This window comes from Azohydromonas lata NBRC 102462 (assembly GCF_001571085.1).
Taxonomy (GTDB): Bacteria; Pseudomonadota; Gammaproteobacteria; order Burkholderiales; family Burkholderiaceae_C; genus Azohydromonas; species Azohydromonas lata.
Window position 1 is genome coordinate 1 of sequence record NZ_BCTC01000047.1, and the last position, 47,797, is coordinate 47,797.

40 protein-coding genes and 1 pseudogene are annotated in these 47,797 nt (G+C 71.3%); 21 read left to right on the top strand and 20 right to left on the bottom strand.

The features are described from left to right. On the top strand, positions 1 to 1,008 hold a 1,008-nt coding region (locus tag ALA01S_RS16870), incomplete at its 5' end, for a tetratricopeptide repeat protein (RefSeq protein WP_066338499.1). A gap of 5 nt (positions 1,009 to 1,013) precedes the next feature. After that, positions 1,014 to 1,997, top strand: a complete 984-nt coding sequence (locus ALA01S_RS16875) for a prepilin peptidase (protein ID WP_066338501.1) — start codon at positions 1,014 to 1,016, stop codon at positions 1,995 to 1,997. A gap of 58 nt (positions 1,998 to 2,055) precedes the next feature. Here the strand turns inward: ALA01S_RS16875 and ALA01S_RS16880 are convergent, their stop codons facing one another. Both ALA01S_RS16880 and ALA01S_RS16885 read right to left on the bottom strand, forming a co-directional pair. Beyond that, positions 2,056 to 3,615, bottom strand: a complete 1,560-nt coding sequence (locus ALA01S_RS16880) for a DUF3482 domain-containing protein (protein ID WP_084267654.1) — start codon at positions 3,613 to 3,615, stop codon at positions 2,056 to 2,058. A 2-nt stretch (positions 3,616 to 3,617) separates the two neighbouring features. Beyond that, a complete protein-coding gene (locus ALA01S_RS16885; RefSeq protein ID WP_066338503.1) occupies positions 3,618 to 5,042 on the bottom strand; it encodes a DUF2868 domain-containing protein in 1,425 nt (474 codons plus the stop codon). A gap of 234 nt (positions 5,043 to 5,276) precedes the next feature. On the opposite strand from ALA01S_RS16885, the gene opgC reads away from it, so the two are divergent. After that, positions 5,277 to 6,560: an OpgC domain-containing protein gene (gene opgC, locus ALA01S_RS16890; protein WP_084267655.1), complete on the top strand. Its 1,284-nt coding sequence runs from the start codon at positions 5,277 to 5,279 to the stop codon at positions 6,558 to 6,560. Here opgC and ALA01S_RS16895 read toward each other — a convergent pair. Next, on the bottom strand, positions 6,538 to 7,272 hold the full coding sequence (locus ALA01S_RS16895; RefSeq protein WP_066338505.1) for an SGNH/GDSL hydrolase family protein: 735 nt from the start codon (positions 7,270 to 7,272) through the stop codon (positions 6,538 to 6,540). The two genes, opgC and ALA01S_RS16895, sit on opposite strands and share 23 nt — an antisense overlap. A gap of 108 nt (positions 7,273 to 7,380) precedes the next feature. Next, positions 7,381 to 7,779: a TfoX/Sxy family protein gene (locus ALA01S_RS16900; RefSeq protein WP_066338507.1), complete on the bottom strand. Its 399-nt coding sequence runs from the start codon at positions 7,777 to 7,779 to the stop codon at positions 7,381 to 7,383. Between the two features lie 215 nt (positions 7,780 to 7,994). Between ALA01S_RS16900 and ALA01S_RS16905 the strand changes: the two genes are divergently transcribed. After that, positions 7,995 to 8,450 (top strand): hypothetical protein, encoded by a 456-nt coding sequence (locus tag ALA01S_RS16905; RefSeq protein WP_066338510.1) that lies wholly within the window; start codon positions 7,995 to 7,997, stop codon positions 8,448 to 8,450. Positions 8,451 to 8,520: 70 nt separating this feature from the next. Here ALA01S_RS16905 and ALA01S_RS16910 read toward each other — a convergent pair whose 3' ends face one another. Further along, positions 8,521 to 10,545: an NAD(+) synthase gene (locus ALA01S_RS16910; RefSeq protein ID WP_066338513.1), complete on the bottom strand. Its 2,025-nt coding sequence runs from the start codon at positions 10,543 to 10,545 to the stop codon at positions 8,521 to 8,523. Positions 10,546 to 10,902: 357 nt separating this feature from the next. On the opposite strand from ALA01S_RS16910, the gene argP reads away from it, so the two are divergent. Further along, positions 10,903 to 11,853 (top strand): HTH-type transcriptional regulator ArgP, encoded by a 951-nt coding sequence (argP, locus tag ALA01S_RS16915; RefSeq protein WP_238455835.1) that lies wholly within the window; start codon positions 10,903 to 10,905, stop codon positions 11,851 to 11,853. Between the two features lie 275 nt (positions 11,854 to 12,128). Here the strand turns inward: argP and ALA01S_RS16920 are convergent, their stop codons facing one another. After that, positions 12,129 to 13,826: a galactose oxidase early set domain-containing protein gene (locus ALA01S_RS16920; RefSeq protein WP_066338517.1), complete on the bottom strand. Its 1,698-nt coding sequence runs from the start codon at positions 13,824 to 13,826 to the stop codon at positions 12,129 to 12,131. 142 nt (positions 13,827 to 13,968) lie between these two features. On the opposite strand from ALA01S_RS16920, the gene ybiA reads away from it, so the two are divergent. From ybiA to ALA01S_RS16950, 6 genes are all read left to right on the top strand, one after another. Further along, complete coding sequence (gene ybiA, locus ALA01S_RS16925; RefSeq protein WP_066338518.1) at positions 13,969 to 14,337, top strand: riboflavin biosynthesis intermediates N-glycosidase; 369 nt, start codon at positions 13,969 to 13,971, stop codon at positions 14,335 to 14,337. A 188-nt stretch (positions 14,338 to 14,525) separates the two neighbouring features. Continuing rightward, complete coding sequence (locus ALA01S_RS16930) at positions 14,526 to 18,029, top strand: CHASE domain-containing hybrid sensor histidine kinase/response regulator family protein (protein WP_169805945.1); 3,504 nt, start codon at positions 14,526 to 14,528, stop codon at positions 18,027 to 18,029. A 229-nt stretch (positions 18,030 to 18,258) separates the two neighbouring features. Continuing rightward, the gene (locus tag ALA01S_RS31950; protein ID WP_218011485.1) at positions 18,259 to 18,864 is read left to right on the top strand and encodes an REP-associated tyrosine transposase; all 606 of its coding nucleotides are present in this window, start codon (positions 18,259 to 18,261) and stop codon (positions 18,862 to 18,864) included. Between the two features lie 343 nt (positions 18,865 to 19,207). Beyond that, on the top strand, positions 19,208 to 20,569 hold the full coding sequence (locus ALA01S_RS16940; protein ID WP_066338524.1) for an MBL fold metallo-hydrolase: 1,362 nt from the start codon (positions 19,208 to 19,210) through the stop codon (positions 20,567 to 20,569). After that, complete coding sequence (locus ALA01S_RS16945; protein ID WP_238455836.1) at positions 20,566 to 22,095, top strand: thymidine phosphorylase family protein; 1,530 nt, start codon at positions 20,566 to 20,568, stop codon at positions 22,093 to 22,095. Before ALA01S_RS16940 ends, ALA01S_RS16945 begins: the two co-directional genes overlap by 4 nt. A 138-nt stretch (positions 22,096 to 22,233) precedes the next feature. After that, complete coding sequence (locus ALA01S_RS16950; protein WP_066338526.1) at positions 22,234 to 22,587, top strand: DUF305 domain-containing protein; 354 nt, start codon at positions 22,234 to 22,236, stop codon at positions 22,585 to 22,587. A gap of 61 nt (positions 22,588 to 22,648) precedes the next feature. Here the strand turns inward: ALA01S_RS16950 and cueR are convergent, their stop codons facing one another. Together cueR and senA are read right to left on the bottom strand one after the other, a co-directional pair. After that, positions 22,649 to 23,068, bottom strand: coding sequence for a Cu(I)-responsive transcriptional regulator (cueR, locus tag ALA01S_RS16955; RefSeq protein WP_174548632.1), 420 nt, complete (start codon positions 23,066 to 23,068; stop codon positions 22,649 to 22,651). A gap of 123 nt (positions 23,069 to 23,191) precedes the next feature. Further along, on the bottom strand, positions 23,192 to 24,571 hold the full coding sequence (gene senA, locus ALA01S_RS16960; protein WP_238455837.1) for a selenoneine synthase SenA: 1,380 nt from the start codon (positions 24,569 to 24,571) through the stop codon (positions 23,192 to 23,194). Here senA and ftsH point away from each other — a divergent pair. Beyond that, positions 24,531 to 26,000, top strand: a pseudogene (gene ftsH, locus ALA01S_RS16965) (ATP-dependent zinc metalloprotease FtsH); the annotation flags it as partial. The gene senA and the pseudogene ftsH sit on opposite strands and share 41 nt — an antisense overlap. A gap of 88 nt (positions 26,001 to 26,088) precedes the next feature. Here ftsH and ALA01S_RS16970 read toward each other — a convergent pair. The 9 genes from ALA01S_RS16970 to ALA01S_RS17010 form a co-directional block, all read right to left on the bottom strand. Beyond that, a complete protein-coding gene (locus ALA01S_RS16970; RefSeq protein WP_066338582.1) occupies positions 26,089 to 26,814 on the bottom strand; it encodes a class II aldolase/adducin family protein in 726 nt (241 codons plus the stop codon). Between the two features lie 5 nt (positions 26,815 to 26,819). Beyond that, complete coding sequence (locus tag ALA01S_RS16975; protein ID WP_066338529.1) at positions 26,820 to 27,782, bottom strand: Bug family tripartite tricarboxylate transporter substrate binding protein; 963 nt, start codon at positions 27,780 to 27,782, stop codon at positions 26,820 to 26,822. A 113-nt stretch (positions 27,783 to 27,895) separates the two neighbouring features. Then, positions 27,896 to 28,708, bottom strand: coding sequence for an NAD(+) diphosphatase (gene nudC, locus ALA01S_RS16980; protein WP_066338531.1), 813 nt, complete (start codon positions 28,706 to 28,708; stop codon positions 27,896 to 27,898). 184 nt (positions 28,709 to 28,892) lie between these two features. Further along, complete coding sequence (locus ALA01S_RS16985) at positions 28,893 to 30,227, bottom strand: MFS transporter (RefSeq protein WP_066338583.1); 1,335 nt, start codon at positions 30,225 to 30,227, stop codon at positions 28,893 to 28,895. 136 nt (positions 30,228 to 30,363) lie between these two features. Beyond that, positions 30,364 to 31,005, bottom strand: coding sequence for a maleylacetoacetate isomerase (maiA, locus tag ALA01S_RS16990; protein ID WP_066338533.1), 642 nt, complete (start codon positions 31,003 to 31,005; stop codon positions 30,364 to 30,366). A 16-nt stretch (positions 31,006 to 31,021) separates the two neighbouring features. Beyond that, positions 31,022 to 31,738 carry a fumarylacetoacetate hydrolase family protein gene (locus ALA01S_RS16995; protein WP_066338535.1) on the bottom strand — a complete coding sequence of 239 codons (717 nt, stop codon included), beginning with the start codon at positions 31,736 to 31,738 and terminating at the stop codon, positions 31,022 to 31,024. A 51-nt stretch (positions 31,739 to 31,789) separates the two neighbouring features. Next, positions 31,790 to 32,827: a cupin domain-containing protein gene (locus tag ALA01S_RS17000; RefSeq protein ID WP_066338538.1), complete on the bottom strand. Its 1,038-nt coding sequence runs from the start codon at positions 32,825 to 32,827 to the stop codon at positions 31,790 to 31,792. 64 nt (positions 32,828 to 32,891) lie between these two features. After that, entirely contained in the window at positions 32,892 to 34,094 is a 1,203-nt protein-coding gene (locus ALA01S_RS17005; RefSeq protein ID WP_066338546.1) for a 3-hydroxybenzoate 6-monooxygenase, read from the bottom strand. 162 nt (positions 34,095 to 34,256) lie between these two features. Next, positions 34,257 to 34,745, bottom strand: coding sequence for a MarR family winged helix-turn-helix transcriptional regulator (locus ALA01S_RS17010; RefSeq protein WP_066338549.1), 489 nt, complete (start codon positions 34,743 to 34,745; stop codon positions 34,257 to 34,259). 144 nt (positions 34,746 to 34,889) lie between these two features. On the opposite strand from ALA01S_RS17010, the gene ALA01S_RS17015 reads away from it, so the two are divergent. The 8 genes from ALA01S_RS17015 (at position 34,890) to ALA01S_RS17050 (ending at position 43,379) form a co-directional block, all read left to right on the top strand. After that, on the top strand, positions 34,890 to 35,888 hold the full coding sequence (locus tag ALA01S_RS17015; protein ID WP_066338552.1) for a Bug family tripartite tricarboxylate transporter substrate binding protein: 999 nt from the start codon (positions 34,890 to 34,892) through the stop codon (positions 35,886 to 35,888). Positions 35,889 to 36,196: 308 nt separating this feature from the next. Next, positions 36,197 to 36,622: a hypothetical protein gene (locus ALA01S_RS33120; protein WP_157119067.1), complete on the top strand. Its 426-nt coding sequence runs from the start codon at positions 36,197 to 36,199 to the stop codon at positions 36,620 to 36,622. A 231-nt stretch (positions 36,623 to 36,853) separates the two neighbouring features. Continuing rightward, positions 36,854 to 37,855, top strand: a complete 1,002-nt coding sequence (locus ALA01S_RS17025) for a response regulator (protein ID WP_066338555.1) — start codon at positions 36,854 to 36,856, stop codon at positions 37,853 to 37,855. 28 nt (positions 37,856 to 37,883) lie between these two features. Then, entirely contained in the window at positions 37,884 to 38,261 is a 378-nt protein-coding gene (locus ALA01S_RS17030) for a response regulator transcription factor (RefSeq protein ID WP_066338556.1), read from the top strand. Between the two features lie 110 nt (positions 38,262 to 38,371). After that, the gene (locus ALA01S_RS17035; RefSeq protein WP_238455838.1) at positions 38,372 to 39,133 is read left to right on the top strand and encodes a phosphate/phosphite/phosphonate ABC transporter substrate-binding protein; all 762 of its coding nucleotides are present in this window, start codon (positions 38,372 to 38,374) and stop codon (positions 39,131 to 39,133) included. Positions 39,134 to 39,155: 22 nt separating this feature from the next. After that, a complete protein-coding gene (locus ALA01S_RS17040) occupies positions 39,156 to 41,570 on the top strand; it encodes a PAS domain-containing sensor histidine kinase (protein WP_084267657.1) in 2,415 nt (804 codons plus the stop codon). Between the two features lie 241 nt (positions 41,571 to 41,811). Next, complete coding sequence (locus ALA01S_RS17045; RefSeq protein WP_218011486.1) at positions 41,812 to 42,177, top strand: response regulator; 366 nt, start codon at positions 41,812 to 41,814, stop codon at positions 42,175 to 42,177. Further along, positions 42,174 to 43,379 (top strand): EAL domain-containing response regulator, encoded by a 1,206-nt coding sequence (locus ALA01S_RS17050; RefSeq protein ID WP_157119068.1) that lies wholly within the window; start codon positions 42,174 to 42,176, stop codon positions 43,377 to 43,379. The genes ALA01S_RS17045 and ALA01S_RS17050 overlap by 4 nt, the downstream gene beginning before the upstream one ends. Positions 43,380 to 43,396: 17 nt before the next feature. Here the strand turns inward: ALA01S_RS17050 and ALA01S_RS17055 are convergent, their stop codons facing one another. Then, entirely contained in the window at positions 43,397 to 44,122 is a 726-nt protein-coding gene (locus ALA01S_RS17055) for an Hpt domain-containing response regulator (protein WP_066338564.1), read from the bottom strand. A 329-nt stretch (positions 44,123 to 44,451) separates the two neighbouring features. Between ALA01S_RS17055 and ALA01S_RS17060 the strand changes: the two genes are divergently transcribed. After that, positions 44,452 to 46,152, top strand: a complete 1,701-nt coding sequence (locus ALA01S_RS17060) for a cache domain-containing sensor histidine kinase (RefSeq protein ID WP_238455839.1) — start codon at positions 44,452 to 44,454, stop codon at positions 46,150 to 46,152. Between the two features lie 159 nt (positions 46,153 to 46,311). Here the strand turns inward: ALA01S_RS17060 and ALA01S_RS17065 are convergent, their stop codons facing one another. Next, positions 46,312 to 47,505, bottom strand: coding sequence for an acetate/propionate family kinase (locus ALA01S_RS17065; protein ID WP_066338567.1), 1,194 nt, complete (start codon positions 47,503 to 47,505; stop codon positions 46,312 to 46,314). A gap of 4 nt (positions 47,506 to 47,509) precedes the next feature. Further along, positions 47,510 to 47,797, bottom strand: a 288-nt coding sequence (locus tag ALA01S_RS17070; RefSeq protein ID WP_259375526.1) for a phosphate acyltransferase, incomplete at its 5' end; no start/stop codon positions are given.

Below are 47,797 nucleotides of genomic sequence, written 5' to 3' on the forward strand. Positions count from 1 at the left end.
GCGCCGCCCGCGCCCGCCCCGGCCGACGAGGCGCCGCCGCCCGCCGCTGCCGCCACGCCCAAGGGCCCGCGGGCGGTGGCCGTGGCCCAAGCGGCAGCGCCTGCGTCCGCGCCCGCCCTGGTGCCGGTGGTGGCCAGCCCGTCCAGGCCCAGGCCGCTGCCCGCGGGCGACAAGGCGGCGGGGGCTCAAGGGCTTGCGCCCGTCGCCCAGGCCGCGTCTGCCGCCCAGACTGCGCCCGTCACCCAGGCCGCGCCTGTCGCTCAGGCCGTGCCTGTCGCCCAGGCCGTGCCTGCCTTGACGGGCGCATCGCCGGCCTCTGCCGCGGTCCCGGCCGCGCCGGCGCAAGCCGCTGAAACCCCGGCCCGGCCGGCGCCGCGCGCCGTGGCCGGCAAAACCTTCAGCCCACGCCAGCTGGCGGCCAGGCAGTTGGCGGAGGCGGTGGCGCTGGAGCAGCAGGGCCGGCTGGAGGAGGCCAAGGCGCCGCTGCAGCGCTCGCTGGAGGCCAGCGCGCAGGACGTGCAGGCGCGCAAGATGCTCGCGCGGCTGCAGCTCGACACCGGCCGTGCCGACGAGGCGCGCGCGCTGCTGCTGGAGGGCCGGCGCCTGCACCCCGAGGACGCCGATCTCACCCTCGCGCTGGCGCGGCTCATGGTGGAAGGTGGCGACGCCGCCGGCGCCCTGCAGTTGCTCGAAGCGCAGGTGGCCCAGGCCGGCGACGAGCCGCAATACCACGCCCTGCTGGCCGCGCTGCAGTTGCGCGCGCAGCGTTACGAGGCCGCGGTGCCCAACTACCTGGTGGCCTTGCGCGCCGACCCGGCCAACGTGAGCTGGCTGGTGGGCGTGGGCGTGGCGCTGGAGCGCGTGGGCCAGGTGGCCGATGCGCTGGAGGCCTACCGCCGCGCCGACGGCGCCGCCAACCTGCCGCCGGAGACGGCCGCCTTCCTGGCCGAGCGGCTGGCGCGGCTGCGGCCGCCGGCCGCGCCGCGCGGCCAGCTCGTCTCGCGCTGAGCGGCATGGACGCCTCCTTGTGGCCGCTGCTGCTGCAGCCGCTGCCGCTGGCCGTGCTGGGGCTGTGCGTGGGCAGCTTTCTCAACGTGGTGGTGTACCGCCTGCCGCTCATGCTGGAGCGGCGCTGGTGGCAGGACGTGGCGCTGCAGTTGGGCGACGCCGGCTCGCATGAGCGCCTGTTTGGGCGCGCGCCGGCCGCCGCGCTGGCCGACGTGGCCGGTGCGCTGCAGGGCGAGCTGCAGCGGCTGCCGCTGCTCACGCTGTCGCGCCCGCGCTCGCACTGCCCGCAATGCGGCACGCCCATCGCGTGGCATGACAACCTGCCGGTGCTGGGCTGGCTCAAGCGGCGCGGGCGCTGCGCGGCCTGCGGCGAGCCCATCGCCGTGCGCTACCCGCTGCTGGAGCTGGCCACGGGGCTGCTGTGGGCGGCGCTGGGCCTGCGCTTCCAGGGGCAGCCGCAGGCCTTGCTGTGGTGCGCGCTGGCGTCGGCGCTGCTGGCACTGGCGCTCATCGACTGGGACACGCAGTGGTTGCCGGACGCCCTCACGCTGCCCTTGGCGTGGGCGGGCCTGGTGGCGGCGACGGCGGGCTGGATACCGTTGCCGCCGCACCAGTCGATGTGGGGTGCCGTGGCGGGCTACCTTTCGCTGTGGCTGCTGTACTGGGCGTTCAGGCTGGCCACGGGGCAGGGCGCGGGGCATCCGCCGTGGAGCGCGGCGCATTGGGCCGCGCGCGCGGCCAGCGGCAGGGAAGGCCTGGGCTTTGGCGACTTCAAGCTCCTGGCGGCGCTGGGGGCGTGGTTGGGCGTGTGGCTGATCGTGCCCATGCTGCTGTGGGCTTCCCTGCTGGGCACGGTGGCGGCACTGCTGCGCCGGCGCGCCGCGTTGGGGGCGGATGGGCGCATGCCCTTCGGCCCCTTCCTGGCCAGCGCCGGCCTGGCGGTGCTGCTGGTGGGGCCCCACCGGGTGCTGCACTGGCTCCTGGCCTGAGCCGCCATCTTCTCGACTGCTTGCGGCGTGTTCCGCGCGCAACGGGTGGCGCCCGCCCTCAACCCTCCCGAAGCAGCCGCTCCACGTGGGCCTCGGGGTACATCCAGGCCAGCAGGTCCAGCGCCAGGCGGCTGGCACAGCCCTGGAACTGCATGCAGGCGGCTTCCTCGTCCATCTCGCCGCTGCGCAGCGCCTCGAACACGGCGTCCAGCGTCCCGGCCCGGGCCTGCTCGCTCCGTGCCAGCTCCTCGCCCCAGGCCGCGGGCAGCGCGTCGTGCTCGAAGGCGCCGCGGCCGCGGCCGAAATGGGCCACGGCCAGGTACTTCAGCAGCGCGTCCTGCAGCAGCGCGTGCAGCGCGGCGTTGCTCAGCCGCAGCGAGCTTTCCTGGACGCCGCGGGCGCGGTTGAAGCCTTCCGCGCCCACGGCGAAGGCCACCGCGCCGGCCAGGGCGCCCAACAGCATGCCCGCGCCCATGGTCAGGCCGCCGGTGGCCAGGTCCGCCTTCAGCCCCGAGACGGCCCCCGTGGCGATGGCGCCGCCTGCGCCCACGCGCAGCGGGTCCAGCGGCGTGAGGGCGATCAGGTCCGCCTGCTCCAGCCGGCGCCAGAACGGATGCCCGCGGCTGTCCAGCAGCCCGTGCAGGCGCAGCAGCTCGCCCGTGGTGTGGGCGCGGCCCTGTTCCACCGCCTGCTGCAGCGCCTGCTGGCCGCGCCGGCGCGCCGCATCGCCGCCGCGCGGCGCCAGCAGCGCGCGCACGCCGCCCAGGCGCGGTTCGCCGTCCGGCGGCGAGGCCGCTTCGCGCCGCAGCGCCGCCTGCACCACCTGCCGCGCGATCACGGCCATGGAGGCGTCGAAGCGCGCCATGTTGCGCTGGCGCCAGTCGCGGCGCAGCCGCCGCGAGGCGGGCTGCTTGTCCGCGGCGACCAGGCCGTCCAGCGCGTCGAAGAAGGCCTGCTCGTGCACCCAGCAGCGCGTGAAGGCGTCCAGCGCCAGCACGCCGCGCACGCCCGGGGCGTCGCGCAGGTGCTCGCGCCAGCGCCGCAGCTCGGCTTGGGCGGCGTCGCTGCCCGCGGGGGCCAGCCCGGTCTGGTTGAGCAGCACCAGCACGGGCTTGTCCATCCAGGCCAGCAGCTTCAGCTCGTCGGCCAGGTAGCCCGTGGCCGAGGGCGACTCGGTGGCGTTGAGGATGTAGAGCACCACGTCGGCGTTGTCGCGCGTGGCGCGCAGCGCCTGCTGGCTGAGGTGGAACGTGGGGTCGGTCCAGCGGTCCCACACCTGCGACAGGAACCACTGGATGGGGTTGGACGCCCCCGACAGCCGCCGGTACAGCCGCGCCGAGTCGCCCAGGCCGGGCGTGTCCCACAGCAGCAGCGCGTCGCCCTCGGCCGTGGAGAGCAGCGGGTAGGCCTGCGCGTCGCGGGTGACGTGGGCGGCGTCGCGCACCTCGCCCACGTCCTGGCCCAGCAGCGTGCGCGCCAGCGTCGTCTTGCCCACGTTGGTGTGCGCCATGAGCACCAGCGCGATGCGGGCGGCGGCGCTGGTGCCGCCGTCCGTGCCTGTGTTTGTGTGCGTGCCCGTGCCGGCGGGCGGCTGCAGCGGGGAGGGTGCGGCCTGCATGCTCAGGCGCCCAGGTCCACCACGTGCACGCGCTGCAGGCCCAGCGGGCGCAGGAACTCGCGCCACAGCGCCTCGCGCTCGCGCAGCCGCTCGCCGCGGCCCAAGCGCGCGGTGAAGGCGCCCGCGTCCAGCAGCACCAGCAGTTGCGGCCCAAGCGACTGGGCCAGCCGCTGCAGGAAGGCGCCGTGCGTCTCGGCCTCCGGCGTGGCCGAGAGCGACAGCAGCGCCGCGCAGGCCATGAGCTCGCCCTCGGTGGCCGCGGGCCGGCGCGCCGCCGCCTGCGGGGCGTCGCCGTAGGCCAGGCCCGGCTGCACGGTGAGCGCCGTCTCGCCGCCGCCCAGCACCTCGGTGGCCTGGCCGGCCAGCGCCGCGGTGCGCGCGGCGTCCAGCGCCAGCGCGTAGGGCCACACCACCAGGCGCCAGCGCTGGCCGCTGCCGTCGGCCACCAGGCGGGCGAAGTAGGGGTCGGCCAGGTCCAGCGGAAAGCGCCGCGCCAGCCGCCGCGCGCGGTGCGACTGCCACCCCCACAGCAGCAGCCGCGGCAGCGCCACGCCCAACACCAGCAGCGCCGAGAGCATGAGCAGCCAGCGGTCGGCCAGCGCCGCGTTGCTGCCGGCCCAATGGTGCATGCGCGTGATTTCCTCCAGCGTGAAGGGCGCCACGCCCGGCAGGCCCGGCAGGGAGCTCACCGGCAGGAACAGCAGCCCAAGCAGTTGGTGGGCGCCCTCCGGCGTCTTGATGAGCTGGCTCTCCCAGCCGACGCTGAACTCGTTGGGCAGCGCCCGCGCGAAGACGTAGGCCAGCAGCCCAAGCGCCACCGACGCCGCGCCCAGGTGCAGCGTGGCGCGGATGCGCGCGTGCCACAGCGGCGCCGCGGCGTGCGCCCAGGTGCGGCCGAAGCGCCCGGCCAGCGCCAGGCCGCCGCGGCGCCAGCGCGCCGGCCACGCGGCCAGGCCGCCCAACAGCCCGGCCAGGCCGCGGGCATGGCGCCGCGGACGGCGCGGCAGCACGCGCGAGACGAGCCACAGCAGCGCCAGCAGCCAGTTCCACGCCACCACGCCCAGCAGCGGCGCGGACAGCAGGTTGATGCGGTGCGGGTTGGCCAGCGCGTCCGAGGCGAAGCCGGCCGCGAAGCCGAGTGCCGCCACCAGCACCTGCGCCAGCGGGAACAGCGCCGGGCGCTCCACCAGGCCGCGCAGCCCGGGGCGGCGCGCCAGCGCGTCCTGCAACAGGCGCTGCGCGCGCTGGACGACGAAGCGCTCCGACCACTCCTGGTGCCGCAGCGTGCGCCCCGGCTTGGGCAGGCCCGCGCGCACCACCTCCGAGGCCTGGCGCCCCTCGGCCGGCGTGAGCAGCGGCGCGGGGCCGTCGGCCGTTTCCTCCAGGGCGCGGACCAGGAACACGGTGCGGGCTTCGGTTTCGTCCAAGGGCACAACTCCAGCAGGCTTGGGGTGATGTCGGGTCAGGGCCGGACCGCATCGGCATGGCGGGCTGCCTGCCGCACGCGCCGCTGCGCAGCGTCGCATGCGCCGTCCGGCCCGCAAGGCCGTGGGCAGGCTGGGTGCCGCACCCCTGGCCGAGCCAGGTGCAGTCCCTTGAAGCCGGCCCGGGCATTTCCCGGGAGTTGCCCGGGAACTCCCATTGCCATGCTGCCAAACGCCATGAAAAACCTGTCCGACGCGTCTTCCGGCACCTCGTCCGCCGGTCCGCCCGCCGCCGTCGCGGCTGCGGCCGTCGCCGCCGTGAAGCGCCAGTGGGAGCTGGACGCGTTGCGCGGGCTGATGCTGGTGCTCATGACGCTCACGCACCTGCCCACGCGCTGGGCGTCTCCCTTGAGCCAGCCGCTGGGCTTCGTCTCGGCGGCCGAGGGCTTCGTGTTCCTGTCCGCCTTCATGGCGGCCAAGGTTTACACGGCCAAGCAGCGGCGCGAGGGCGACGCGGCGCTGGCACGCGGCTTCCACGGCCGCGCCTTGAAGATCTGGCTGGTGCAGGCGGCACTGCTGTTCTTCCTGTTCACCGTCATCGCGCTGCTTGGGCTGCTGCACGACCAGCCCGCCGTGAAGGACTTGCTGTCCTTCTACCTGGAGCGCCCGCTGGTGGCCTTCGTGGCGGGGCTGATGCTGATCTACAACCCGCCGCTGCTGGACATCCTGCCGCTGTACATCCTGTTCATGCTGGCGAGCCCGCTGCTGCTGCTGGCCGGCGCGCGGCGGGGCTGGACGCTGGTGCTGGCCGGCAGTGTGCTGCTGTGGCTGGCGGCGCAGTGGGACTTCGGCACGCACCTGTACGAGGCCGCGGCGCGTTGGGCGCGCATCCCCGTGCCGGCACGCGAGACCGGCGCCTTCGAGCTGCTGGGCTGGCAGTTCCTCTGGGTGGTCGGCCTGTGGCTGGGAGCGCGCGCCGGGCGGGGCCTGCCGCTGGCGCCCGCTTTCCCGCGCGGCGTGGTGGCCGCGGCCTGGGGCGTGGCGCTGGTGTGTTTCGCATGGCGCCACGCGGCCGGGCAGGTGCCCTGGCCCAGCGCGGCGGACGCGGCGTCTGCGCTGCCCGCGGCCGTGAACGCCGCCTTCGACAAGTGGCACCTTGGGCCGCTGCGCCTCCTGAACCTCGCGGCGCTGGTGGTGCTGGTGCTGCACCACGGGCCGGCGCTGGCTGCTCGCATGCCGCGGCCCCGCGCGCTGGAGCTGCTTGGGCGGGCGTCGCTGCCGGTGTTCTGCGCCCACCTCGTGCTGGTGCTGCTGGCGCTGGCCTACCTGGGCGCGGCGCGGGAGGGACGCTCGTGGTGGGTGGACAACGCGGTGCTGGCCGTGTCGTTTGCCGTGCTGTTCGTGGTGGCGCTGGCGAGCGACGCCATCGACCGGCACGCCGCGCGCGTCAAGGCGCGCCTGAAGGCGCGGCGCGAGCTGCGCCGGCGCGCGCGCAGCCTCAGCGCAGGCGGGCGGCGATGAGGTCGTGCCACAGGGCATAGCCCTGGGCGTTGAGGTGCAGCCGGTCCTCGCGGAACAGCTCGGCGCGGGGGCGGCCCTGGGCGTCGAGCATGGGCTGGTAGACGTCTATGTAGTCCAGGCGCTGGTCCTGCCCGGCGTGGGCGCGTATGAGGGCGTTGGCCTCCTGTATGGCCGGCAGCAGCGCGGCGCGCGCGGGGCTGGGCTTGATGGAGACGTAGGCGATGCGCGTGTCGGGCAGCGCGCGGTGCACGCCGTCCACGAAGCTGACGTAGCTCTGCAGCACCTGCTGCGGCGTGCGGCCGGCGTTGAGGTCGTTGTCGCCGGCGTAGAGCACCACCAGGCGCGGCTGGTAGGCCACGACCAGCCGGTCCAGGTAGGCGGCGCAGTCCGAGAGCTGCGAGCCGCCGAAGCCGCGCTTCACCAGCACGGGCAGCGCCTGGAATTGCTGCTCCAGATCGTCCCACAGCCGAATGGAGGAGCTGCCCACGAAGAGCACGCCGCCGGGCTGCACGGGTTTGACCTTGTCGGCCGCGTCGAAGGCGGCAAAGGCGTCGCGCCACTTGGCGTCCACGGTGCTCAGGCGCTGCGCCGTGGCTTGCAGCGCCTCGGCCGCGGTGCCCTGGGCCTGCGCCAGCGCCATGGCCCCCAGCAGTGCGGCGGCGGCCGCGAAACGCTTGGACAGGGGCTTGCGGAAGGTGGTGGCGGCGTTCATTGGGGCGGGATTCTGCGGGTGGTGGTGCTTGAACCCCAAGCGCGCGCCCGGCGCCCTCACGAAACTTAGGAAATGGCCGCGATAGCTTGCGGTGCACGCCCGCCTGGCTTACCGGCGCGCTGCGGATGCCTTGGGCGGTTTGGTCGCTTTGGGCGCTTTAGGCGGCTTGGCCGGCTTGCGGTTGCGCAGCGCGCAGGCCCAGGCGTTGGCGGCCCACTCCGCCATGGCGTGCGGGTCTTCCAGCGTTTCAGCCGGCGCCTGGAAGTAGCGCAGGGCGACCTGGCGGCCCTTGGCCTCGTAGGTGAACGGCTTCAAATGGCGGGATTCGAAGCGGGCGAGGTTTTCATCGTCCACCTTGAAATACAGCTCGTCCTGGATGACGACGGCGAACATCAGGCCGTCCTTGAACAATCCCCAGCCGCCGAACATTTTCTTGGCCTGCACGCCGCCCAGCGCGGACATTTGCTCGATGGTGTGGGCAATGAATTCTGGAATTGCGGTCGGCATGGCAGTGACTCTTGCTTGTTGCCTGATTTATTGATCATCTCGCCTGCCGCATTCAATTTCTGAAAAATGCTCGGCAAGTGGGGAGTCACTGCACAGGAGAGGGTGGATGCTGTGGGCTTTGCCCGCGGTTCTCGACCAGGGGCGTGCTTCCGAAGTACCTTGTCGCCAAGCCTTGGCAAAGTGGCCGGGGTGCCGCTTTTCACGAGGATTGAAGCATGAGCTCTGGCGCCGACATTCTGGACCGCAACCGCGTCCTGCTGACCCATTTCGACAGTTACAGCGCGGCGCTGCTGTTTGCCCGCTGGGGCAAAACGGTGCTGGCGCCGGCGGCGCTGCCGGACGGTGCAACGCCCATGGAGCCGCCGGCGGTGGTGGCGCCGACCCATGAACCCGAGGCTGTGCGGGCCGCAATTGCGCAGAAGCTGAATTTGAGTGCGGCCGAATTGAATATCGACGCCCAATTCAACCAGTGGTTCCAGGCCGAGGGCGGCCCTGTCCGGGTTCACCTGCTGCGCTTCAATACCTTCGAGGCGCCCAAGAAGGCGATTGCCGAGACCGAGGGTGTTTTCAAACCCATCAGCGAAATGCGTGGCGGGGCGAAAGAGGAATTGAGCCTGGCGCGCGAGGTGTTCAATCTCACGCTGGGGGCGCCGGGCGGACGGGCTTGTTGAAAACAAGCCGCCACGATTTTGTCGCTGATTTAAACGGAATCCGCCACAATTTGATTTGAGCTGGCGTTTTTTACGCCTCCGGCACATTCCTCTCCAACTCCCCCAGCCAGGCCGCCGCCGACGCATCCGACGGCGCCCGCCAATCCCCCCGCGGCGACAGCGAACCGCCCGACCCTACTTTGGGCGAATTCGGCACGCAGGTCCGCTTGAACTGGTTGGCGAAGAAACGCTTGAGGAAAGTCTGCAAATGCTTTTTCACGTCCGCCAAGGAATATTTGGCATGTTCCCCGCTGCACCAGGCGTGGTGGGCCAGGAAGGCGATCTTGGACGGGTCGAACCCGTAGCGCAGCAAATGGAAGAGGTTGAAATCCTGTAATTCGTAGGGACCGACGAAGCTTTCCGTGGATTGCGCCGGCTGCTGCCCCTCGCCGCCGCCCGGCACCAGCTCCGGGCTGATTTCCGTGGCCAGGATGTCCAGCAGCACCTGGCTGCCGGCCTCGCCCACCTGGCCGGTGTCGGCCACCCAGCGCACGAGGTACTGCATCAGCGTCTTGGGCACGCTGGCGTTCACGCCGTAGTGCGACATGTGGTCGCCCACGCCGTAGGTGCACCAGCCCAGCGCCAGCTCGCTGAGGTCGCCCGTGCCGATCACGATGCCGCCGTGCATGTTGGCCAGGCGGAACAAATGGTTGGTCCGCTCGCCGGCCTGCACGTTCTCGAAGGTCACGTCGTACACGGCCTCGCCGCGGCCGGCGGGGTGGTCCAGGTCCTTGAGCATCTGCAGGCAGCTCGGCCGGATGTCGATCTGCTGCGACGCGCAGCCTATGGCCTCCATCAGCCGCAACGCCTGGTCCAGCGTGCGCCCGCTGGTGGCAAAGCCCGGCATGGTGTAGCCCAGGATGCTGCTGCGCGGCAGCCCCATCAGGTCCACCGCCTTGGCGCACACCAGCAGCGCATGCGTGCTGTCCAGGCCGCCGGAGACGCCGATCACGAGCTTGGTGATGCCGGCCGAGCGCAGCCGCTGCACCAGCGCCTGCACCTGGATGTTGAACACCTCGCGGCAGCGCTCGTCGCGCTGTGCCGGGTTGCTGGGCACATAGGGCATGTGCGGCACGTGGCGCTGCAGCGGCAGTGTCTCGGCCCTGGGCAGCTCGGCCGTGAAGCCCACCACGCGCCAGCCCTGCAAGGCGTCGCGGTGGCGGCCCACCGTCTGGCCGAAGGTGGTCATGCGCATGCGCTCGTGCTGCAGCCGCTCCAGGTCCAGGTCGGCGGTGATGAGTTGGCTGTCCTGCGCGAAGCGCTCGGTCTCGGCCAGCAGCGTGCCGTTCTCATAGACCAGGCCGTGGCCGTCCCAGGCCATGTCGTTGCTCGATTCGCCCGGGCCCGCCGCGCTGTAGAGGTAGGCCGCCAGGCACCGTGCCGAGTGCAGGCCCACCAGCTCGTGCCGGTAGCCGGCCTTGCCTATGGTGATGTTGGAGGCCGAGAGGTTGAGCAGCACCGTGGCGCCCGCCAGCGCGCCGTAGGTGGAGGGCGGGATGGGCACCCAGCCGTCCTCGCAGATTTCCACATGGATCTTCAGCAGCGGCTGGTCCTCGGCCTGGAACAGCAGCTCCGAGCCGAAGGGAGCGGTCTGGCCGGCCAGGGTCACCTCGCCGGCAATCGCGTTGAAGCCGGCGTTGAACTGCCGCCCCTCGTAGAACTCGCCGTAGTTGGGCAGGTACGTTTTCGGCACCACGCCCAGGATGCGCCCGCGCTGGAACACCACGGCGCAGTTGAAGAGCCGCTCGTCCACCCGCAGCGGCAGGCCCACCACGGCCAGCGTGGGCAGCTCGGCCGAGTCGCGCAGCAGTTGCGCCAGGGCGGCCTCGCTCTCGTCGAGCAGCACGCGCTGGTGGAAGAGGTCGTCGCAGGTGTAGCCCGTCAAGCCCAGCTCGGTGAACAGCGCCACCGCCGCGCGCTGCGCGTGCGCGGCGCGCAGCAGCGCGAGCGTCTCCTGCGCGTTGTGGCGCGGGTCGGCCAGGCGCAGCTTGGGCACGCAGACGGCCACGCGGACAAAGCCGTGGGTGTAGAGGTTGTGGAAGCGGTCCTGGCTCATGGTTTTGGGCGGGTTCTGGAGGGTCAGGTGATGCGTTTGCGGGGAATGCGGTCATTGTCCGCGCCGCCGGGGCGGCCCCTGGGCGGGCCGCCCCTCGCTGCGCAGCGAGCGGCATGCCCGTGCGGACGGTCGCCGTGCAGCAAGCCCGCTCCCGCGGGGTGGGCCGCCGGCACCGGCCGCCCCTGCCGCGCCGGTGCGTTGCGCGTGGTTCATATTGGCGAGCGCATTTGCCGCACAAGCGTGAAAACTGCGCTTGACCTGGATTGCCATTTGTAACAGTGCATTTGGGTGCGCAGTGCTTTTTCAGGCCGGCAAGAGAAAGTCGGCGGGAGAAAATGCGATCATTGGCGACATAACGTGACCGAGAGTGCCGGCATGCTGGACCGCCAACAATTACATACCTTCGCAACCATCGTCGAGGAAGGCAGTTTTGAAAGGGCCGCCGCCATACTCAGCCTGAGCCGCGGCGCCGTTTCGCAGCGCATCAAGCTGCTGGAGGAATCGGTGTCCTCCATATTGCTGGTCCGCCAAAAGCCCGTGGTGCCCACACCTGCGGGCGAAATCCTGTTGGGCCATATCCGCGCGCTGCGCCTGCTGGAGGATTCCACGCTGCGCCAGATCGCGCCCGGCGGCGACGGGCGCGGACCCGTGCCGCTGAGCATCGCCGTCAACCCCGACTCGATGGCGAGCTGGTTGGCGCCGCTGCTGCGCACGCCGCTGCTGCAGCACTCGCGCGTGGCGCTGGAGATCATTGCCGAGGACCAGGACCACACCCTGGAGCGGCTGGCGCGGGGCGAGGCCATAGGCTGCATCTCCACCGCCAGCAAGGCATCCACGGGCTTCGTGGCCGACGCGCTGGGCGTCATGGAATACCGCTGCCTGGCCAGCACCGCGCTGGCCGAGCGCGCCTTCCCAGAGGGGCTGACGCTGCAGTCCGCGCTGGAGACGCCGGCCGTGCTCTTCAACCGCCGCGACGGGCTGCACGACGAGTTCCTGCAGGCGCGCTTCGGCATGCGCATAGACCGCTACCCGCGCCACTACCTGCCCGCGCCCGGCGCCGTCCTGGCGGCGGTGCGCGCGGGCTGCGCCTATGGCCTGGTGCCCATGCTGCAGCTCAACCCCGAAGGCGCCGCCGCGCTGCCGCCGGACCTGGTGGACCTGGCGCCCGCGCACCCCGTGCGCGTGGCCCTGTACTGGCACCACTGGCAGGACGAGCCGCCCGTCGCGCGCGAGCTCAGCGAGGCCATCGTGGCCCTGGGCCGCGAAAGGCTGGCCGCCATGCCCGCCGCCGTCGGCAACGCGGCTTGATTCGCCCGTCCTGCCGCTGAGCGCCGGCAGCCGTTTGCCGCCTGCGCCCAATAACCAAGGCCGATATTGGCCTGGGCGTCGGCACGTCAATATGAAATGCATTTCCGGACAGGCCTGAGAACTCTCGGGCATTCGCCGCCTTGAATGAAGTCAAGTTTTCGACAAATCCGTGTTCGAAAAAATTGAGATTCATTTATATATTCTGAAAATCACGAAATTCCGGGGATGAAACTGCCGGTCCGTGTCATTGGGAATAAGTCGGCGTCATGGTGCCGTCAGGCTAGAGTGCTGAGGTGCAATATGCTGGCCGGCGACGGCACGCCTTGGGCGTCGAATACGAAAAGCAGGTAGTGGCCCGGCGGCAATAGATTGGGCGAGGCGGGCAGCGCGGCGCGCAGCCGCGTGCCGTCCTGGGTGAAGGCCAGGCTGGTGAAGCGCTGCTCCACGTTGAGCGCATGCGTGGCCGAGCCCGCACGCAGCAGCGTCACGCGGCGGGCCGTGGTGCCCGCGGCCAGCGTGAGCGCCAGCTCGCTGCCCAGCCGCGCCTGCGCGGGCGCGGCCACCGCGGGGCGCGGGGCCAGGCGGCCGGAGCCGTCGGCCATGAACAGGTAGGGCGGGTAATAGATCTCGCCGTTGAGCTGCGTCAGCGGCCCCGGCGCGCCGCCGCCGCCGGTGAGTACGCTGCCGTCGGCCAGCAGCAGCGCGGCGGAGTGGTAGAGCCGCGCCTGAGCGGCGCGCGCCGTGCGTGTCCACAGCCCGGTGGCCGGGTTCCACAGCTCGCCCGCGTAGTGCGCGTCGGCCAGCCGGTTGGGCGTGACGGAGCCGCCGTTGACCCACACCTGCCCGTCGGCCAGCACCGTGGCGCCGCCCCACTGGCGGTTGGTGGGCACGGCGGCGGTGGCCTGCACGCGCGGCGCTGCGCCGTTGAGGTCCAGCACCACCGCGCGGCGGCTGCCGCGCAGCGACAGGATGCGCCCCGGCGCGAACATGGCCGAGGGCAGCCGCATGTTGGCCGGCGGCACCCAGGCGCTCCAGCGCGAGAGGCTGCCCGCGCCGCGCACGTCCAGGCTGAAGAGCTGCCCGTCGTGGCCGAGGATGAACACGTCCCCCCGCGGCGCCACCCAGGCCCGCGGGTAATAGAAGCTGTCGGCCGTCTCGCCGTAGGCCTCGTCGCTGGCCGCGCCGGCCAGGCGGCGCCAGCCCTGGCCGGGCGTGAACGCCTCCGGCGTGCTGGCCACCTCGCGGCCCACCACCACGCCGCCGCTGCGCAGCACGCGCATGCGCCCGCCCAGCACCACGCGCTCGCCCGCGGGCGTGAGCACCAGCGTGGGGTACCAGCGCGGGTAGGCCAGGGCACCGGCGCGCGCGAGCCGGTTGGTGGCCGGGTCGAACAGGTTGACGTCGGGGTTGCCCTCGTTGGTGGTGCCGCCGCGGTCCAGGTCGCCGCCCACCAGCATCACCTGGCCGCCGGGCAGCAGCGCCTGCGCGGCGCAGAACACGTCGGTGCCGGTCTGGTTGGGCAGCGTGGTGAAGGCCTCCGGCCCAAGGCCCAGGGCCGGGTCCCACACGGTGTAGAGCAGGCCCGCGCCCTGGCGCCCAAGCCGGTCGGTGCCGTAGGCCAGCACCCGCGCGTCCGGCAGCAGCGCCATGTGTATGGGCATCACGGGCCAGGTGAAGACGGGTCCGAAGGCGCCCTCCACGTGCGCGCGCGGCCCGCCGTTGAACGCCGCCGCGCCGGCCGCCAGTTGCTGCGCCGTCTCGGTGTCGGCGGCGGTGTCGGCGGGGGATGCGCCGTCCTGGCCGCCGCCGCAGCCGCCCAGGGCCCCCAGGGCGCCCAGCAGGCCGGCCAGACCCAGACCGGCTCTTGGGGACCCGTGCGCCAAGCAGGCCAGGTAGGCCAGCGCGGCACGGCGCGGCGGGATGGGGCGGTCGGCTTGGGCCGCGCGTGCGGCGGCGGCGGGGTGCTTGGGCATGGGCCATCTCCTGGCGTTGCGACCCTCTCCCGGGCAGGCCGCGAAGGCGGCTCGCCGGCGCGCAACGGCGGCTTCCATGCTGGGTCGCGACGGCGGCCGCGCACAGCGCGGAAGCGGGGGAAGCGCGTAACCGAAAGCAGGCTTGCGCTCCATCAGCCGCCGCGCCCGCGGCCGCGCGCAGCATGGCCGCACGGGCAGCGCCTACACCCCGGGCGAGGCCAAGGCGCTGGGCCGCGAGGTGCAGGGTTTCGACGAGGCCGCTTGGGCGCGCCACCGCTACGCCATCGTCCTGCGCGCCAGCCTGGCGAAGTTCGGCCAGCACCCGGCCCTGCGCGAGTGGCTGCTGTCCACGGGCGGCGCCGTGCTGGCGCAGGCCAACCCCCTGGACGCCGTCTGGGGCACGGGCCTGAGCGCCGCCCATCCCGATGCGCGCCGCCCCGGGCGCTGGCCCGGGCTCAACCTGCTGGGCTTTGCGCTCATGCAGGCGCGCGACGGCCTGCGTGCCCGCTAGCGCAAAAAGCTGGTTTTTTCCGTAAAGCCCGGAAACCGTGCCGGTCCTCCCGCCGGCGGTTTGGCGCCGGCCAGGGGGCATGGCGACAATGGCCCCCCTTTGGGGGGCTGCGCGATGCGGCGCCTCGTCCATGCATGGCCCCAACCGCGGCGGCCGGTTGTTGTCCTATGAATCTTCCGGTCGGGTCCGTGCTTCCCGGACCCTTGTCGCTGCGCATGCGTCCCGTGCTGCTCGCCGCCCTGGTGCTGGGGGCGGGGCTGCTGCTCACCGGCGTGGCCGTGCGGCAGGTGCGTGAGGACACCAACGCGCGCGCCGCGCGGCAGCTCGAACGCGAGGCGCAGGCCCTGGAGGCCGACGTGCTGGAGCGCTTCGACCAGGCGCGGCACGGACTGGATGCCTTGCGTGGCCTGTACGCCGCCTATCCCGCGCTGGACGAGGCCGCCTTTGGCGCCTGCGTGCGCGCGGCCCGGCTGCTGCAGCGCGTGCCCGGGGTCAAGGGCTTCAGCTTCGTGCAGTACGTGGCGGCCGCCGCGGGACGCGAGGAGGACGCCCCGGCCGGCGCGCCCGCCGTGGAGGCGGGCGAGGGCCGTTGGGTGGTGCGCTTTGTCGAGCCCGCGCAGGGGTGGCCTGCGGACGCGCGCGAGGACTTGGGCCGCGACCCGGTGCGGCGCCAGGCCCTGGAGCGCGCGGTGGCGCAGGGCGAGGTGACGCTGTCGCAGCCGCTGCTGGCCGACGCGGCGCCGCGGGCGGGCTACCTCATGCTGCTGCCGCTGTACCGCGGCAGCACCGACGCTGCCGCGCCGCCGCGCCGCCGCGCCGAGATCGCCGGCCTGCTGGGGGCGCACCTGGCGGTGGCCGAGCTGCTGGCGCCGGTGCAGCAGCGCTGGGGGCGGAACTTCGAGCTGCGGCTTTTCGACGGCCCGCAAGGTGACAGCCCGCTGCTGTGGCGCGGCGGCAACGCGGCGGCGGCGGGCGAGCCGCTGTTCCAGTCCGGCCACCGGCTGCACGTGGGCGGGCGGGAGCTGCGGCTGGACATGCGCGCCACCCCGGCTTTCGAGGCCGCCATCAGCCGCGCGGACGAGCACTGGACCGCCGCGGCCGGCTCGGTGCTGAGCCTGTGCATGGCGCTGGTGGTGGGCCGGCTGGCCGGCGGGCGCTCGCGCGCGCTGCTGCTGGCGCTGCGCCTGAGGCGCGAGCGCGACGACACGGTGCGCCAGGCCGAGCACACGCTGCGCCAGAGCGAGGCCATGCTGGATCGCGCCGGCCGCGTGGCGGGCGTGGGCGGCTGGGAGCTGGACCTGGCCACGCACGACGTGCGCTGGTCGGCGCAGACCTGCCGCATCCACGGCGTGCCGGTGCGCCGCGACCGCGTTGCGGCCCAGGAGGTGCGGCGCTTCTACCCGGGCGTGGCCTGGGACCGCATGCAGCAGCTCGTCCACGAGTGCGCCCTGCACGGCACGCCCTGGGACGAGGAGATGCTGCTGCGCCGCGCCGACGGCTCGCCGGTGTGGGTGCGCTCCCAGGGCGAGGCCACGCGCGACGCGCAGGGCCGCATCACCGGCGTGGCCGGCGCGCTGCAGGACATCAGCCGCGAGCACGCCCTGCGCTACGAGCTCTTCCGCAACGAGCGCTTCATGCGGCTGGTGACGGACCAGATCCCGGGCGTGGTGTCGTACTGGACGCCGGCGCTGCGCTGCACCTTCGCCAACCAGGCGCACGTGGCCTGGTTGGGCCGCACGCCCGCGCAGATGGCGGGCCTGTCGCTGCGCGAGCTCCTGGGCGAGGAGCGTTACCTGACGGACGAGCCGCACATGCGGCTGGCGCTGCAGGGCCAGCCGCAGCGGCTGGAGCGCAGCCGCGCCAAGGCCGACGGCCAGGTGGCGCACTACTGGCTGCACTACCTGCCGGACTGGGACGGGGGCCAGGTGCAGGGCGTGGTGGTGGTGGGCGTGGACGTCACGGAGCTCAAGGACACGCAGCGCCGCCTGGAGCACAGCAACGAGCTGCTGCGCCGCCGCGGCGACGAGGCCGAAGCCGCCACCGCCGCCAAGAGCCTGTTCCTGGCCAGCATGAGCCACGAGATACGCACGCCCATGAACGCGGTGCTGGGCCTGTTGGGCGTGCTGCGCCGCGCGGCGCTGACGCCCGCGCAGGACGCGCACGCGGCCAAGGCCGAGCGCGCCGCGCGCTCGCTGCTTGGGCTGCTCAACGCGGTGCTGGACTTGTCCAAGATCGAGGCCGGCCGCATGGAGCTGGACCCGCAGCCCTTCCAGCCCGCGCCGCTGCTGCAGGAGGTGGCCGAGCTGCTGTCGCCGGGCCTGGAAGGCAAGCCGGTGGACTTGCGCGTGGAGCTGGACGAGGCGCTGCCCGCCGCGCTGGTGGGCGATGTGCTGCGGCTGCGCCAGGTGCTGGTGAACCTGGGCAGCAACGCGGTGAAGTTCACCGCCGCGGGCGACATCGTGCTGCGGCTGGCGCTGCTGGAGCGGCGCGGGGACGCCGCGGTGGTGGAGGCGTCGGTGCGCGACAGCGGCATAGGCATGGAGCCGCAGGTGCTGGCGCGCATCTTCGAGGACTTCGGCCAGGCCGAGGCCTCCACGGCGCGCCGCTACGGCGGCACGGGCCTGGGGCTGCCCATCAGCCGCCAGCTGGTGCAGCTCATGGGCGGCGAGCTGGCGGTGCGCAGCACGCCGGGGCAGGGCAGCGTCTTCAGCTTCCGGCTGTCGCTGCCGGTGGCCGAGGCCGGCGCGGTGGCGCCGGTCGCCGCAGGGCCGCACGATGCCGCGGCGGCGCCGCCGGCCGCTGCGCCGCGCCTGCAAGGCCTGCGCGTGCTGGTGGTGGAGGACAACGAGTTCAACCGCGAGGTGGCGCTGGAGCTGCTGCGCCTGGAGGGCGCGCAGGTGACGCTGGCGCACGGCGGGCGCGAGGGCGTGGCGGCGGTGCAGGCGTCGCCCGCGGGCTTCGACGTGGTGCTGATGGACTTGCAGATGCCCGATATGGACGGGTTCGGCGCGACGGCCGCGCTGCGGGCGCTGCCCGGGGGGGAGCGGCTGCCCATCGTCGCCATGACGGCCAACGCCATGGACGCCGACCGCGCCGCCTGCCTGGCCGCCGGCATGGACGAGCACATCGGCAAGCCCTTCGAGCTGGACTTCGTGGTGCGCGTGCTGCGCCGGCTCAGCGGGCGCTCGGCGCACGGCGCGCCGGCTGAGGCGACCCCGCCGCCCCAACCGGTTTGCGCGCCGGAGCCGGCCGGCGCGGCGGCAAGTGCGGATTCAGGGGCGGCCGACATCGCGCAAGGCTTCGGGCCGGACGGCGCGCCGTCCGCGTGGCTGGATGCGCGTGCCGCGCTGCAGCGGCTGGACGGCAACGCGGCGCTGTACCTGCGGCTGCTGGCGCCGGCGGTGCAGCAGTTGGCGACCCTGGCGGCGGAGTGCGAGGCGCTGCTGGCCCAGGGGCAGCGGCCGCGGACCGTGGCGCTGCTGCACAGCCGCCGCAGCGTGGCCGCCATGGTGGGCGCTGCTCCCCTGGAAGGCGCGATGCTGGCGCTGGAGCACGCCCTGGCCGGCGCGACGGCGTCGCCGCAGGAGGAAGCCGGGCTGCTGGCGCGGCTGCGGGAGGCGGCCGAGGGCAGCCTGGGTGACATGCAGCGGCTGCTGGCCGAGTGGGACGGCGGGGCCCACAAGGCGGCGTGAAGGGTCGGGCCTGGATGATGGCTCCCCATGCGGTGCCTCCGGGTTTTCGAGACCGGCTGTTGTCATCGGCAACGACGGTGCGGTCATGCTATTTGGCTTGTAGGAGGCCCGCTTGCGGGCCGAATCGTGGACCGGCTGCAATTCGGCCCGCAAGCGGGCCTCCTACATGGCGCGCTGCAATGCTCCCGCGGCATTGGGGTCATAAAGGGCTACAGGACCTTTCCTGCAGATGGAACGTTTCCAGGCTGCTGGAAAGGATCGTTCCCTCGGTAACCACAAGCCGTGCCGCGCCACGGCTTGTAGGAGGCCCGCTGGCGGGCCGAACCTTTCTCCAGCACGGGCACAGTTCCAGGCCAGCCTGCATGCAGTGACACTTTCAGGCATGGCGCATCAGCAACGATTGCGTATTGGAAGGGCTTCGCTGCCAGGCCAGGCCTATCACGTCATCTCCGCGACGCAAGCTCGGCGCCCAGTGTTCGCTGTTCCCGAGGTGGCCCGCGTTGTCATTCGTGTAATGCGTGACATGCATGACGGCGGTTGGCTGCATTCGCACGCCTGGGTTTTGATGCCTGACCACTTGCACTGGCTCTTTACTTTAGGCGTTCGTGCAAACCTGTCAGGCACGGTGAACCGTTTCAAGTCAGCCAGTGCGCATGCCGTACGTGGGCTTGATCCACGCACATCCCCGGTCTGGCAGGCAGGCTTCTTTGACCATGGTGTTCGCCAGGAAGAGGAGCTTCGCGGCATCGCCCGCTACATCGTCGCCAATCCTCTGCGTGCTGGACTGTGTGAACGGGTCGGAGACTATCCCTGGTGGGACGTAGAGTGGCTTTGACAGCAGGCCTGCTCTGGCTGCGCCGCTTCGGCTTGTAGGAGGCCCGCTTGCGGGCCGAATTGCAGCCGCCGGGCGACGATTTCGGCCCGCAAGCGGGCCTCCTACAAGTCGTGTTGCCACAGCGCTGCGGGCTTGATCCCGCTCAAGCCGCTCGCCGCGCTGCCTCCTATGCTGGCCCGCACGGGCCGCCCGCGCCCCAAGCGGCGGCTGAAGAACGCGGGGAGCCGTCCATGCAGCACGCCTTCTTCCTGGCCTTCAACGGGTGCCGCCGGCTTGGCCGGGCCGGCCACCGTCTTCAGCAGCCCCGGGCCGGCGCCGCCCGCCGTTCAGCGGGAGGTGGCGCATGAAGCTCGGCTTTCACGGCGCTGCCGGCACCGTCACCGGCTCCAAGTACCTGGTGGAGCACCGCGGCCGGCGGCTGCTGGTGGACTGCGGGCTGTTCCAGGGCTGGAAGCCGCTGCGCGAGCTCAACTGGGAGCCGCTGCCCTTCGCCCCCGGCGAGGTGGACGCCGTGCTGCTCACCCACGCCCACCTGGACCACGCCGGCGCCCTGCCGCTGCTCGTCCGCCAGGGTTTCGCGGGGCCCGTGCTCGCCACGCCCGCCACCGCGGACCTCTGCGGGCTGCTGCTCCCGGACAGCGCCCACATCCAGGAGGAGGACGCCGCCTACGCCAACCGCCACCACACCTCGCGCCACTTGCCGGCCGAGCCGCTCTACACCAGCGAGGACGCGCAGCGCGCCCTGCGCCACCTGCAGCCGCTGCCGCTGCACACGGCCACCGAAGTCATCCCCGGCGTCACCGCCCGCTTCAGCCGCGCCGGCCACATCCTGGGCGCGGCCTCGCTCACGCTGGAGGCCGAGGGCCGCACGCTGCTCTTCTCCGGCGACTTGGGCCGGCCGGACGACCCGCTCATGCGCGAGGCCGAAGCCGCGCCGCGCGCGGACTGGATCGTCGTGGAGTCCACCTACGGCGACCGGCTGCACCCGGCCGAGGACGCCATGGCGGCGCTGGCCGACGTCATCAACCGCACCGCGGCGCGCGCCGGCACGGTGCTGGTGCCGGCCTTCGCGGTGGGCCGCGCGCAGCTCGTCCTGCTCATGGTCCACCGGCTGCGCGAGGCCGGGGCCATCCCCGAGCTGCCCGTGTTCCTGGACAGCCCCATGGCCATAGACACCACGGCCCTCTACGGCCGCCACCCCGGCGAGCACCGGCTCTCGCCGCGCGAGTGCGCGGCCATGTGCGGCGCGGCGCAGATGGTGCGCACGGCGCCGCAGTCGCGGGCGCTGTCGTCCGCGCGCTTCCCGGCGGTGGTCATCTCCGCCAGCGGCATGGCCACCGGCGGGCGCGTGCTGCACCACCTGGCGCAGCGGCTGCCGGACCGGCGCAACACCGTGGTGCTGGTGGGCTACCAGGCCGGAGGCACGCGCGGCGCGCGGCTGCTGGCCGGGGAGAAGACGCTGCGCATCTTTGGCCAGGACGTGCCCGTGCGCGCCGAGGTGGCGTCGCTCAGCGGGCTCTCGGCCCATGCGGACGCGGACCAGCTGCTGGCCTGGCTGCGCTCCAGCCCGCAGGCGCCGCGCCGCGTGTTCGTCACCCACGGCGAGCCCGCGGCGGCCGACGCGCTGCGCTGCCGCGTGGAGCACGAGCTGCACTGGCCCGCCACGGTGCCGCTGCTTGGGCGCACCGTGGAGCTGGGCGCATGAGCTGCCTGATGCGGGGCGGGCCGGCCGGCGCGCCGGCGCTGCGCGTGGTGCGCATGGGCATAGACACCTCGCAGGAGTTCGTCATCTACATGCCGCGCGAGGGCCCCGTGTGCCGCGCCGAAGGCTTCACGGCGCTGTCGCGGGTGGAACTGCGGCTGCGCGGGCGCTCGCTGATCGCCACGCTCAACGTGGTGGACGGCGGGCGGCTGGCGCCGGACGAGGCGGGCCTGAGCAACAGCGCCTGGCAGGCGCTGGGCGCGCGCCCCGGCGACGACGTGGACGTGGCGCACGCGCCGGTGCTGGAGTCCATGAGCCGCGTGCGCGCCAAGATCTACGGCCACCGGCTGGACGCGGCGTCGCTGGCCGCCATCGTGGGCGACGTGGCCGCGGGCCGCTACCCGGACGTGCACATCGCCGCCTTCCTCACCGCCTGCGCGGGCGGCCGCATGGACGTGCAGGAAACCATAGAGCTCACCCGCGCCATGGTGGAGGTGGGCGAGCGCCTGGCCTGGCCGGGCGCGGTGACAGGCGACAAGCACTGCGTGGGCGGGCTGCCGGGCAACCGCACCACGCCCATCGTCGTGGCGATTGCCGCGGCGGCCGGGCTGGTGGTGCCCAAGACGTCCTCGCGCGCCATCACCTCGCCCGCGGGCACGGCCGACGTGATGGAGACCATGGCCCCCGTGGCGCTGGACCTGCCCACGCTGCGCCGCGTGGTCTCGCGCGAGGGCGGCTGCCTGGCCTGGGGCGGCGCGCTGGCGCTGAGCCCGGCCGACGACGTGCTCATCCGCGTGGAGCGCCCGCTGGACCTGGACAGCGACGCGCAGCTCGTGGCCTCGGTGCTGTCCAAGAAGATCGCCGCGGGCTCCACCCACGTGCTGCTGGACGTGCCCGTGGGCCCCACCGCCAAGGTGCGCGGCGAGGCGGACTTCGTGCGCCTGAAGGCGCTGCTGGAGGTGGTGGCGCAGGCCCATGGCCTGCACGCGCGCGTGCTGCGCAGCGACGGCACGCAGCCCGTGGGCCGCGGCATGGGCCCGGCGCTGGAGGCGCACGACGTGCTGGCCGTGCTGCAGGGCCGCGCGGACGCGCCGGCCGACCTGCGCGACAAGGGCGTGGCGCTGGCCGCGGCGCTGCTGGAGTTCTGCGGCCGGGTGCCCGCGGGCGAGGGGCCGGCGGTGGCTGCGCGGCTGCTGGCGCAGGGCGCGGCGTGGCGCAAGTTCCTAGCGATCTGCGAGGCGCAGGGCGGTTTTCGCGAGCCGCCGCGCGCCGCGCTGCGCGAGCCCGCGCTGGCGCAGTGGAGCGGCCGCGTGACGGCCATGGACAGCCGCCGCCTGGCCCGCCTGGCCGCCCTGGCCGGTGCGCCCAACGTGGCCGTGGCCGGGCTGGAGCTGCACGTGAAGCTGGGCCAGCGGGTGGCCGTTGGGCAGCCGCTGCTGACCCTGCACGCCCAGGCGCGCGGCGAGCTGGATTACGCGCGCCAGTACCTGGCGGCCAGTGCGGTGTTCACGGTGGAGCGGGAAGAGTGAGCCGCTGAACCGCGACGCCCGCACTCCTGGCCGGCTGCGCTGACGGGAATGTGGCTTGCCAACCGGGCATCGCCTTCACTTCGGGAGTACGCGATGGCGGCGGCATCACGGTTTCAACGGTCATTGTGTGCACTGGCGGTGAGCGGCCTCACGCTGCTGGCAAGCGGCGCCGCGTTGGCGCAGCCGGCTTCGGCACCCATGCATGGCGGCGCGGCCGCGTCCGGCCCCCTGCACGGCGGCGCCGGCCAGATGGACATGCACCAGGCCATGCGCCACGGCGCGCAGGCCATGCAGGACATGAAGCCCACCGGCAACGTGGACCGCGACTTCGCCGCCATGATGCGCATGCACCACCAGCAGGCCGTGGAGATGTCGCAGGCCTACCTGAAGCAGGCCAAGTCGCCGGAGATGAGGGCCATGGCGCAGAAGATCATCCGCGACCAGAAGCGAGAGATCGTGCAGTTCGACAAGTGGTTGCGGGCGCATAAGTAGGGCGAAACGGGCTGGCGGGTATCACGACGTTCTTCTCGCGGCCCGCCGTGCCGCGCCCCTTTCACTGCCCCAAATCCTCCAATATCGGGCAATCCGGCCTGTGGTCCCCCTGGCAGCAGTGGACGAGCTGCGCCAGCGTGTCCTTCATGGCCGTCATCTCGGCAATGCGGCGCTCCAGGTCGGCCACGCGGGCCTGGGCGATGCGCTTGACCTCGGCGCTGCTGCGGCGGCGGTTCTGCCACAGGCGCAGCAGCTCGGCGATCTCCGCCATGCCGAAGCCCAGGTCGCGCGCCCGCCGTATGAAGCGCAGCGTGTGCACCTCCGCCTCGCCGTACTGGCGGTAGCCGGCCTCCGTGCGCCGCACCCGCGGCAACAGGCCCAGCGATTCGTAGTGCCGCACCATCTTGGCCGACACGCCGGAGCGCGCCGCCGCCTCGCCAATGTTCAGCCACTGCGTGGTGGCGTCGTCCTGCGTGTCCATGTCTCCTCCAGGCTGTCGCCGGCCGCGCAGCGCCTGCGCCAGCCGAGTCCGCCATTGTGCGCAGCCCCCGCGGTGTCCCGCCTCGGCGCACGGGCGCGCGGGGGCGCGGCGGCGTGGCGTCGCTCAGCGCAGGGCCGGCCGCACGGCACAACTGCGAAAGCCCGCGAACACGTCCTGCCGCTCAGGTGCGAAGAAGTTGCGGTAGCGCACGTGATGCAGCCGCGGCTGCGTGCCGAAGGAGCCGCCGCGCAGCACGGCGCGGGCGCCGAACCAGGGCGCGGAGTAGTCGCGGTAGGGATGCGGCGCGAACCCGGGATACGGCCTGAACCCGCTGTCCGTCCACTCCCACACGGCACCCCAGTCGAAGGCGGCCGGATGCGCCTGCACCGCCGCTTCCCACTCGGCCTCGCTGGGCAGCCGGCGCCCGGCCCAGGCGCACCAGGCCCGCGCCTCGTGCCGGTTGAGGTGGCAGGCCGCCTCGCGAACGTCCAGCGGCCGCCAGGCGCCCCACAGCCACCGCCACCAGGCACCGCCCTCGCGGCGCAGGCCGGCCGGCCCTTGCGGTTGCCGCGCCTGCCACCACGGGCGACCTTCGCCCATCCACCAGCGCTCGTCGCGGTAGCCGCCGGCCTCGACGAAGGGCAGGAACTCGCCCCAGCTCACGGCGCGGCTGTCGATGTCGCAGGCCGGCAAGGCCACGTCTTCCCCGGCCAGCTCGTTGTCGAAGGCAAAGCCGCCGTCCGGCGCACCGCCCAGGCGGTACGTGCCGGACTCCATGGGCAGCGGCGTGCGCGCGCCCGCCAGCGGCGCGGGCTGCCAGCGCGCATCGGCCACCGGCAGGCCGCGCGAGTGCGCCAGCCACAGCGCGGCCTCGTGGTGCATGTCCTCGTGCAGCAGCGCCAGGCGGAAGAAGTAGAGGCCGGCGTCGTCCGGCGCGGCCTCGTTCAAGGCCTGCAGCGTCAGCGCCAACTGCGCCGCGAGGTCGCCGTGCAGCGCCTCGGCGGGCGGCAGCGGCAGCCGTGCGCGCAGCGTGGACGCTACCCGGCTGGAGTCGTACAGCGCGTCGGCGCCCGCGCGCAGCGGCGGGCGGCGGGGCGCCTCGGGATCGGCCGCCGCGCCGCGCGCGCACTGCGGGTTGCGCGTGGTCCAGTGGGCCTGGAACCAGTCCACGTGGCCCAGCTCCCACCGCGGCGGGTTGTGGTCCGCCGACGCCGGCTGCGCCCGCGCCAGGGACGAGGCCTCGTGCAGCGCGAACGTGGCCAGCGTGTCGCGGCGGCTGTCCTGTAAAGCCTGCGCCAGCGCGGCGGGGCCGGCGCGGCGGATGGCTGTTCCTTCGGCTTGGCGCGGATTCATGGCCGCATGGTGGCGGCTGCGGCTGCCGCCGTGAAGCGCGTGGGCCTTGCCCAGCACAATGGGCTTCATCGCCGAGCAGATGGATTGCCCCGCCATGCCCGCACCCACCCTGGACAAGAAGCAGACCACCTTCTCCATCTGGTACGTCATCGGGGCGCTGTTCCTCATCAGCCTGCTGCAGGACTTCATCACCGCGCGCCACACGCTCACGCTGACCTACAGCGAGCTCAAGCAGGCCATCGCCGCGGGCAGCCTGCAGGAGCTGGTGATGGCCGACGGCCTGGCCGAAGGCACGCTGCGGGTCGAGGGGCTGGAAAAGGCGCTGCCGCCGGACAAGCTGGAGCAGCTCAGGGCCGTGGGCGGGGAGCACCGCTTCGTCACCGTGCTGGTGGACGACCCCACGCTGGTGCCGCAGCTCGACGCGGCCAAGGTGCGCTACGGCAGCGTGCGCGAGAGCAAGTGGCTGTCGATGCTGCTGTCCTGGGTGGCGCCGGCGCTGGTGTTCTTCGGCATCTGGTGGTTGCTCATGAAACGCATGGGCGGCGCCGGCGGCGCGGGCGGGCTGATGTCCATCGGCAAGAGCAAGGCCAAGGTCTACATGCAGCGCGAGACGGGCGTGACCTTCAAGGACGTCGCCGGCATAGACGAGGCCCGCGAAGAGCTGATGGAAGTGGTGGAGTTCCTGCAGAACCCCGAGCGCTACCGGCGCCTGGGTGGGCGCATCCCCAAGGGCGTGCTCATCGTGGGCGCTCCGGGCACGGGCAAGACGCTGCTGGCCAAGGCCGTGGCGGGCGAGGCCGGCGTGCCCTTCCTCTCGCTCAGCGGCTCGGAGTTCGTGGAGATGTTCGTGGGCGTGGGCGCCGCGCGCGTGCGCGACCTCTTCGAGCAGGCCGCCGCCAGGGCGCCGTGCATCGTCTTCATCGACGAGCTGGACGCCCTGGGCAAGGCTCGCGGCCTGGGCGGCATCAGCGGCGGCCACGAGGAGCACGAGCAGACGCTCAACCAGTTGCTGGTGGAGATGGACGGCTTCGACACCAGCGGCAGCGGCGTGATCATCATGGCCGCGACCAACCGCCCGGAAATCCTCGACCCGGCCCTGCTGCGCCCCGGCCGCTTCGACCGCCACGTCTCCATAGACAAGCCGGACATGAAGGGCCGCCGCCAGATCCTGGACGTGCACGTGCGCCAGGTCAAACTGGCGCCGGCCGTGGAGCTGGACTCGCTGGCCGCGCGCACCCCCGGCTTTGCCGGCGCCGACTTGGCCAACCTCGTCAACGAGGCCGCGCTGCGCGCCGCGCGCCAGGGCAAGGAGGCCGTGGACATGCAGGACTTCGAGCAGTCGCTGGACCGCATCGTGGCCGGGCTGGAGAAGCGCAATCGCGTCATGAATCCCGCGGAGCGCCGCTTCGTGGCCTACCACGAGGCCGGCCACGCCCTGGTGGCCGAGCACCGCGCCACGGCCGACCGGGTGGCCAAGGTGTCCATCATCCCGCGCGGCATCGCGGCCCTGGGCTACACCCAGCAGTCGCCCACGCAAGACCGCTACCTGCTGCGCAGGAGCGAGCTGCTGGACCGGCTGCTGCTCGAAAAGGAAACCGTGGACCGCGGGATGCTGGACTTTGTTTTGGCCGGCACGGCGCAGCCGGGCGGCTGAAGCCTCTGGCAGCTCAGCGGCCCGCGGCCTCCCGCGCCTGCGCCTTCCAGAGGTTCCAGGGCCGGTCCACCTGCCCCTCGGTGGTGTGGCCGGCGGCGGCCTCCTGCGGCGTGAGGTACTCCACCTCGCCCAAGGGCAGCGCCTGCAGCAGCAGCTTGGCGTTGACCTCGGTATAGACCGCGCGATAGACGGCCAGCCGCAGCGAGGACGCCACCACCGTGCAGCCATGGCCGCGCATGAGCACCACGCGCTCCTGGCCCAGCGAGCGCGCCAGCGCCGTGCCCAGCTCGCGGTTGCGGATCAGCAGATCGGTGGCCGCACCGGCGTGCTCGCGGATCTCGAACACCGGCGGTCCTTCGCCCAGGAAACCGCACATGTGGCAGGCCGGGCGCAGCCGCGCACCCTTGACGACGCCAAACGGCAGCACCGCCGGCGAGTGGTTGTGCACCACGGCCATCACGTCCGGGCGGGCCTTGTAGATCTCGCTGTGGATGAAGCGCTCCAGGTAGGGCCGCGGCGCACCGGCCGCCACCGCCTCGCCGCTGTCCACGTGGTACTCGACGATGTCGCCCGCCGCCACCTGCGCCGGCGCCATGTTGCGCGCCAGCAGGAAGCGCGACGGGTCAGCGTCATGCCGCACGCTGACGTGGCCGAAGGCGTCCACGATGCCCTGGTGGAACAGGATGTGGTTGGCATCGACCAGGTCGGCGATGAGCTCCGGATTCGCGTTGCTCGCCATGTCGATCATTCCGGCTGGATGTTGTTCTGCTTGATGAAGCCGCCCCAGTTCTGCTGCTCCTCCTTGAGCGAGGCGGCGAACTGCGCGGGCGTGTCGGCCACGGGCAGCAGCGCCTGCTGCTCCAGGCGCTGCACCAGGCCGGGGTCCTTCATGGCCTTCTGGATTTCACCGGCGATGCGCTGCACCAGCGCGGGCGGCGTCTTGGCCGGCACCATGACGGAGAAGGACGTGAACGCCTTGATGCCGGGCAGCCCGGCCTCGGCCAGCGTGGGCACCTTGGGCAGGAGGCTGCTCTTGTCGGTGATGGCCAGCGCCGAGACCTTGCCGGCGTCCACGTACTGGCGAACGCTGGCCAGGTCCGTGAGCATGAACTGCACGCGCCCGCCCAACAGGTCCTGGTAGGCCGGGCCCACGCCCTTGTAGGGCACGTGGCTGAACTGCGCGCCGCTGGCGGTCTCCATCATGCGTACGCCGATGTAGAGCGGGCTGCCGACGCCGGCCGTGCCGTAGAACAGCGTGCCGGGCTCGCGCTTGCCGCGCTCCAGCAACTCGCGCAGCGTCTTGAGGCCCGTGGCCGGATTGGCGACGACGACCATGGGCGCGATCACGCCGCGCGTCACCGGCGCGAAGTCTCGGAACACGTCGTAGCTCAGCGATTTGTAGAGCGCCGGGTTGATGCCCAGCGAGGAATTGGAGGCCACCAGCAGCGTGTAGCCGTCCGGCGGCGCCTTGGCCACGAAGGTCGCACCGATGGCGCCGCTGGCGCCGGGCTTGTTGTCCACCACGAAGCTCTGCTTGAGCTGCTCGGTGAGCTGCTGCGCCAGCAGCCGGCCGTAGGTGTCCGTGCCGCCGCCGGGCGAGGAAGGCACCACCACCGTCACCGGTTTGCCCGGCCACTCGCCTTGCGCCGCCGCCACGCCCGCCCCCGCGGCCAGCAGCATGGCCATGCAGGCCTTCACGTACTTCATCGCATCGTCTCCTGCAAACTTCTCAAAATGCATAGAAGACTAAGATAAAGGAGGGCGAGTGCCGCGCCTACCGTGGCATACCCTGGGGTGCGCCACGGTGCCTTGGCGAAGCTTCAGGCGGCCTGCCGCGGCAGCGTTTCCACGGCGTGGCGTATCAGGTAGCCGGAGATGCTGAACAGCGGCGGGATGCCGGGCAGGGCGTCGAAGGGGTACCAGCCGGCGTCCTCGATTTCCTCCGGCTGCCGCACGATCTCGCCGCCGTCCCACTCGGCCGTGAAGGCGACCATGAGGCTGTGCGGAAACGGCCAGCTCTGGCTGCCGAAGTAGCGCAGGTTCTTCACGCGCACGCCGACCTCCTCGGCGACTTCGCGGGCCACGCAGTCCTCCAGCGTCTCGCCGGGCTCCACGAAGCCGGCCAGCGCGCTGTACATGCCGGGAATGAAGTGCGGCGCGCGCGCCAGCAGCAGCTCGCCCGGGCGCCACACCAGCGCCATCATGGCCGGGCTGATGCGCGGGTAGACGGTGTGGCCGCAGGCCGGGCAGTGGCGCGAGCGCTCATGCGCCTGGCGCACGGTGGGCGTGGCGCACACGCCGCAGAAGCGGTGCGTGCGGTCCCACTCCAGCACCTGCGCGGCGCGCCCGGCCACGGCGGACAGCGGCGCGGGCAACTGCATCATGGCCGCGCGCAGGTTCACGCCGCGCCAGCCGGCGGGCGGCTCGTCCAGCACGCAGGCCCAGCAGTCGTGCTCGTCCAGCCGGCCCAGGTAGTGGCAGGTTTCAACGGGCGCCATCAGCGCCGCGCCAGGGGGCAGCGAGAGCGTTTCGCTGCCGTTGTCCGGCAGCAGCAGGTCCTTGCCGACGAAGGCGAAATGCCAGCCCAGGGGCGTGGGCTGGCCGGGGGGCTGGTGGGCAGGGGTGAAGGGCATGGGCTCCTCGTGCGTCGTCTTTGGGCCGCGGCGCGGCGGCGGTTTGTGGGCGCGAGGATGGCATGCCGGCGCACGGCCCAAAGGCGGCGCGGGCTCTGCCGCAGCACCGCCGTGCCAAGGGCTGGCACGGCGGCTGGCGCGGCGGGCGTGGCGCCGCGGCCGCGCGTTGGGCGGGCCTGCAGGCTCAGTGCGCCGCCGCCAGTGCCGCCGGCGGCTGCCCCGCGGCGCGCCGGCCCAGGGCCAGCACGGCGGCCATGGCGCCCAGCAGCGGCAGCGCGAAGGCGTAGTACAGGCTGGAAGCCGTCCAGCCGCCGTCCAGCAGCATGCCGGCCATCAGCGGTGCCAGGATGGCGCCCAAGCGGCCCACCGCGATGGCGTAGCCCAGCGCCGTGGTGCGCACCGCCGCCGGGTACACCGCGGGCGCCGCCGCATACAGCCCGGCCATGGAGGCGAACACGAAGATGCCTATGCCGAACGCCGCCGCGAAGGCCAGCGCCAGCGCGCCGGTGACGGCCCCGAAGGCCACCATGCTGGCCGCGCCCAGGGCCATGCTGCCGGCGATGAGCCCGCGCAGCGGCAGCCGCATCGCCAGCGCGCCGAAGAGGCTGCCCCCCAGCATGCCGCCCACGTTGAGCAGCACGCCGCCGGTGATGCCCTGCTGCGCCGACAGCCCCGCGGCCACCAGCAGCTTGGGCGTCCAGCTCAGCGCGAAATAGAAGCTGAACATCAGCAGGAAGAAGGCGGCCCACAGCGCCAGCGTGGAGCGCGCCATGCCGCCGGTGAACAGCGCCGTGAGCTTGCCGCCGCCGCCCTGGGCCGCGCGCGCCGCGGGCAGTGCCGCCAGTGGCGCCTGGCCCATGCGCTGCAGCAGCCGGTTCAGCCGCTGCAGCGCGCCGGCCGGGCGCCTGGCGATGAGGAAGTCCAGCGACTCCGGCAGCCGCCACAGCACCACGGGAATCATGGCCGCCGTGACCACGCCGCCGAACACGAACACCGAGCGCCAGCCGTCATGCGCCAGCAGCCACGCGGCGATGCTGCCGCCCACGGTGGCGCCCAAGGGGTAGCCGGCGGACTGCAACGCGATGCAGGTGTTGCGCCACTTGGCCGAGGTGAACTCGCCCGTGATGACGGTGACGCTGGCCAGCATGCCGCCTATGCCCAGCCCGGTGAGGGCGCGCGCCGCGCCCAGCTCCAGCGTGCTGCGCGTGAGGGCCGACAGCAGCATGCCGCCGCTCACCAGCACCAGGCACAGCAGGATGACGGGCTGCCGCCCCCAGCGGTCGGCCAGCGGCGCCAGCAGCAGCGAGCCCGCGGCCATGCCGAACAGGCCCGCGCTGAACAGCACGCCCAACTGCGCGCCGTTGAGATGCCATTCGGCCGAGACGCTGGCGGCCGTGAAGGCCATCACCAGCACGTCAAAGCCGTCCAGCGCGTTGAGCAGGACGCAGATCGCCACGGCGATGCACTGGAAGCGGCTCATGGCGCCCTGGTCCAGCGCCTGTTGAATGTCGCGGGGCATGGGAGGCTCCTCGCAGTTGAAAGGAAAGCGGTTTGAAAAGCGCCCGCGCAGGGCTGCGCCCGCCGCGTCCTGCAAGCGGACGCGGGATGGGGCCTTGCTCGGTGATGGGCGTGTGAAGGCCGCCGCGGCGGGGGCGTCAGCCCGCGTCCGGCTGCGCCGCGGGCGCGGCGCGCTGGAAAGCGTCGAGCTCGCCGCAGGCGGCGTCCACGGCGCGTATCAGCGGATAGGGCGTGAGATCCACCTTGAAGCGGCGGGCGCTTTCCACCTGGGGCACCAGGTAGACGTCGGCCAGCGTGGGCGCGTGGCCGAAGCAGAAGTCGCCGCGCGCCGGGTCGGCCGCCAGCAGGGCTTCGATCGCATCGAAGCCGGCCGTGATCCAGGTCGCGCACCAGGCGTTGATGGCGGCCTCGTCGGCGCCGAAGGTGTGGCGCAGCGCCTCCAGGATGCGGCGGTTGTTGATGGGGTGCACGTCGCAGCCCACGATGGCCGCCAGCGCGCGCACGCGGGCGCGGCTTGGCGCATCGCGCGGCAGCAGCGGCGGCTCGGGGTGCGTCTCCTCCAGCCACTCGATGATGGCCGGCGACTGGATGAGCACGCTGCCGTCGTCCTGCTGCAGCGCCGGCACCAGCCCCTGCGGGTTGAGCGCCTTGAAGGCCGGCTGCGTGTGTGCCTCGGTGCGCAGGTCCACCGGCACCTGCTCCACCGCCAGCCCTTTCAGGTTGAGCGCGATGCGCAGCCGGTGCGAGGTGCCGCTGCGAAAAAAGCCGTAGAGCTTCATGGCCGTGCGCTGCGCGTCACTCGGCCGGGCCGACGTTGAGCGCCACTTCGCCCACGCCCTGCACGTGCCCCGTGATGCGGTCGCCCGGCACCACCGCGCCCACGCCCTCGGGCGTGCCCGTGTAGATCAGGTCGCCGGGCTGCAGGTGATAGAAGAGGGAGAGGTCGGCGATGAGCTCGCGGATGTTCCAGATGAGCTTGTTGACGTCGGATTGCTGCTGGGTCTGGCCGTTGACCGCCAGCGCGATCTCGCCTTGCTCGATCACCACGCCCGGCATGGGCACGACCTCGCTGCAGACGGAGGAGAACTCCACGTCCTTGCCCAGGTCCCAGGGGCGGCCCTTGTCGCGCGCGACGAGCTGCAGGTCGCGCCGCGTCATGTCCAGGCCGCAGGCGTAGCCGTAGATGATGTCGTGCGCATCTTCCGCCTTCACGCGGAAGCCCGGCTTGCCGATGGCGACGACCAGCTCCATTTCGAAGTGGTAGTTCTTCGTTTCGCTGGGGTAGGGCGTGGTGGCGCCGGACGCCACCAGCGTCTGCGGCGCCTTGGTGAAGTAGAAGGGGCGCTCCACCGACTTGTCTACCGGGCGGCCCATCTCAACGGCATGCGCGTGGTAGTTGCGGCCGACGAAGAACAGGCGGTTCACCGGCAGGCGCTCGCCCTGGCCGCGCACGGGCAGCGAGGGCGTGGCGGGCGGGGTCCAGAGGTATTGGGCGGTTTGGGTGTCGTTCATGGCGGTCTTCCGTGTGTGGGAGCTTGCGAGGTGGGTGGCGTGGGAGGCGGCTCAGTCCCGGTTCTCGAACACGCCCAGCTTCTGGTGCAGCGGCGTCTCGTCGGCGATGAAGATGAAGGCCGGCGCGCTGGCCGAGGTGTTCGCCAGGCTCACTTCGCTGTAGCCCGGGGCGCAGCAGGTGTCGGCTTCGGCGAGGGTGAAGCTTTCGCCTTCGATGCGGGCCTGGGCCGCGCCTTCGATGAGGTGGAACACGCAGGCCGGCGAGCGCACGGGCAGCCGCAGCGTCTGCCCGGGGCGCAGCATGAGGGCGTAGAAGCCCAGGATGTTCTGCGCGGCGGCGCCGGTCTCGGGATTCACGTAGCCCACCTGCACGGCTTGGAGCTCCGGCTGGTCGGCGGCCAGGGACTGCAGCGCAGCGCGCGTCTCGGTCCAGGGGTAGCGCAGCAGGGGGTAGGCCTGGGCCGAACGCTGGAACACCGGCATGGGCACCACGCCGCCGCGCAGCCAGGCGCGCTCGCCGTGGCCGGGTTTCACGCTCTGGCGCGGGCCGTCCACGTGGTAGGACGCCTCCATGTAATGGACCAGCGGCAGGTCCAGCACGTCCAGCCACACCACGGGCTCGGTGCCGTCGTGGCCGTGGTCGTGCCACAGGCCGGTGGGGGTGAGGATCAGGTCGCCGCGCTGCATGGGGCACTTCTCGCCGTCCACGTTGGTCCAGGCGCCTTCGCCTTCGACGACCATGCGCACCGCGTTGGGCGTGTGGCGGTGCGACGGCGCCCATTCGCCCGGCAGCAGCAACTGCATCCCGAGGTACATGGCGGCGCTGGCCTGCATCTTCTCCAGCCCGTGGCCGGGGTTGGCCAGCACCAGCACGCGGCGCTCGGCCTTCTCCATGGGCGTGAGCTCGCCGGCCTGCAGCAGCAGCGGGCGCAGCGCCTGGTAGGACCAGTGCGTGGGCCGGGTGTTGGGCCTGGGCTTGCCCGGGGGCAGCACGGCGCGCAGGCTGGGCCACAGCGGCACCAGGTTCTGCGCGCGCAGGGCCTGCACGTAATCCGCGGGCAGGTCTTCGAGGCGGCCGAGTTCGTTCATGGCGGGGTCGTCCTTCTGGTACTTGTGGTGCTTGTGGCGTGCGCGGTGCTGTTGTCGCTGCGGCTCACTGCGGTGCCAGGCAGTTGTCCACGTTCCAGCCGTACAGCCATTCCATGGCGTCGTAGAAGCGCTCCGGCGTGCGGCCGCGCCAGAGATCGTTGCGCACCAGGCGTTCCACGCCCTTGGCGTGGTAGATGCGCCCCATCTCGCGCGACGACAGGACGATGCGCGCCGTGCGCGCCACGCGGGAGCGCTGGTAGAGGTCGAAAGCCTTGGCGATGTCGTTGCCGTGCACGCGCAGCGCCTCGCCCAGGGTCACGGCGTCTTCCATGGCCATGCAGGCGCCCTGGGCCATGTACTGCGTGGTGGGGTGGGCGGCGTCGCCCAGCAGCGTGACGCGGCCGTAGGTCCACTGGCCTATGGGCTCGCGGTCGGCGGTGGCCCAGCGCTTCCAGCTCTTGGGCAGGTCGATGAGCTGCCGCGCCTTCGGGCAGATGCCCTGGAAGTAGCTCTGCACCTCCTCCTTGCTGCCTTCGCGCACGCCCCACTCCTCCTGCTCGCGGCTGTGGAAGGTGACGACCACGTTGTATTGCTCGCCGCCGCGCAGCGGGTAGTGCACCAGGTGGCAGTTGGGGCCGACCCAGATGCTGGCGGCGTTCCACTGCAGGTCGGCCGGGAAATCCTTCTTGTCCACGACGGCGCGGTAGACCACGTGGCCGGTGACGCGCGCCGCATCGCCCACGAACTGCTGGCGCACCACCGACTTCACGCCGTCGGCACCGATGAGCGCGATGCCGCGGTGGCGCACGCCGTTCTGGTCCACGGCGGTGACGCCCGCCTCGTCCTGCTCCACGTGCTCGATGCGCGTGGAGGTGAGGCACTCCACCCGGCCGCTGGCCTGCGCGCCTTCCAGCAGCGACAAGTGCACGTCCGCCCGGTGGATCACGGCGTAGGGGTTGCCGAAGCGCTTTCTGAAGGCCTCGCCCGTGGGGATGAGGCCGACCTGGTACTCGTCCAGCGCGTCGTGCATGACCATGTAGTCGGTGTAGACGGCGCGGCTGCGCGCCTTCTCGCCAATGCCCAGCGCGTCGAAGGCGTGAAACGCATTGGGGCCCAACTGGATGCCCGCGCCGATTTCGCCCATCTCCGGCGCCTGCTCCATCACCTTCACCTTGAAGCCGCGGCGCACCAGCGCCAGCGCCGCCGCCAGCCCGCCGATGCCGCCGCCGGCCACCAGGATGGGAAGGTCCGTGTTCGTCGTGCCCATGCTTGTCTCCTGCTCAAGAACGCTGAAAGTCAGCACACTGAAGATTAGTGTAGATTTGATTAACCAAGATCAAATGCGGGCAAACCCTGAGGGGCTGGCGGGGTGCGGCGAGACCGGCGTGGGCGCTTGGCCGCGTTCAGCGGCGCAGCGCCTGGACGGCCCTCAGCGTCCGTCCGGCATTTCGCGCGGCGCGCGGCTGAGCTCGTTGTTGGCTTCCACCAGCGTGCGCAGCATGCGCAGGAACAGCGGCCGTTCCTCCGCGGGCAGCGGGGCCAGGATGCGCTCCTGCACCTGGGCCACGCCGGGCTGCACCTCGTCCAGCAGCGCACGGCCGGCAGCCGTGGTGGCCAGCAGGCGCACGCGGCGGTCCTGCGGCGACTGCTTGCGCACGATCAGGCCCTGGCGCTCCAGGCGGTCCACCACCCCGCCGGTGGTGGAGGTGTCGAAGCCGATGGCGCGCGCCAGCGCGCCCTGCTCGATGTCGGGCATGCGCGCCGCGGCATTGAGCGCCGCGTACTGCACGGGGGTGAGGTTCCAGTCCTTGAGCTCGTCCATGAACAGCGCCACGGCGATCTGCTGCAGGCGGCGGATGTAGTGGCCGGGCAGGTCGTCCAGCGAGGGCAGGGAGGTGGTCGGCAGGTCGGTGGTCATGGCAGCGATGGGCGTAAACCCGCAATGATCCAGGTCAAGAATTGACCTATGCTGAAATTAAGCATGCTGATGATAGGCGTGCGGACAAAAACGGTATGGGTGGATTCCCGCCAGCCGCATTTCTGAATTCTGGAGACACACAGCATGCAGTCCATTGCCCACTCGTCCACGCGACGCCATGTTCTGGCGCTGGCCGCCGTTGCCGCTGTTTTGGGCAGCGGCGCGGTGCAGGCCCAGCCCGCCGGGTATCCCGCCAAGCCGGTGACCATCTTCACCGCCTTTGCGCCGGGCAGCGGGCCGGACGCGGTGCTGCGCATCGTGGGCGAGAAGCTGGGCAAGGCCTGGAACCAGCGCGTGCTGGTGGAAAACCGGCCGGGCGGCGGCGGCTTCATCGCCATAGACGCGGTCAAGGGCAAGCCGGCCGACGGCTACACGCTGCTGCAGCTGGACAGCGAGCACCTGGCCGCCCTGCCGCATCTCTACAAATCGCGCGGCTTCGAGACGCTCAAGACCTTCGAGCCCGTGGCCATCCTGTTCCGCACGCCTTTCATGCTGGCCGTGGCTGCCGATTCCAAGTGGAAGACCGTGGCCGACGTGGTGGCCGCCGCCAAGGCCGAGCCGGGCAAGGTGACCTATGGCTCCTGGGGCGTGGGCAGCCCGGGCCACTTGGGCGGCGAGGAGTTGCAGATGCGCACCGGCACGGAGATGCAGCACGTGCCTTACCGCGAGGTGTCGCAGCTCTTCACGTCGGTGGGCGCGGGCGACGTGTCGTGGAGCTTCGGCTCCATCCCGTCCAGCCAGGGCGCTTTCAAGGCCGGCAAGATCCGCTACCTGGCGGTGGCCGCGCCCAAGCGCCTGGCACAAATGCCGGAGGTGCCCACCATGGCCGAGGCCGGCGGCCCGGCGCTGGACGTGAATTCCTTCGTCGTGCTGGTGGCGCCGCGCGGATTGCCCGCCGCCGTGCGCGACAAAATCCACGCCGACGTGGCCAAGGCCGTGGCCGACGCCGACGTGCAGTCCCGCTTCAATACCTTCGCCTTTGAAACGTTGAATTGGTCGCCGGAGGAAATCGGCCGCCAAGCGGCGGCCAAGTCGCGGATTTACGGCGAGCTGGCGCAGCGCAAGAACATCAGCCTGGAATGAGCCTGGTGGGCCGGTGCGATCCGCGCGCATCGGCCTGAAAGGCACCGATACGGTGCGCGCAACAGGCCTGCTGCCCATTGTTTGAGCACGCTAACCCATGCCCAGGGGGGACAGGGGCTTGGCGCCGTTCTCAAACGCTTGTTCACAGGCTTATCCACAGATCTTGGGGGAAACCCTTTACCAGACCGTCCCTGGGGCACGCTGGCGGGGCGCCGGGGCCCGTTTGCCGCGCCCGGGCCACGTCAGCAAGTTCACATTTCGGCAACCAACATCATTATGGGGACGCCGAAAATCTGAAAATTGGGTTTTTGAGTGCCGAAGTAATTGGCGTCAATATACTGGCAGGAAATTTGACACAAGGTATGTGTCGGCATGCCCTGTATTTTTCGCCGCAGCTTGGCTGCTTTATGACTGCAGTTGTTTATTCTGAGCCTGCGGCACTTCAATCGGCGCTGCTGGATCCTGTATTTCTGGCCTGCCTGTGCAGTGCGGCCGGTAACCCTGAGCTTGTCGCGGGGTTCAGGAATTTGGCCGGCCACCAGTTTGCACCGCACGACATGGCCGCGGGCACCGGCGCGGACGACGCGTCGGCCTCCCTGGCGGGCGACTTCATGCGGTTCGTCAACTTCGTGCACGGCACCATCTACATGCGCCTGGACCCCAAAGTGCGCCAGGACATGGGCGCGGCCCTTGCGCTGGCCAGACGGGCTTGTGAAGGCCTATTGTTGAATTGATCTGTTTCAAGGCGTGTTGCGGTAATTAACAGTCCGCTAACACAGCCTGCGATCGTCTGACGGAGAGTGTGGTCCAGCGTCGCGATACAAATTCATTTTTTCCACTCCAGAATTGATATATCGGGCTAGACCCTTTAGGGAATTGAATGGAGATGGCGGAACCGATGAGCGCAAGCCATTTGTTCCAGGAATTTGGTCGCAAGTTCTGGAGTTCCGATTTGAAGGATCAGCATGACTGGTCAAACCATACTCATCGTTGACAGCAACCCGGACGACCTGGCTTTCACGGCTCAGGTGCTGGGCCCCGAGCACCGTCTTGCATTTGCCTGGAGTGGCCGCAGCGTCATGGCGGCCGTGCGCAAGCACAAGCCGGCGCTGGTGTTGTTGGATCTGGATTTGCCGGACATGGACGGCTTTGCCGTGGCCCGCGAGATCAAGGCGGACCCGGAGACATCGGTGATTCCCGTGGTGTTCGTCGCGGCCAGGAACAGCGTGGGCGACGAGGCCGGAGCGTTCCGTGAGGTCCACGGCTGCCTGTTCAAGCCCATGGTGCCGGCCGAGCTGCTGGCTTGCGTTCGCAAGCAGGTGGCGCTGCACCAGCATGCCCGCACGGAGGCGGCCTACCGCGAGGCGCTGCTGATGCTGGGCAAGGCCAGCCATTTCCGTGACGACCGCGCGGGCCGGCATCCGCAGCGCATGGCCGCCTACGCGGCCGCGCTGGCCGAAGCCGCCGGTTGGGACAACGCGCAGATCAGGCTGCTGGAGCTGGCCGCTGCGCTGCACGACATTGGCGAATTGGGAGTGCCTGACTCCATCGTGCTCAAACCGCTGAAGCTGGATGCCGATGAGTGGGAAACCATGAAGACCCACTGCCGCCTCGGCCACGACATGCTCATCTGCCATGACGCGCCGGTGTTCAAGATGGCCGCGGCCGTCGCGCTGCATCACCACGAGAAGTGGGACGGCTCCGGCTACCCCGACCGGCTGTCCGGCACGGCCATCCCGGAGGCCGCGCGCATCGTGGCGGTGGCCGACGTCTTCGACGCCCTCACCATGAACCGCCCGTACCGGCAGGCTTGGCCCGTGGATGCGGCCATCGCCACGCTGAATTGCGCCGCCGGCACGCACCTGGAGCCGCGCTTGGTCAAGCTGTTCGAGGGCATCCTGCCGCGCATTCTCGAGATCAAGGCGGAGAAGGAAGCCGTGGCACGCAGCGAAGACCGCGCGGCTTGACGCATCAAGGGCCGTAACCCCTCCCACCATGAAACAAGTACTGATCGTTGATGACCAGGCGGACCTGCGCAAGCTGCTTCGCTGGTCCCTGGACGAGTTCGAAGATCGGCTTGAGCTGCACGAGGCCAGCAACGGCACCGCCGCGCTGGAGAAGGCCGAGGAGGTCAAGCCCGACCTGGTGCTGCTGGACGTGATGATGCCCGGCGAGCTCAATGGCTTGCAGGTGTGCCGGCGGCTGCGCGACATGCCCGTGCTGCAGGGCACCCGCGTCGTGCTGCTGTCGGCCCGCGCCCAGGCGACGGACATCCAGGAAGGCATGGCCGCGGGAGCCGATGCCTACATGGTCAAGCCCTTCAGCCCGCAACGCCTCATCGAAACGGTGCAGCGGCTGCTGCCCGACCTGTAAACCACCGAACCTTTCACAGATCCATGGGCTTTTTGCGCTCCCGTCTTGCCGGCACTTTCCTCACCTGCGCGTTCGCGGCCTACCTCCCCGCCGCGGGGGCGCAAACCTACATGTTCTCCCCGGTCAACCAGTACGGCATCAACGTGACGGCCGAGTACTGGAACCCGGTCATGGCCTACGTGTCCGAGAAGAGCGGCGTCAAGCTCCAGCTCAAGATTGGGCGCACTTCCGCGGACACCACCAGCTTCGTGCTGGCCAAGGAAGTCGACTTCGTCTTCACCAACCATCTTTTCAGTCCCGAGCGGGAAAAGCTGGGCTGGAAGGTTTTCGGCCGGCGCCAGACGCCGCCCGTGCATGGACAGATCGTGGTGGCGGAGGACTCGCCCATCACCGACTTGTCGCAGCTCGCCGGCAAGGACGTGTGCTTCCCCGGCCCCGAGGCCACGGTTTCCTACAAGTTCACCTATGCGCAGCTGCTCGCGCGCAAGGTGGATGTGAACGTCGTGTTCGCCGGCAACACCGATGGCGCCTTCGTCCAGCTCTTCAGCGGCAAGGCCGCGGCGGCCGGCGTGAACTCCCAGTTGGTGGAGGGCTACGCGCGGCGCGAGAACAAGAAGTTCCGCGTGCTGTGGTCCTCCCCGCCGCTGCACGACCTGGCGCTCATGCACTCGGACCGCGTGCCCGACCGTGATGCCAAGGCCGTGGCCAAGGCTTTCCTGGGCATGCATGCCGACCCCAAGGGCCGCGCCATTCTTGAGCAGTCCTCGCGCCTGGCCGGCTTGACCGAGGTCGTGCGCTTCATCCCGTCCGACGGCAGCGAGTACGCGCCGTATCGCGACTTCTACCGGGCGGCTCCGGCCCAATTGCGCTGAGCGCCGGCAAGAGGTCTGCTCGGTGAAGCTGCTGCGGTGGTGGTTGCCCCGGTCGCTGGCTGGCCGCGTGTTCGGCCTGTACGCCATCGCGCTTGGGCTGTTCGTCGCGGGTGGCCTGTGGCTGTTTTTCCGCTACGAAGTCCTGGTGGATATCGAAGACAAGCAGTTGCGCGGCGAGTCGCTGGTGGGCGTGATCATGCCCACCATCGCCGACAGCGCCGTCATCGGCGACTACGACACCATACGGCACACGCTGGAGCGGGTGCTGCTGTATTCAGACTTCGCGCACGCCACCTTCATCGACATCACGGGCGGCACCATCAAGGCGGTGCGCAGCGACGCCCTCGACGCCCGTGCGCCCGCGGCGCTGCGCTCCTACATCGATTCCGCGCTCTACAACGTGAACCGGCCCATCGTCGTGGGCGGCCGCGACTACGGCGTGCTGCGCGTGAGCTTCGCGGCCGAGCACATCGCCGCCGAGCTTTGGTACGAGGCCCTGGCCGCGCTGGCCCTGGCCGCACTGGCGCTGGGCGGCGGGCTGGTGGCGTTCAGGATGGCGCTCAAGGGCTGGCTGGGCAACCTGGAGCACATCGAGTCCTTCGAAGCCGACATGCGGCTGGGCGTCATGAAGTCGCGCGCCGGGCTGGCCAAGGACGCGCCCATCGAGCTGCAGCGCACCTTCGAGGTGATCAACCGCGCCGCGGCCAACATGCAGATGCAGCGCGAGCAGGCCGCGGTCACGCTGGACGCCATTGCCGACAGCGTGTTCACGCTGGATGCGCAGGGGTGCGTCGTCCTGGCCAACCCGGCGGCCTGCAAGGCGCTGGCGCTGGCCGAGAGCAACGTGCTGGGCCGGGCGGCGCATGAGCTGCTGCCGGGCATCTTTGCGGGCCAGGCGTCCTACGCGCCCTGGCGCGGCCGCCGTGGCGAGGTGATGGCCGCGGACGGCGGGCAGCGCGTGATGGACAGCACGCTGTCGTCCATCACCGGGCCGGACGGCGCGCTCTATGGCCATGTGCTGGCCTGCCGCGACGTGTCCGAGCAGCACGCGCTGGACTTGCGGCTGCAGGAGCAGCTTCGCTCCCGCCAGGCCGCGCTCACGGCGCTGCGCGGCGTGCTCGAAGGGCTCATGACCCAGCCCCACGTGCGCGAGCACGCCAGCGGCGAGGACATAGAGGCCATCTCGCGCATGATCTCCGGGCTCGTGCAGCGGCTGCAGGAGCGCGGCGAGCAGCTCAAGGCCATCTTCACGCTCAGCCCGGACGGCTTCGTCTCCTTCGACCGCGACCGCCGCATCAACTTTGTCAGCCCGGCCTTCGTCCGGCTCACGGGCCTGGATGCCGAACAGGTGCTCGGCCAGGACGAGGCCTGCATCACGGCGCTGCTGGCGCAGCGCTGCCCGGCCGGCGCGCAGGCCGTGCCGGACTTCGACACCCTGCGCCGCGCCGAAGCCGAGTCCCTGGACGGCGGGCGCCGCCGCCTGCTGCTGGACCTGGAGCGGCCCACCCGGCGCACGCTGGAAGTTACGCTGCGCAGCGGCAACGGCAGCATCGCGCAGGTGCTGCACCTGCGCGACGTGACGCACGAGACGGAGGTGGACCAGATGAAGAGCGAGTTCCTCTCCACGGCCGCTCATGAGCTGCGCACGCCCATGGCCAACATCTTCGGCTTCGTGGAGCTGATGATGCGCAGGCCGCTGTCGCCCGCGCGCCAGCAGGACGTGCTGCAGACCCTGCATCGGCAGGCCGGCTTGATGATCTCCATCGTCAACGAGCTGCTGGACCTGGCGCGCATCGAGGCCCGGCGCGGCAAGGACTTCGACATCGAGCGCCTGGACCTGTGCGAGCTCGCGCGTACGGTCATCCACGACTTCCAGCCGCCGCAGCAGCGCGCCGCGCCCGTGCTGGATCTGCCGGCGCTGCCCCTGCCCGTGCGCGTGGACCGCGGCAAGCTGTCGCAAGCGCTGGGCAACGTGCTGTCCAACGCCTACAAGTACTCGCCGCAGGGCGGCGACGTGCACGTCAGCGTGCGGTGCGAGCCGGCGGGCGTGGCCGGCGCCGCCGAGCAGCGCGTGGGCCTGGTCGTGGGCGACCAGGGCATGGGCATGACGGCCGAGCAGTTGGCGCGCGTGAGCGAGCGTTTCTATCGGGCCGATGCCTCCGGCAACATCCCCGGCACGGGCTTGGGCATGAGCATCGTCAAGGAAATCGTCGAGCTCCTGGGCGGCTCGCTGGAGTTGCAAAGCCAGCCGGGGCAGGGCACGCAGGTCACCTTGTGGCTGCCCCTGCCCCAGACGGGCACCCCGGATGCGCAGGAGGCCGCCGCCGTGCAATCCGTCGCGGCCGGCGCGCCCGCCGCCGTGCCCGCGGACGAGGGCGCCGTGGTCATGTTGCCCAGGGTCAACGCCCGCAGTGAACGGGAACCCAGCCCGGCCTAGGCCAACAGCTGTGCGGCTTTGACAGTCACGCCACACGTTATCCCGCCGTTTACACAAAATTTCATAAATGACAGTTGCTTCTCGGTGAGCAGCAAAACGGTCCACGGGCCAGGTTTTCCAGGCAGCACGGAAGCACATGGGAATGCAGCCGGTGCCCGCGCGGGCGCCAGCTTGAAGCAGGGATCAAATGGTGAGCAACATGTTGGGTGGCGGAAATTCAATGGGCAAGCAGACTTTGGTTGTGGATGACAACGAGCTGACCGGCCGCCTGGTGTGCGTGTTTCTCAAGCGCCTGGGCTGGCAGCCGCGGCTGGTGTCCACGGGGCAGCAGGCGCTGGACATCCTGGCGCAGGAGCCCATGGACATGGTTTTGCTCGACCTGCGCATGCCCGGCATGTCGGGTGAGCGCGTGTGCCGTTGCATACGCGACGACATGGGCCTGGTGCACCTGCCGGTGGTGGCCTTTACCGCGCACAGCATGCCCGAGGAAAAGGCGCGGCTGCTGTCCGCCGGCTTCGATGACGTGCTGATCAAGCCCATCTCCTTCCAGGACGTGCGGCGCCTGTGCGCGAGCAGGGGGAAGACGCCCGTGGCCGCCTGCGCATGAGCGTGCCCGCCCTCCAGCGCCGCGCCTGGGTCGTCCTGGACGAAGGCAACGCCATGCCCGTGGCCGCCACCTTGATGGAGGCCGGCTGGCAGGTGCCGCAGGTGCTGCAGGGCGTGCAAGCCTGCGCCGCCTTGCTGCGCGACGCGGTGGAATTGCCCGATGTGGTCGTGTGCGGGCTGCATTTCGAGGACGGCGACGGGCTGCAGCTCACGCGGCTGCTGGGCGCGCTGGCGCATCCGCCGGCCGTGTACTTCGCCACGCTGCAGCAGCGCGCCGTCATCAAGGCGGCCATCAGCCTGGCCGCGGCGTGCCGCGTGCGCGTGGCCGGCTATTGCGAAAGCCCGGACGACGCCGGCGTCATCGTGCGCGACCTGGCCAGCTACAGCAGCCCGCCGCCGGTCAAGGCCCGCACGCCGCTGCCGCAGCTCAGCCGCCAGGAGGCCAGCGACCTGCTGCGCCAGGGTCGGCTCGAAGGCTGGGTGCAGCCCAAGATGCGGCTGGCCACGTCGGAAGTGGTCGGCTTCGAATGCCTGATGCGTGCACGCGACGAGGCCGGTGGCCTGGTCACACCGGACCGCCTGGTGCCCGTGCTGTGCGCCAACGGGCTGATCGAGGAAGCCACGCTGGAGATGGCGCGCCAGACCGTGGACATGGTGGCGGCCTGCCTGCTGGAGGGCATGGCCGTCAGCGGCTCCATCAACGTTTCCATGCAGTCGCTCTCCGATCGGGCTTTTTGCCACGAGCTGGCCCGCACCACGGAGCGCGCGCAGCTCGACCCGAGCTGGCTCACGGTGGAAATCACCGAGAGCGACGCCATGGCCGACCTCTCCACCGTCATAGAGAACACCACGCGCATCCGCATGCTGGGCTTCAACCTGGCCATCGACGATTTCGGCACCGGCTATTCCAGCCTCTACCAGCTGTCGCAGATTCCGTTTTCCGAGCTGAAGATCGAGCGCATGTTCGTGGCCGATGCGCACATCGACCCGCGCAAGCGCGCCATCGTGCAGGCCTGCGCGCAACTGGCCGTGGCGCTGGACCTCAAGGTCGTGGCCGAAGGCGTCGAAACCGTCGAGGAGCTGGAGGTGGTGCGTGCGGCGGGCTGTACCGAGGTGCAGGGCTACCTCGTGGCGCGCCCGCAGCCTGCTGCCCAAGCCTTGCAATGGTTGCGCGGCCTGGACCTGATGCGCGTGCCGCTGTAGTGCGGCGCCGCCGCGGCTCAGTGCCGCGCGGTGGCCTGGACGGCGGCGCGCAGCTCGGTGCAGCTGCGCTGCAGCGCCGGGGCATCGCTGTCCCGCATGGCCTGTTCCATCCCGGCACAGATGTGCGTGATTTCGGGATGGCCGAACGACCCCGCGCCACCCTTGAGCGTATGCGTGAGCCTGTAGAGCCGTTCCATGTCGCCGCCGCGCCAGGCCGATTCGATCTCGGCCAGGCGGGAGGGCAGCGTGCGGCGGAACTCCGCCAGCAGCGCCTGCAGCTCGCGCTCCATGAGCTCATCGTCCGACAGTTCAGGTTGCGCCAGGTGCAGGTGGCGTTCCACGGCGGCCAGCAGCCGCGGGGCATCCAGCGGCCAGGCCAGCACGTCCACGCAGCCCGCGCCGCGGCAGCGCTGCGTCTCGTCGTCCGGCGTGTCCCCGGCCGTGAGCGCCAGCATGGGCGTGAAGCAGCCGGCGGCCGTGAGCAGCTCCATGGCGGCCACGCCGTCCATGCCCGGCAACTGCGTGGCCAGCAGCGCCAGCCCGTAGTCCTCGGCCATGAGCGACTCCACCGCGGCGTGGCCGTTGTCCACGGCATCCACCTGCAGGCCGGCCTGTTGCAGCCAGTGCAGCAGTTGCTGCCGCTCCTCGGCGTCGTGCAGGGCCAGCAGCACGCGCCCGCTGAAGAAAGTCGCTTGCTGGGCGGCTGGCGCCGGGTGGCTGGTGTCGGTAGGCGAGGACTGCATGGTGGGATGTCGTTCGGGTCGTGCGGGCGGGCGCTGCGGCGCCACCCTCTGCGCTTGTTCGGCGCGCCAAGGCCGGTGTTGAGCCGGCAGCGTGCGAAGGGTCAAGAAAATCCAATCTGGCGGCGGCTTGGCTTGTGTGCAAGCCGCCGCGGGCCTTCATCGATACGGCCGGATTGCCGAACAGCCGGCATGAATCCGTGGCCGCGGCGTTCCTGCGCGGCGGCTTTCGAGCACAGCAACGCGCCATGACATCGTCGCACTCCTTTTTCTCAAGGCCTTTGACGCAGGTGGCACAGGGTGCGATGACAACGCGCCCATGGCGCTGGTCGTTGAGCCGCCTCGTGGCCTTGGGCACCGCGCTGGCCCTGGCCGTGACCTGGGCCAGCGTGGCCTTGCTCCTGCAGATGAAGCGGGACGACGCCGTGCGGGCCGAGGTGCGGCAAAACGCCAACCTCGCGCGTGCGCTGCAGGAGCAGACGCTGCGCGTGATCGCCTCGGCGGACCACGCGACGCTGCGGCTGCGCGATGCGGTCGCCAGCGGCGAGCTGGAGGCGGGTGAGCTGCCGCGCCTGGCCAGCGAAACCGGGCTGGTGCCCAACATCCTGGTGCAGTTGTCGCTGATTGGGCCGGATGGCCGCTTCATCGGCTCCAACCTCGACCCTGACGGCAGCAAGACCGGCCACGTGGATCTCAGCAGCCGCGAGCACGTGCGCGTGCATTTGCAGCCGTCCGCCTTGCCCGCCGCCGCCGCGGCCGTGGACGCCAACGGCCTGTTCATGGGCAAGCCCGTGCTGGGCAAGGTGTCCGGGCGCTGGACCGTGCAACTGTCGCGCCGCATAGACGCGCCGGACGGCCGCGTGCTGGGCGTGGTGGTGGCCTCGCTGGACCCCGGCTACTTCGAGAAGGTTTACCAGGGCGTTTCCCTGGGCGCGCTCAGCGTGGTGACGCTGGTGGGAACGGATCGCGTGGTGCGTGCCCGCGTGTTGGGCGGGCACAGCCAGGGACTGGGCAGCAGCCTGGCGGCGTCCGGCGTGCTGGACAGCGCCATGCGGCGGCAAAGCCCGGAGGGCTACTTCATCGGCACCAGCACCATCGACCAGGTCGAGCGCATCGCGGCCTACCGCAAGGTGACGGACGCGCCCATGTACGTGCTGGTGGCCACCGCCACCGCAGAAGCGCTTGAGCCCTGGCACACCTTGCGCGCGCTCACGCTTGGACTCACGCTGCTGTTGAGCCTGGCCATACTGAGCGCAGCCCTTCTCTTCCTCTCCGGCGTGCGGCGCCTGGAGCGCACGAACGAGGCGCTGCGCCTGAGCGCGGCCCAGGCCCGCTCGGCCAACCAGGCCAAGAGCGAATTCCTGGCCGCCATCTCGCACGAGCTGCGCACGCCGCTCACCAGCATTCGCGGTTATGCCGAGCTGATGGAGCGGCGCATCGAAAACCCCAAGTTCCGTGAGCACGCCTCGCTCATACGCAAGGGCGCCGAGCACCTGAACGAGCTGCTCACCCAGATCCTGGACCTGACCAAGGTCGAAGCCCGCGCCATGCCGCTGAACCTGGCCGAGGTGCCGTTGCGACCCGTGCTGGACGGCACGGTGGACTTCTTTGCCCTCACCGCCCGCGCCAAGAACCTGGCGCTGGAGCTGCACGTGGCCGACGACGTGCCCGCCACCCTGCACTGCGACGACCTGCGCCTGAAGCAGGTGCTCAACAACCTGCTGTCCAACGCGCTGAAGTTCACGCAGGAGGGCAGCGTGTGCATCGAGGTGGAACGCCAGGCCGACGCCGTGAGCTTCCATGTCGTGGACACGGGGCCGGGCATTGCGCCTGAGCTGCACGAACTGGTGTTCGAGCGCTTCCGGCAGGCCGATGCGCGCGTGGCGTATGAGCACGGCGGCACGGGGCTGGGCCTGGCGCTGTCGCGCGGGCTGGCCGAGATCATGGGCGGCATGCTCACGCTGCAGTCCATGCCCGGGCAGGGTGCGCGCTTCACGCTGACCTTGCCGCTGCAGCCGCCGGCCGTGGTCTGAACGGCTGCGGCTGGGAGGTCCAGAAACAGGAATGCCCGCTGCAAAGCGGGCATCGGTGCTCACCCGTGGGCACAGGCGTGCCGGCGAAGGCGGGGGCGCGGAGGGCGCTCCCTGCCCGCCGGGCCCTCGCCGGGCGAGGCGCGGACCCTGACCCTGGGCTCAGCCGTTGGCGGGCAGCGCCAGCAGGCGTGCCGCGTCCTGCGCGGCGACGCGGCCCTCGTCGGTGGGCACCACCCACACCTGCACGCTGCTGTCGGCCGCATGTATGGGCAGCACCTCGTTGCCGGTGGCGCGGGCGTTGGCCTGCTCGTCCAGCCGCACGCCCAGGTAGGCCAGGCGTTCGGCCGCGTCGGCGCGCAGCCGCGCGTCGTGCTCGCCAATGCCGCCGCTGAAGGCCAACACGTCCAGTCCACCCAGGCAGGCCGTGAGGGCGCCGGATTCGCGCACCACGTGATAGGTGAACATGTCTATGGCCAGCTTGGCTTCGGCGCTGTCGCTGTCGCGCAGCCGGCGCATGTCGGCGGTGAGGCCGGAAACGCCCAACAGGCCGCTTTCCTTGTAGAGCAGCTTCTGGATGCGGTCGTGCGTCCAGCCCTGCTCCATCAGGTACAGCAGCACGCCCGGGTCCAGCGTGCCGCAGCGCGTGCCCATCATCAGCCCCTCGACGGCCGAGAAGCCCATGGTGGTGGCGATGCTGCGGCCCTCGCGCGCGGCGCACAGGCTGGCGCCGTTGCCCAGGTGCGCCATGAGCAGCCGCCCGCTGGCCGGCGCGCCGTGGCGGCGCAGCTCGCCCAGGATGAACTGGTAGGACAGGCCGTGGAAACCGTAGCGGCGCACGCCCTCGTCGCGCACCGCCTTGGGCAGCGCAAAGGCGTACTCCACCTCCGGCAGGTGGGCGTGGAAGGCCGTGTCGAAGCAGGCCACCTGCGGCAGCCCGGGCAGCACGCGCATGAAGTTGCGAATGCCTTCCAGGTTGTGCGGCTGGTGCAGCGGCGCCAGCGGGCACAGCGGCTGCAGCGCCTTGAGCACATCGGCGCTGACCAGCACGCTGTCGCGGAAGTGCGCGCCGCCATGCACCACGCGGTGCGCCACGGCCTCGATGCGCAGGGCCTTGCCCTCGGTCTCCAGCAGCTCGCTCAAGGACACCAGCGCCTGCGCAAACGGGTCGTTGCCCGCGGCCAGCTCGCGCTGTTGGCGTCGCGTGCCGCTGGTCCAGCTCAGTTGCATCTGTCCCTTGGGCTCCAGGCCTTCGAAGCTGCCGCTGAGCAGCGCGGGCTGTACCTCGCCGTCCTGCAGCGGGTAGATGGCGAACTTCAGCGTCGAGGAGCCGGCGTTGACGGAAAGAATGCCCATGCGTTCAAGCCTCCTGGTGCCAGTTCTTGCGTTCGTGGTCGCGGCGGGCGTTGTGCACCACCAGCTTGGCCAGCAGCGCGGACGCCACGCGGGCGTCGGGGCCATCGGCGCGGCTGGTCAGGGCGATGGGCACGCGCGCGCCCAGCACCACGCCGGCGCCGGAAGCGCCCGCCAGGTACTCCAGCTGCTTGGCCAGCATGTTGCCCGCCTCCAGGTCGGGCACGGCCAGGATGTCCACGTCGCCGGCCACGGGCGACTCGATGTGCTTGATGGAGGCCGCCTGCGCCGAGAT

Excerpts from the sequence above, each read along its gene's own strand:
- ALA01S_RS17055 (WP_066338564.1), bottom strand. The coding sequence starts at position 44,122 with ATGCAGTCCTCGCCTACCGACACCAGCCACCCGGCGCCAGCCGCCCAG.
- ALA01S_RS16910 (WP_066338513.1), bottom strand. The coding sequence starts at position 10,545 with ATGAGCCAGGACCGCTTCCACAACCTCTACACCCACGGCTTTGTCCGC.
- ALA01S_RS16945 (WP_238455836.1), top strand. The coding sequence starts at position 20,566 with ATGAGCTGCCTGATGCGGGGCGGGCCGGCCGGCGCGCCGGCGCTGCGC.
- ALA01S_RS17030 (WP_066338556.1), top strand. The coding sequence starts at position 37,884 with ATGAAACAAGTACTGATCGTTGATGACCAGGCGGACCTGCGCAAGCTG.
- cueR (WP_174548632.1), bottom strand. The coding sequence starts at position 23,068 with ATGGACACGCAGGACGACGCCACCACGCAGTGGCTGAACATTGGCGAG.
- ALA01S_RS17035 (WP_238455838.1), top strand. The coding sequence starts at position 38,372 with ATGTTCTCCCCGGTCAACCAGTACGGCATCAACGTGACGGCCGAGTAC.
- ALA01S_RS17025 (WP_066338555.1), top strand. The coding sequence starts at position 36,854 with ATGACTGGTCAAACCATACTCATCGTTGACAGCAACCCGGACGACCTG.
- ALA01S_RS16895 (WP_066338505.1), bottom strand. The coding sequence starts at position 7,272 with ATGAACGCCGCCACCACCTTCCGCAAGCCCCTGTCCAAGCGTTTCGCG.
- ALA01S_RS16905 (WP_066338510.1), top strand. The coding sequence starts at position 7,995 with ATGAGCTCTGGCGCCGACATTCTGGACCGCAACCGCGTCCTGCTGACC.
- ALA01S_RS16970 (WP_066338582.1), bottom strand. The coding sequence starts at position 26,814 with ATGGCGAGCAACGCGAATCCGGAGCTCATCGCCGACCTGGTCGATGCC.
- ALA01S_RS16880 (WP_084267654.1), bottom strand. The coding sequence starts at position 3,615 with ATGCAGGCCGCACCCTCCCCGCTGCAGCCGCCCGCCGGCACGGGCACG.
- ALA01S_RS31950 (WP_218011485.1), top strand. The coding sequence starts at position 18,259 with ATGGAACGTTTCCAGGCTGCTGGAAAGGATCGTTCCCTCGGTAACCAC.
- ALA01S_RS17015 (WP_066338552.1), top strand. The coding sequence starts at position 34,890 with ATGCAGTCCATTGCCCACTCGTCCACGCGACGCCATGTTCTGGCGCTG.
- ALA01S_RS17005 (WP_066338546.1), bottom strand. The coding sequence starts at position 34,094 with ATGGGCACGACGAACACGGACCTTCCCATCCTGGTGGCCGGCGGCGGC.
- ALA01S_RS16900 (WP_066338507.1), bottom strand. The coding sequence starts at position 7,779 with ATGCCGACCGCAATTCCAGAATTCATTGCCCACACCATCGAGCAAATG.
- maiA (WP_066338533.1), bottom strand. The coding sequence starts at position 31,005 with ATGAAGCTCTACGGCTTTTTTCGCAGCGGCACCTCGCACCGGCTGCGC.
- nudC (WP_066338531.1), bottom strand. The coding sequence starts at position 28,708 with ATGCCCTTCACCCCTGCCCACCAGCCCCCCGGCCAGCCCACGCCCCTG.
- ALA01S_RS16985 (WP_066338583.1), bottom strand. The coding sequence starts at position 30,227 with ATGCCCCGCGACATTCAACAGGCGCTGGACCAGGGCGCCATGAGCCGC.
- ALA01S_RS16995 (WP_066338535.1), bottom strand. The coding sequence starts at position 31,738 with ATGAACGACACCCAAACCGCCCAATACCTCTGGACCCCGCCCGCCACG.
- ALA01S_RS17000 (WP_066338538.1), bottom strand. The coding sequence starts at position 32,827 with ATGAACGAACTCGGCCGCCTCGAAGACCTGCCCGCGGATTACGTGCAG.
- ALA01S_RS17050 (WP_157119068.1), top strand. The coding sequence starts at position 42,174 with ATGAGCGTGCCCGCCCTCCAGCGCCGCGCCTGGGTCGTCCTGGACGAA.
- ALA01S_RS17010 (WP_066338549.1), bottom strand. The coding sequence starts at position 34,745 with ATGACCACCGACCTGCCGACCACCTCCCTGCCCTCGCTGGACGACCTG.
- ALA01S_RS16920 (WP_066338517.1), bottom strand. The coding sequence starts at position 13,826 with ATGCCCAAGCACCCCGCCGCCGCCGCACGCGCGGCCCAAGCCGACCGC.
- ALA01S_RS17065 (WP_066338567.1), bottom strand. The coding sequence starts at position 47,505 with ATGGGCATTCTTTCCGTCAACGCCGGCTCCTCGACGCTGAAGTTCGCC.
- opgC (WP_084267655.1), top strand. The coding sequence starts at position 5,277 with ATGAAAAACCTGTCCGACGCGTCTTCCGGCACCTCGTCCGCCGGTCCG.
- ALA01S_RS16875 (WP_066338501.1), top strand. The coding sequence starts at position 1,014 with ATGGACGCCTCCTTGTGGCCGCTGCTGCTGCAGCCGCTGCCGCTGGCC.
- ALA01S_RS16940 (WP_066338524.1), top strand. The coding sequence starts at position 19,208 with ATGAAGCTCGGCTTTCACGGCGCTGCCGGCACCGTCACCGGCTCCAAG.
- ALA01S_RS16975 (WP_066338529.1), bottom strand. The coding sequence starts at position 27,782 with ATGAAGTACGTGAAGGCCTGCATGGCCATGCTGCTGGCCGCGGGGGCG.
- senA (WP_238455837.1), bottom strand. The coding sequence starts at position 24,571 with ATGACGTACCAGATGGAGAAGGTGGTCTGCTTCTTGTCCAGGGTGGGT.